Below are 53,319 nucleotides of genomic sequence, written 5' to 3'. Positions count from 1 at the left end.
TAGCCATTTATTGTAAGATTGCTGAATACTTCAAGTCGAAAATATTCATTTTCATTTCAATATTCACGTTTGCCATTACCTGCTATTTCGGATTGGCTTTTGTGACGCCGACTATCGCGTGGATGTTTTTGGCGATTGGCGTTCTTAATTTAATGCTATTATGGAATATTGAGCAATTGAAAAATCAAAAAGCACTAACGTTATTTAAACCATTCATTTTTCAATTTATCCAGTTTAAGATTATCGTGGAGACTTTTGTGATCCTGACGTTATTTTCAAGCAACTTGGTGTATTCGCTAACGTTGATGGTCTTTTCTGTTTTGTTTTTAATTATTTCGGTCAAATTCCAAAAAAAATATTATGAAATGGCTTTTAGCGCCGTTTTCACGTATGGATATATCCATCTTGTTTATAACTCGTTTTTAAGTGAGTATATGATCACCGCATTTGCATTTGTACCAATCATTTTTACCATGCTATCGAAATATCTGGTTAAATCCAAAATGACTAAGCTTTCCAAGAACTTCACGTTCACCAGTTTGATTGGGAGCGGGATCGTTTTCTTATATAGTAACGCGATGGTGTACCAGGAGAACTATGCGCAAATATTCGTCGCGCTCATGTTAGTATCCGCTCAGCTTGCCTATGTTTCCCTTCAATCGAGAAATTCAAGCCTCACGTACCCGGCTGTTGTTATTTTCGACTTAGCGTTACTATACCTTTTCTTTGCATTGCCAGTCTCTTTTTCTACCATCTTAAATCTGATTTTTGTTATTCAGGTCATTCAATATCTTGGAGTATATTTATATAATCGTCACCCAAGGTACATCCTGTTTAGGAAGAGTATCTTACTTATCTCCCCAATGATCATGTTAGTGATACTGACCATTAAATTCAGCGAAATGGATTGGCTTGCAGTTAGTGTGGCGCTCGCCATGATCTCTGGGCTTTTCTTCATCACATTTATAAAAGACGAAACAAAGCATATGAAGGAAAATGCCTTATACGGATTTCCAATCACTTTCGTACTGGCTTTGGTTGCTTTCTATCCATATTTGATGGAGAGTTTAGAATGGGTTCGGTCAAATATCCCGCTCAGCGTCTATTTAATGGGTGTTTCACTGATTTCCATCGGTGCAGCTTACACATTTAAAAAGGGATATCATAAATTATTTCCAGTTTTTGCATATAGCGGACAGATTCTTTCCTGCCTTTCCTTGATATCGATTCCATTCGATTCACGGAATCCTTTGGAGGCAAGCGGAGTGATTGCCGTAGCTACCGCAATAAACGGCTGGTCCGTCCATATCCATCGGAAGCACATATTCTGGGTGCCTGTCGTGATTACAAGTGCCAGCTTATATGCTTCACTCTACGATGTTTTTGATTTTGCTTCAATGGTGCTGAGGATTGCGTTCGTGTTGCTCGGCCCCACTATCTTTTTCCTATTAGGAGAATGGCTTGGGAAATATTCAAAAAAATGGGAAACTGTATTTCATTTACGCAAGTCACCTTGCCAATTTACTGGCGATTCCTGTTGGATATTTGCTCATTATTTTTACGGAAAGCTCACCGTTACTATATGTTGCGCAACTGTCGATTTATATTTTAAGTGCTTTAAGGGCGCATGTGAAATGGGAAAAATACGTTTTTACGTACCTAGGGTTTTCAGTCCTTTTCCTACAGGTCCATTTATTTGTGGTAAACATGGAGCAAATGGTATTCATTACATCAATATGCATGATGATTACAGCAGGACTCATAACCATTCTGTGGGCGTTATCCAATAAGAATTGGAAAGGCATCATTGAGTATTACCTTATTCCATTCATTCATTTAGGGATAAGCATATCCATTTTTGAAACGGCAATCCGGGACTTTCCACTTAACCGCGAGTTAGTCTGGGTAGGAGTGATGACTGTACAGCTCTTGTTTGCCTGGTATCTGCTCATGCAAAGGAATTGGCGGAACTATGTTGCGGTTCCTCTAGGCCTGGCGTTCATCTTCTATAATATGTATGTAAATACATTAGCTCTGGTTATGGCGATTATCGTATTGCTTGTATGTATGGTTGTGATGATGATGGCTAGCAGACGCCTTTTCAAAGGATTGCTCAACCAAGAGGGAACGAAGAGAGTCATTGATTATTATCGAATTTTTGGCTTGTTATATCTGTGTACTCTGAATCTGGAAGTGTTTATGAGCGATACAGGTTCTGCGATTTTGGGGATTTTTGTTTCCCTGCTGTTGCCTAGCTACTTCATCCTGATGGGAAGATTCACGATCTATAAGAAAGAAAAAAGCATTTACTCGGGAATAGCGGCAATCATCGGCCTTTTCCCGTTCATCAATATCATAGTTTATGCCCATACACTCCCAATCGTCACGAGTTTGGCTGTTCTTTTTGGCTGTATGGCAGGTATGTTGTTGTTAAGCAGCCTGTATTCCAGCAGATTACTCAAGAAAAACGGATCAGGCATCATCAGCTTTGATCCTTTCAGGATTTATGGTTTATTCTTTTTGATCGATATGAATGCGGAGGTTTTTAATGATACTAAGCATCAGTTACTCCAAGTCTTTGTATCGCTGCTGTTAACCGCTTATTTCATTTTCCTGAGAAGCTTGACAGCGGAAAAGCTAGAAAGGAAAATCTATTCCAATATTGCTGCACTAGTCAGTCTGTATCCCTTCTTAATCATAGTCGGCTATGCCGACAGCTTATCTGTTGTAATGGGATTGCTATTCCTTTTTGGCTGTATGTCAGGGATGCTGCTTTTAAGCCGGCGTTATTTCGATGGTTTAATCAAAAAGGAAGAAACAGGAATCACCTTCGATGCATACAGGATATATGGCTTGCTGTTTTTACTGGCCATGAATCGGGGATTTCCAGCAACTGAAACATTGACCCAGTTACTCGAAGTTTTTGTATCGCTCTTGATCACGGTTTACTTCATCTTGATTGGAAGTTTCACAAAGGATGTAAAAGAAAAGGGCATCTACGTTTGGCTGACGGGAGTTCTCAGTTTGTATCCGTATTGGATCATCATCGTGTACGCGGACACATTACAGCCTTTCGTTGGAACGGCAGTCCTTTTTGGGTGTACGGCCATAATGGTCTTGCTAAGCAAGAAATACTTTAAAGGCTTGCTAGATAAAGGCGGGGCAGGACTTCAATTGGATTTTTACAGAGTCTATGGTCTGCTGTTTCTTCTTGCCATGAACATGGATGTTTTGACAGGGGGACCGGCACATTTCATTTTGGAAATCATCGCGGCACTTCTGATTCCGGCCTATTTCATTTTGATGAGAAGCACGACGACAGGCATGTTGGAAAGAAAATCCCAGTTGGCAGCAGCGATTTTGTTCAGCCTATATCCGTATTGGGTCATTGTCGATCAGCTCACGATCCCTCCTGTACTTGAGGAGGAGGTGAATATTCTGCCGCTGTTCATTGTCAGCACCACTCTGCTAAGGAAAATTTTTGTTAAAGGCAAAATCACACAATATATCGAAAGCGGTATTGTTTTCCTTTTGTTTTTAGCCCTGATCATTGATGCAATGGCAGGAAACACCTTATATGATGCCCTCATTATCGGAACCGTGTCATTGGCAGCAATGCTCTTTGGATTCATGATGAAATATAAATCCTATTTCATCGCTGGAACTGGGACGATTTTATTCAATGTATATATGAATACCAATTCTATGTGGAGCGAGATGCCATGGTGGCTGTATTTAATCATCGGTGGAGGGCTGCTTATCGGAATTGCATCTTTCTTTGAATGGAAAAAACAAAAAGACAACCGGACATCGAAGGAGGTTCTTGAGAAAAATAAACAAAGGATCAAGAATTGGTTCAATCGGTGGAATTAATGAAGAAGGAAATGGAATGCGTCAAATACCCGAGCTCTTAACCTTGGACGAAAATTCAAAGGAAATCTCAAAAAGGGTTCGGAATTTATAAATTCCGAACCCTTTTTGTCTGCAAACCGAGAGTACTTAAAAGCTCTCTTTCTCTGCTTCTATTTTTTTTATTTCCTCTTCCCAATCATGAATTTCTATTTCCCACTGATCTATATTAGTTTGCAAAACATTAATTAAAAATGGTGAAAGGGCATTTCTATATTTTTTTAATTCTTGAATTAATTTCACTCGATCTTCAGTTAAACCTTGCACTAATTTTTTCTTATTTTCCAAATTTGCATAGACAAAAACTGGTCTGAATTTTCGTATCTCATTATCATGCATATCAATTGTAACTCCTTTAAAATTGAGTAAAAAATTAAGCTTCATCAATCCAGTTCATCTAATTCTTGTGTATACAAAAACGCTTGGATTTCTCCAAGCGAAAAGCTCAAGACGAACAAGAACTGCATGAAGAACAGCTTGAAGAGGAATCAGAACTGCTGTCATGGGAACCGTTATGGCCACCATGATCTGCATGGCCGGATCCAGTGGAAACTGTGTTCGGTTCATTACCGAAAATATCTTTAAATTCGCTGTCGAAATCATCGGTGCTTGCATAAGTGAAATAGGCGGGAGCTGCGTAGTCAGTCTGATCGTACGTTTTCCGCCAATTCAATTCTGTCATGGGGCGATTTTCTTTAAATTGGGAAGTGAAAGATTCAAAGGTCCGTTCCGCCTGTATACTTGTCGGTTTCCGCATATATTTCTCTTTTAACTGCTCCAGCTCCAACGTTTCAAAATCTCGGAGAAGCGTTAGCCCTTTATCATGTTTGAAAAATTTGCCCCATTTTTGAATGGAATGGGAGTCCACCGTAAATAGCTGTACATAGTAAAAGTCAAAAAGAGTGCGCTCATCGGGTTTGAAAACAGGTTCTGAATGAGGATGGTGCTGAATGGTCCTACCGATGAAAACCTTGCAAAACTCATCATATTCCTGTCTATAGTTCAGCATGATATGCCATAACTCATCGATGACTGAATTAAACATTTCAACTTTTCCAAACACTGCAGCCATAATCAAATAGCGTTTCAATTCACGCCAAGCCTGATTGACCTTTAACTGTGAGTCCCGAGGATGCTTCAGGCGGAATTCAGTATTGACTTTTTCCATATAATTGAAATTCAGTGCTTTATTAAGCTTTTCTATCAATGCTTCTGAAACGATTTCCGTTGCATGCAGATCTAAAGTTTCACCATGGTATTTACGGAATTCATTTTGATAGCGTTCTAATTTAGCCGGTTCACTTAGCCCTTTAACGAAATTGACCAGGAAAACAGCAAAAATTGCCGCAAGAATGACATAAAAGAAGGTCATCTTTGTCCACTCCTCTTAATCTATGGATATATTGCTTTAACATTATCTTACATGTTAATGGAAGGGATTGTAAGTTGTTTTATCTAAAATGTTCCATTGGCGGAAATTGATTAAGCTGGTGAGGTTGCATGACAATACCCCGAATCGGGTATCGTCCTTTCCTTGGCATGTAAGGGGTTTTCAGTTAAAAATCAAGCGCTTCAAATAATGCTTCATATCTAGTATAGTTAGAGAGGAAAAGGGGTGAAGGCATGTACTTGACAGTAAAAGAGACTGCGGAATATCTATCGATGCCGGAATCTTATATAGAAAGTTTGATCGTTCAAAATAAAATACGCACCGTTCATGATGGTGAGCAGCATTTGATTTTTAAAGATCAGTTTAATATGCATCTTGAACAGATGGAGAAATATAAGAAGGATTTAGCGGATTATTATAACGAACCCATCCCCGAAGATATCGATGTGAAGGATGAAGATTAACATCTGCCCATTTGGTTGATTGGTGCGTAAGGTGCGAGACTCCTGCGGGAAAAGCGCGTCTAGAGGAGACCCCGCAGGCGCAAGCTGAGGAGGCTCCGCGACCGCCCGCGGAAAGCGAGTGGCTGGAGCGGAAATCAACGTCCAAATTCTAAAAAACAATAAAAAAGCTTAGACATACTCGATTTTCATTGAGTTTGTCTAAAGTCTGGCATCTGCCGATTTGGCAGATGTTTTTTCATGCAGAAAGTGCTGAGAAATTAATGGTCGAATTTTCGAAAACGGTCTTAACTACGTCTTCATCCTGAGTCTTACCGATCATTCAAATAATTTTGTTGTCAATGGAAGGTAATTGTAGTAGAATTCCTCAATTCCGTGTAAAATGAAAGGTAGATGGAATTATCACGGCAGAATGGTAGTTAGGAGATAGGTAAGTGGTAAAAGAGTATTTGCAAAGCGAAGGTTTTTCAAGGTTAATTACATTAATTGTATTAGTTCTCTTTTTAATAAGCATCGGCAGTATGGTTAATATCGTGTTATTCACATTTGTTTTCACTTTCCTGATGGGAAGGCTGGAGCAATTTATCATGATTCGGCTGAATAAAGTGATGCATATCAACTCTAAGGTTGTTATAAGCTTTTTATATGCAGTCGTCATTTCTTGTTTAGCCATCGTTCTTTATAAATATCTACCGGTCATTACGCTACAATTCACGGAATTAGTGACACAGATCGTTTTCTTCTTTCAACATCCACCTGATAGCAGGGTCATTCAATATGCCATTAATATAATGAACGAGCTGCGATCGCCGCTCGATCTTCAAACACAGATGAATACACTCTATCTTTATATATCCGATTTCGGTAAACTGGCATTTCAAATTTTCATTTCCATGTTGCTTAGTCTATTTTTCTTATTGGAAAAAGATAAAATCATTCGTTTCACTTCTAAATTCAAGCGGGCCAAATTTAAATCTTTCTTTATAAACTTAAGCCACTTTGGCGTCAAATTCATCAATTCATTCGGAAAGGTGATTGAGGTCCAGTTCTTGATAGCCATTACGAATGCTGTCCTATCTGTAACTTTCTTATGGATTCTTGGCTTCCCGCAGTTGCTCGGTCTAGGGATCATGATTTTCTTCCTGGGTTTGATTCCGGTTGCAGGGGTCATCATCTCCCTCATTCCACTTAGTATGATTGCCTATAGTATCGGCGGCATGCCCAAAGTGATTGCTGTATTAATCATGATAGTTGTAATCCATGCAATTGAAAGCTATATTTTAAATCCGAAATTCATGTCGGCAAAAACAAATCTTCCAACATTTTTCACCTTCATCATCCTATTGTTTTCCGAGCATTTCCTTGGGATATGGGGATTGATCATCGGAATACCGATTTTCATCTTCCTGTTGGATATGTTAGATATTGAAGAGGGGAATAAGGAAGTTCCATAATAATCATTTGAGCAGCGGCCACGCTAATATGGCCGCTGCTTATTTTTGTTCTATTAAACCTTTTGAAAGGTGGCAATATCTATTTTCAATATAATATCTATTAATTCGAATAAAGGGTAAAAGGGTGCATCTTTCCCCATTGGAGCTTAGCTGCGTATTTGATTTACCAAGTTAATTGATTAAAATTTTATTTTACTAAAGTTATTTGTCGACTTTTTATTGCATAAAAAAACAAATAAACGTATAATATTCTTAAAAGAATATACTGAATGTTCTCTAAAGTTAGATTTATCTGTTTTTTTAAAAAAAGAGAGTTTACGAGAGAGAAGAGGGGATTATTTTGAAAAAGGTTTCTTTTTTAGTGTTTGCCATGGTAGCTTCTTTGTTACTAGTCATGACAGGATGCGGGAAGGGTAAGGAAGTCTCGACAACTGGTAATGAAGAAGAGTCCAATGGAAAAACACTCAGGATCGTGACGGACGCCAACTATGCTCCATTTGAATATCTTGAAGGCGATAAGATTGTAGGATTCGATGTTGATTTCATCAATGCCGTTGCAAAAGAAGCGGGTTATGAAGTTAAATTGGAAACTGTTGGCTGGGATCCGATTTTTGTTGAAATCGAAGGTAAGAGAGCGGATGTCGCCATATCTGCGATTACAGTGAATGACGAAAGAAAACAATCTTATGACTTCTCGGTTCCGTATTTCTTATCCACAAACAAGATTCTCGTTCCTGAGAATAGTGATATAAAATCTGGAGATGAATTGAAAGGAAACGTCATTGCCGTTCAGACCGGTACTACTGGACAGGAAGCGGTAGAGAAACTCCTTGGAAAGAATCACAAGGATATCAAAAAATTCGAAAATAATAACCTAGCCATTCAGGAATTACTAAAAGGCGGAGCTGCGGCTGTCGTAGCTGATAATACGGTTGTTGAAGAATATGTGAAAAATAACCCCGATCAAAAACTGAAAGTCGTTGAAGATAGCAAAAGTTTCAATGAGGAGTTTTATGGTCTTATGTTCCCAAAAGGCAGTGAATTGAAATCGGAGTTCGATAAAGCCGTGAATGCCATTTATGAAAATGGTAAATATGCAGAAATATATAAAGAGTGGTTTGGTACTGATCCAGATATAGAAACATTGAAATCACAACAATAAAAATAAATGGATAGTAAAAAGATTGCGTAACTTTACGTGTGAAGTTACGCAGTTTTTTTGGCCTTAGGAGGGAAACAAAATGAGTTTTCGCTGGGATATTATTTTTGAATATGCTCCTTTCTTATTAAAAGGAACATTGCTTACTATAGGGCTGTCAGTTTCCTCCATCCTCATCGGAACCTTTTTGGGGTTATTGATCGGTTTAGGGAAAATCATGAGAAACAAGGTGCTTGCCTTTCCATTTTACTGTTATGTCACGGTTTTTCGCGGAACACCGCTTTTAGTTCAAATCTTTTTAATCCATTTTGGAATCGTGCCCTTTTTTACCGGGGAAACGAATGCAGTAACTGCCGGTGTCATTGCTTTATCTTTAAATGCAGCTGCATATATTGCCGAAATTTTCCGGGCGGGCATTCAATCCATCGATAAAGGGCAAATGGAAGGGGCCCGTTCATTGGGAATGACCCATGTCCAAACAATGATACATGTTGTATTGCCTCAAGCCTTCAAACGGATGATTCCTCCGTTAGGAAATGAATTCATCGTATTATTGAAGGATTCATCACTGCTTTGTGTCATTGCTGCCCCGGAATTGATGTATTGGGGGAAAGCGATGGGGAGTCAGTACTTTAAAGTATGGGAGCCATACTTGGCGTGTGCCTTCATCTATCTATTCCTTACCCTCATCTTAAGTTTTGTATTAAATAGACTCGAAAGTAGGTTGAAAACAGAATGATAAAGGTGGAGAATCTTAAGAAGTCATTTGGCGATAATGATGTATTGAAAAATATCAATGCAATCGTTTCCCCTCAGGAAGTAGTCGTGGTGATTGGTCCTTCTGGGTCGGGAAAATCCACTTTCCTAAGGTGCATCAATCAACTTGAAACGATAACGGGAGGCCATATTTTCATTGAAGGGCTTGATACGACAGATAAGAAGGTCAATATCAATAAAGTCCGGACGGAAGTTGGCATGGTATTTCAGCATTTTAACTTATTTCCACATAAGACTGTTCTTGAGAATATAATGCTTGCGCCGATAAAGGTCCGCAAGATATCCAAAGAACAGGCTTCCCAAAGAGGGATGGAACTGCTTAAGAAAGTCGGACTTGCCGAGAAAGCGAACGCATATCCGGATTCATTATCGGGGGGACAAAAGCAGCGCGTCGCAATTGCCAGGGCGTTGGCGATGGAACCGAAAATCATGCTATTCGACGAGCCGACTTCCGCTCTAGATCCGGAAATGGTCGGCGAAGTCCTTGAGGTCATGAAGCAGCTGGCTAAGGAAGGCATGACCATGGTAGTTGTGACCCATGAGATGGGGTTTGCAAAAGAAGTTGGAGATCGTGTGATTTTCATGGACGAAGGTTATATTATTGAAGAAAATATTCCTAGTGAGATTTTCAATAATCCCCAGCAGGAAAGAACTAAAGCCTTTTTGAGTAAAGTGCTTTAATTACACGTAAAGAAAAAAACCTTCCATAAAAGGGAGGTTTTTTTTTCGGAGTATATCAGGGGGCTTCATTTGATGCATGAAGCGCCTAAAAGCGATTCAGGGCTTTTACCGAGCACAAGCATACTGATTTTGGCATATCCAATATTTTTATTTTGGGAGAAGGTCTGAAGTAATGCCTGGATATTCGGATCATCCTTTAACTTTTGAACTTCCTCTATATATAATCCGATAACGGAGGGCATAACGAATTCAGGGGTGTATTCGTTAGGGTTTTCATCCATGAGTAATGTGCCCATATATTGATATTTAAATTGAAGAGCCCGTGTTAAGGCAACGACATGGAGCAGTTTATCAAATAGTTCGGGGTATGAATATTTAATTTTCTCCAGCGCTGCTTCTGTTGCCTGTAACTCATCGACACTAGATAAAGTGATCATGAAAATCTCCTTTTTAGAATATATGGATCCATCAGCATTTACCGTGCTTTTTACTTATACTAGTCTAACCCCGCCGTAACTCATTGTAAAATGGTTAGATGTTATCATGTGCATAACCTAAATCTATGATAATGCTTACATCAATCATGCTAGATAATTCACTGCTTAGTGTGATAACGCTTCCCTCGTATATTTCAGCCATTCTTTTGCAGCGTATGAAAGGTAATGGTCCTTACTCCAAATAAATCCTAAATTCCAACTAATAGAGGGGTTTTTAACCTTGATTGTCTTTACGCGATCATCATGACGGCATAAACTTTCAGGTAATAGAGCAACGCCAAGTTTACAGTAAACCATTTCCTCAATAAAATCCCATCGTGAACTTTCCGTGACGATATGTGGAGAAAAACCAGCTTCACTACAGGATGAAATGATGAGATCTCGAAGGACGTAATCTTTATTGAATAAGATGAAAGATTCCTTTTCCAGGTCGGCCAAATCAATTTCTTCCACACAAGCATGCGGATGGGAGGGATGGACAATCAAGTTGATGTCTTCTTCCAAAAAAGCAAAATGATGAAAAAGTGCGGTGTTGGTTGGCAGGACTATTACGCCTATATCAATTAAGTCACTTTGAACGGATTCTTCTATTTTCTTTGAACCATCCTCTACTAATTGAAAGGTAATATTAGGATAATCCTCGTGAAAACGGCTAAGTATCCGGGGGAAGAAAGAAGCGTTTATTATCGGCGGAAGCCCGATGCGTATATGTCCCTTTTTCAAACCTACTAAATTGTCCATTTCCGTTTCCAAATTGTGAAAGGCCTTATCAATCAATTTTGCCTGCTCTAAGACGACCCTGCCTGCATCGGTCAAAATCAGTTGCTTGCGTGAACGATCAAAAAGCTCAACTCCTAGCTCGGCTTCCAGGTTTTTAATCATCTTGCTGATGGTAGGCTGGGTAATGAATAAATGGTCGGCAGCCCGAGTGAAGCTATTGAAATTGGTTACCTCTATAAAGTATTGCAAATGTTTAATATCCATTGCGTCACCTGTTATCCTCGTTTAAATTAGTTTCATTTTACCTGTAAACGGAAGTGTTTGTAAAACATGATAAGTTTGGAATTCATGCACGCATAAATAAGCTGGATTCCAAGGGGAACCCAGCCTAGGAAAGGGCTGGTCATAAAGAGTACTGCCGTGAATTTTATTTGACCAGCAAGACAGGAACTGGGGAATGTTGAACGATATAGTGGCTCACGCTGCCAAGGAATTCCTTGAAGCCACTCAATCCGCGGCTGCCCATGATGATAAGGTCGCAATTCTGGGATTTTGCATGTTCCAATAAAGCCGTGATGGCTGAACCCTCTATGACAAATGTTTGGGATGCATTCGGGATTTCGGATAAAAGCGCTTCCGCTTTTTTAATCACTTCCTTGCCATACTTGAGCATGGATTCTTCAATTTCCTGAAAGGCATTGCCATATATATTTGGTTTGATTGGCAGCGTTACAGCGTGAAGCACCTGGATTTCGATAGCGGGATCCAGCTTCGCTAATTCAATCGCTTTTTCTAAAGATTTAAGTGCCAATTCGGATTCATCATAAGCAACTAATATTTTTGAACATAGCATTGAGCGATCATTCCCTTCTTTAAAAGAATATACCCTTAGTATATCAATTTAAATCTTTCATACAGTTTCATATATTATAAATTTTGTGAATAATTATTGAAGTTTACGTTAACGTCAATGTTAAAATGAAGGTAAATAATCCCTTTGCAAAGTGTGGTTTTAACATGTACACCATTTCTGATTTAGCAAAAGAATTCGGATTGACGACAAGGACCCTCCGATATTATGAGGAACTGGGTATGCTTAAACCAAAGCGTACCGAAACGGGAAAAAGGGTTTATGGAAAGAAGGAATATGCGCAGCTCAAAATCATAATGCGCGGTAAGAAGTATGGTTTTTCGTTAGTGGAAATAAAGGATATCGTCCTTTTATTCGATAAGGATAGGACAGGCATAAAGCAATTGGAAAAAACGATTGAAACTGCAGGACAGAAGCTGAACGAAATAAATGAACGCATTAAAGAGCTGGATGGGCTGAAGCAGGATTTTGAACAGGTAATCAAAGGCTTTATCGAAACCCTTCATGACTTGAAAGTGAACGATAAAGCAGGCAAGCGGTGAAATAAATCTTGAAAATAGGTTTTGATGATAGTGAAAGATGAATATATATTCTAGAAACAAATGGGGTGAGGATTTGGAAATTCAAGAAACGATTGCAGTTGTGACAGGAGGAGCTTCAGGTCTTGGAGCCGCGACAGTAAGAAACATCATTAAAAAAGGTGGAAAAGCGGTCATATTTGACCTTTCTGAGGAAAAAGGCGCTAAAATGGCTCAGGAATTGGGAGATTCAGTCCTATTTATTAAAACGGATGTAACAAGTGAAGAAAGCGTATCGGTGGCGTTGGATGAAGGGATGAAAAAATTCGGGAGCATCAATGCGGTCATCAACTGTGCAGGCATTGCAATTGCAGAGAAGGTCATAGGCAGAAAAGGTACGCATGAATTGAAAGCGTTCTCAAAAGTCGTGCAAATCAATTTGGTCGGTACGTTTAACGTAATCCGGCTTGCCGCGGAAAAAATGGTCGAAAATGAGCCGAATCAAGAAGGGGAGCGTGGCGTCATTATCAATACTGCTTCGGTCGCTGCCTTTGAAGGACAAATCGGACAAGCCGCATATAGTGCCTCCAAGGGTGGGATTGTTGGTATGACTCTGCCAATCGCAAGGGAGCTTGCCAGCAAAGGGATACGTGTCGTATCGATTGCACCGGGTTTATTCCATACTCCGATGTTCGATTCGTTACCTGATGAAGCTAGGACGTCATTAGGGAAAACCGTACCATTCCCATCAAGGCTCGGGTATCCAGAAGAGTACGCTAAACTAACGGAAAGCATCATAACGAATCCAATGCTGAATGGGGAAACCATCAGACTGGATGGGGCCATTAGAATGTCACCCAGGTAAGTTGTTAATTCCTTCAGGGCAATCCATTCTAAATCCAGGAAAAAAGCCTCCGACAAAGAATTGGAGAGGAGATAAAACAGATGAAACATCCATACCTAAGTGAAGATCATGAGATTTTCCGTAAGTCATTCCGAAAGTTTTTAGAGAAAGAAGCAGTTCCCCACTATGAACGATGGGAAGAAGAGAGGATCATTCCCCGGTCATTTTGGGTGAAAATGGGGGAACAGGGTTTTTTATGTCCGGACCTAGGAGAAGATTATGGAGGTTCAGGGGTAGATTGGGGCTTTTCAGTCATAATTAATGAGGAATTGGAAAGAGTCGGTTCTGGTTTCATTGGTTTCGGACTTCACAGTGACATCACCGTTCCGTATATTTCCGCATACGGAAATGAGTCGCAGAAACAGCGCTGGCTTCCCAAATGCACGACGGGGGAAATCATTACAGCCATTGCCATGACAGAGCCTGGTACAGGTTCGGATTTGGCCAATATTAAAACGACTGCCATTTTGGACGGAGATCATTACATAGTAAATGGCCAAAAGACATTCATCACGAATGGCATACATGCGGATTTGGTCATCGTTGCCTGTAAAACGGATCCAAATGCTGTTCCGAAACATAAAGGCGTTAGCTTAGTTGTGGTCGAAAGGGATACACCCGGGTTTTCCAGGGGTCGAAAACTGAAGAAGCTTGGTTTGCACAGTCAGGATACAGCAGAGCTCATCTTCGAGGATTGCCGTGTTCCAAAGGAAAACCTGCTTGGTGAAGAAGGCAAAGGGTTTAATTACCTAATGGATAAACTGCAGCAGGAACGCCTTGTGGTGGCAATTTGTGCTCAAACCGCATCTGAGGATATGCTGGCCGATACGATTGAGTATGTGAAGGGCAGGGAAGCGTTCGGAAAATCCGTAAGTCAGTTTCAAAATACTCAATTCAAAATTGCGGAAATGGCAACGGAAATCAAAATGGGGCGTGCCTTCCTAGATCAATTGATCACCAAACATATGGCTGGTGAACAGGTTGTAACGGAAGTTTCGATGGCAAAATGGCGTTTGACGGAGACTGCCAGAAAAATATCCATTGAATGCATGCAGCTTCATGGCGGCTATGGATATATGGAGGAATACAAGATTGCCAGAAGGTATCGGGATGTTCCGGTAGCGAGCATCTATGCAGGGACAAATGAAATCATGAAGAAGATCATCGCTAAGAATATGGGTCTTTAATTTAATAAAAAGGTTGAGAAGGGAAGAGTGTATATGCGGGAAGTGGTTATCGTTGAAGGGATTCGCACGCCAGTAGGCAGAAGGAACGGTGTCTTGAAAGACGTCCGCCCTGATGATCTGGCAGGGGAAGTATTGAAGAAGCTGATTGAAAAGGCGGGCATCGATCCGGCTATTGTCGATGATGTCATTTTAGGCTGTGTTTCACAGTCGGGCGAACAGGCCGGTGATATAGCAAGGGTTGCTACACTGATTGCCGGATTTCCGATTGAAGTGCCGGGAACGACGATTGACCGTCAATGCGGATCAAGTCAGCAGGCAGTCCACTTCGCTTCCCAGGCCATCTTGTCGGGTGATATGGATGTGGTAGTGGCAGGTGGAGTGGAAAACATGTCACGAGTTCCCATGGGGTCTAATTATCAAGGTGCTGTAACAAGCCAAAAGTATATGGACCTTTATGAGGTGATCAACCAAGGATTATCAGCTGAGAGAATTGCCGATAAGTGGGGAATAACACGTGAAGATTGTGATCAGTTTTCCGTGGAGAGCCATGCCAAGGCAATACGTGCTCAAAAAGAGGGACATTTTAATCGTGAAATGATATCAGTATCGGGTACTGATAAAGAAGGAAATCATATCGAAGTTACGGAAGATCAAGGCCCAAGGGGTGGAACTACGCTTGAAGTACTTGCTGGATTGAAACCGGTTTTCCAAGAAGACGGTTTAATCCATGCGGGGAATTCAAGTCAAATCAGTGACGGTGCTGCCGCTTTATTATTGATGGAACGCAGTAAAGCCGAAGAGCTTGGATTGAAACCGCGCTTTAAAGTGCATACACGGGTTGTTGTCGGGTCAGATCCCACCCTGATGCTTACGGGGCCGATTCCCGCCACCCAAAAAGCTTTGGAAAAAGCAGGTCTTACAATTGATGATATCGACATATTTGAAGTGAATGAGGCTTTCGCTCCTGTACCGATTGCCTGGCTAAAAGAAACGGGGGCAGACCCGAAGAAACTGAATCCAAATGGCGGGGCGATTGCCTTGGGTCATCCTCTTGGCGGCAGCGGGGCCAGATTGATGGTGTCAATGATCCATGAGTTAGAAAGGACTGGCGGCCGTTATGGGCTGCAAACAATGTGTGAAGGCCATGGGATGGCGAATGCGACCATCATAGAAAGATTGGACTGAATCTGGACATTCCATTTATGAATATTCGTAATTCGCACGAAAGTAAAAGCTGAAAAGGGATGAAGCCGACCATCGCAGGCTTTGCCTGAACTCTTCCTGTTGATGGTGGGCCTACTTGAGGAGGAAAATGATATGTCAGTGACGATTAAAAATATCTTTGATCAGACGGTTCAGGAATTCCCCATTAAAGAAGCTATCTACGACGTGAGAAGAAATATCCGCTATACGTACATTCAATGGAATGAGCAGGTGAATAGGTTGGCGGCGGCCCTTCAAGCGGAAGGGGTGCGGAAAGGGGACAGGGTCTCTACGTACCTTTACAACAATGAAGAGCTTGCAACAGCATTCTTTGCCTGTGCAAAAATCGGTGCAATCTTTAATCCAATCAATTTCCGGTTAATGCCGGAAGAGTTGGCTTTCATCTTGAACGACGCTGCTCCAAAGGTCGTTTTATTCGAACACGAATTGGAAGCGAACGTTGCCGCGGTTGAAAAGCGTTTTTCGGAAACGGCCTTTTGGTATATTGATGATGATGTACCTGGATATGCCAAAGGTTACCGCCAGAAATTGGCCAGCATCTCATCAAAGCCAGAAGAAGTGGATGTTCACGAGGATGATATCTATGCCATCATGTATACGAGCGGGACTACCGGACGTCCCAAAGGGGTCATCCACCTTCATAAAGATATGGTCAAACAAGCAGAGATTTTAATAGAAGCAATGAAGTACGAACGCTCTGATATCGGTTTGATTACTGCACCGATGTTCCATTGTGCCGAATTGCACTGTTCCTTTTTACCTCGCGTACAGGTCGGTGCCGCAAATGTCATATTACATCAGTTTAATCCCAAAAAGGTAATGGAACTGATTGAATCCGAGGGGATCACCAAGTTTTTTGCTGCTCCTACGATGTGGAACATGCTCATTCAGGAAAACTTGGATGATTATAAATTCCAGAGTTTGAAGCTTGGGCTTTATGGAGCAGCCCCGATGGCCCCCTCACTTGTAAGGGCCTGTCAGGAGAAACTCGGCATGCAGTTCATCCAAGCTTATGGAATGACTGAAATGGGTCCCGCCATCACTCTCCTATTGGAGGAAGATCAAATTAGGAAAGCGGGTTCTGCCGGCAAGGCATGCTCCGAACATGAAATCATCATTGTCCGCCCGAATGAAGAAGGGCCATCGGATCCCGAGGATATGCTTGAACCTGGGGAAACAGGGGAGATCCTTGTGAAGGGTCCATGTATCATGCAGGGTTACTTTCAAAAAGATAGAGAGACCGAAACGGCGCTTTACAAAGGCTGGTACCATTCCGGTGACATCGGTTTCCTGGATGAGGATGGATATCTGTGGGTCAAGGACCGGGTGGACGACATGATCATTTCCGGTGGGGAAAATATATATCCACGGGAAGTGGAGGATACATTATATGAGCATCCAGGAGTTCTCGACTGTGCAGTCCTTGGTCAGCCAGATGATCATTGGGGGGAAATGGTAACGGCCTTCATCGTAGCCAAAGACCCAACGCTAGCGGAATCCGACTTAGAAACCTGGTGTAAGAACAGTGAAACACTGGCGAACTATAAACGTCCAAGAAGATATATCTTCAGTAATGAGCTGCCTCGAAACGCAAGTGGGAAGATGCAAAAATTCTTGCTTCGTAAACAGTTGGAAGAAAATGCTGATGGAAAAAGTTTGGGGAACCTTCTTTAATGCTGGGGTCAATAGCAATAAGCCTACTAACAAGTTAGGGGTGGAAAAGTCATTTGGCATACGATAATACTTGGAGGTAAGACTTAATATAGACCGTAACAGATAGTTATTATATAAATAATAATCCTGTGGAACAATTCAAGGAGAGAGAATAGTTATCCACAAAAATAATGCTGAGTGGTTAGCTTGAAATCTACTTTATCCACATAATCCACAGGGTTATCCAGAAATAACATTATTTTCATGTTGATAAGGTGATTTATTGTACTTGTTTTTTATCAGTATTTTCTGAATATATCCACAATATACACAGGGCTGTGGATAAGCTATGTAAATAAAGAAAACATAAGGGGCTGATTTACAGCCCCTTGGTTGGTTTCTCCTGCTTATAAGCGGCGATTATGAGCACGGCGGTCAGCCGCATTTGCCCGGGCTTGTGCCTCGATGTCTTCCTGGTCAGCCAGTTCGGAAGAATATTCAACGTCAAGACCGTCACTTTTCAGGTTTTTAGGAACCTGAGGAAGTTTCTGTTTGTTCTTATCTCGATTATGGTGTATGTTATTGCGTCCCATGTTAGCGCCCCCTAGAATAAAAAATAAGCTGGAGATGAATTCATCTCCAGCTTATTTTGTGTTGAGTGGCTGTTCAAAATGTACGGGAAAAAACTCCAAACTTAACGACGGGATTTCTTTTCGGTATATCCACCAGCCCGATCTGCTTTTTTAAATTCGCGAGCATAAAGAATCGCTTGTGTACTAGTCAAGTTACTTTTCTCTTTATCGTGTTTTTTAAGCAATTAGATCATCTCCATTCCACTTAATATCCCTATTTTTTCCTAAAATGACCCTTTCATACGTGAGAATCTTCTTTTAAGGTATTTTGTAAAGCTTCTTTAAGGGTTGGAAAGGAGAAGGTGAATCCTTCCTCTTTAAGTTTAGCGGGAAGGACATTTTGCCCTTCAAGTACAAGTATGCTCATTTCCCCAAGCAGTTTCTTGAGGAAGAAGGGAGGTACGGGCAACCAATGGGGCCGGTGCAGGACAGCTCCTATCGTTTTCCCGAATGTATCCATCTGAACGGGGTTCGGTGCAGTAAAATTGACTGGACCTTCTATCCGAGCATCGTTCATGCAAAAGATGATTGCACGGACCACGTCATGGATATGAATCCAGGAAAGCCACTGATTCCCTTTGCCCATCTTTCCTCCGCCGAATAGTTTATAGGGGAGGACCATCATTGGCAGTGCACCGTCTTTTTCTCCAAGAATCACCCCGAATCTTGTCAGAATCAACCTTTTACTGTAAGAGCGTGATTTAGCCGCTTCCTTTTCCCATAGTTGAACAGTACGGGCCAAGAAATCATCACCAATTGATTCAGAGGTTTCGGTAAAGGTTTCATTGTCCGAAATCCCATAATATCCGATTGCACTTGCATTAATGATGACGGACACTTTATCGGGCAGTATGGAAATGATCCGGTTCATCTCTTTGGAAGCTTCGACCCTGCTTTCGACAATCCGGCGTTTCCGTTCAGGTGTCCAACGCCCGCTGTTTAAAGATTCACCAGCAAGGTTAATGAAAACATCGAGCCCTGCCAAGTGTTTTTCCGGCTTTGCTTCCTTGGTCAACCAGCCGATATATGTCAAATTAGTCTGTTTATTAAATTTTTCGGGATGACGCGTCAAAATATATATATCATGATTTTCTTTTGATAATTCATCAATAAGGGCTGTGCCGACAAAACCGCTTCCACCAGCAATGGCTATTTTCATGAAAACCACTTCCTTTCCCTTTCTTTCCTTCACTTTAACATGCCCATGTTCTTTTTTCATTTTTAGACATGCTATATATAGAAATGGTAAACGTAAAGGGGTAAAGTAGTGGAGGGGGTGGATTTATGCCAAACATAACAAAAATAACAACCCAAAAGAAACGTAAAGATCGTTATAACATTTTCGTTGACGAAAAATATACCTTCAGTGTAGACGAAGAAGTGCTATTGAAATTTCACTTAAAAAAGGGTATGGAACTTGATGACCTGCTTTTGGCTGAAATACAATTCCATGATGAAATCCAAAAAGCATTTACCGATGCACTTAATTATTTATCATACCGGATGCGCTCGGAATCGGAAATTCGCCTTTATTTAAAAAAGAAGGAAACGGAAGAGCCGATCATTAAGGAAGCGATACATAAACTTTACAGCTTTAACTATTTAGACGACCTTGAATTTGCCAAGGCTTACGTACGGACCCATGTGAATGGCGGCAATAAAGGGCCCATTACCCTTAAGCTCGAGCTTAAGGAAAAAGGGGTGCAAGAAAAGTTGGTTGTCGAGGCATTGAAGGAATACCCCTATGATATTCAGATTGAACATGCAAGCAAACTTGCTGGAAAAGCGGTCAAAAAGGAAAAAAACATTTCCGAACGAGCTTTAAAGCTGAAGGTTGAACAAACCTTGTTACGGAAAGGCTTCCCAAGAGATGTCATCCATGAAGCACTTGAAGATGTGACGGTTGAAAAGGATGAAGATGAACAATGGGATTCTCTTTGCCACCATGCCGAAAAAATGCAACGTCGATATAAAAACCATGAAGGCTTCGAATATGAACAAAAAATGAAGCAGGCATTATACCGAAAAGGTTTTCCAATAGAATTGATTGAGCGTTATCTTTCCAATCCTGATGGGGATTAAGTGCATCGATAGCCAAATCGCAAAATTTTGTTTAATATAGAGGTAAATTAATATTTCATTTAAGGAGTCATATATATGAGCGACGTAAGATACAGCAAGTTGTCCGCCTATGAACTACAGCAGGAAATTGCAGCGTTGACTGAAAAAGCGAGAAAAGCAGAGCAATTGGGAATGGTTAATGAATTTTCAGTATTGGAACGAAAAGTGACGATGGCAAAGGCCTATTTGTTAAATCCGGATGATTTCAAAAAAGGTGAAATATATCAAATTGACGGAGATCCCGGTGTCTATTTCAAAATTGATTATATGAATGGCGTATTCGCCTGGGGATACCGCTTAGGCGGAAGCGGTAAGGAAGAAGCACTGCCGATTTCAATGTTAAAATAAGAAGGAACCGGGGAACTACCCGATTCCTTCTGGTGCATCTTTTAATTCGATCGCTCGTTTGAGGCTTTCATTCTTTCTTGAGGGTGTGTATTTATACTGCCATCTGCACGCTTTGAAGCATATCTTGCTTTGGCACGAGGCTCGCCTTGGAATTTATTATTGTTTTGGTTGGGGAATCCTTTTTGTTTATTTCGCAAATTTTTCTCCTCCAAGCATCAGATTAAAGACAGAAGCGTTTCCGCTTACCACTAGTATGGGTATGGAACAGTATAGTTCATTCTGTAAAAATATTGGCAATGAGGTGGTTCTAATGAATGATTACCATGAAAGATTAACCAAGATACTGCTTGAGAAAAATGAACACATCACGTATGAGCAAGCTTTGACTTGGGTGGAATTATTATGGGAAGATTTCGAGGCGACCTATGCAAAGGCCGGGCATGAATATGCCGGAGAAGAAATGACATCGCGAGTTGTAAGGACCTGGATTGATAACTACGGTGAGCAATTCCACGAATTCATTGCAAAAAACCCTAAATATCAACAGTTATTAAATCAGCAGAATCGAGTGCATTAAAAAAGCTGATTCCAGAGGGGTTCCCTGGAATCAGCTCTTTTTCAATACGCAGTGACTACAAAATAATATTCAATTTCTTCTGCAGTTTCGCTTCGCTAAAGATCCAGCCGGTATAAGAATTCAAGATATTCAATTCGCTGTCTAAATGGACCACTGCCACAAACGGGTAATATCCATTGCTGCGGTATCTTAAATCGATAAAACGGACTTCATAATATTCTTTAATCTGTTCGATTTCAAATCGGTAAACCGGCGAAAAGGACAGAAAGGCTGCCAAGTTGATATCCTTTTTGGCGGCTTCAAGAATTTCACTTTCAGGCAATGGCACTCGATCGAAGGTATCTAGAATCGTCACATATCCATTATCGGCCCGTGCCACATAATAATTCTTTTCGGTAATCACCGCAATTTTCCAGCGATGAAAACGCATGGTCGGTGATAATAGGATTTTCCTTGCTCCTGGAATTTGCTTTTTGACCACTTTTTTTATAAAAGCTTGTTCCCTGAACCTGGAAATATAATAAATGACGAGTATTCCGTAAATGGAAAGAAATAAATAGCCTGGAGGAAATCCATAGCCCCATAATATCAGGCCGGCAACATGTATTCCAAAAATGAACGGGTCAAATGTATTGATGACCCCTAAAGCTACCCATTTAGACGAAATCGGCCTGAGAGCCTGGGTCCCATAAGCATTGAATATATCCACGAATACGTGAAGGAAAACGGCTAAAAAGGTCCAAAGCCAAAGATGAAGGTAATTTGCTTCAGGTAAGATGGCGAAAAGTGCTCCGCTGATAATCAAGGGCCAGAGTAAAACAGCGGGAATGGAATGCGTGATTCCACGGTGGTTTCGTATATATACAGCGTTATTCCTTAATTTTAAAACAGTGTCAATGTCCGGAGCTTGTGATCCCAATATCGTACCTGCTATGACTGCACTTGCAGTGACTGGGCTCTGCGCAATGACAGGATCTAATGTGGCAAGACCTCCAAGAGCAATTCCCATGACAAAGTGAGTACCTGTATCCAAAAAACTAACCTCCCTGCCACAATTTGAAAAAAATGGTCTTCTTTCATCATACCGTATTTATATATTAACCATCAAATGAATATAATTTTGATTTATTCCCGTGAATCTTTACAAATAAATGAATATGAACATGATATTAAAAAAAGAATGGCCTACTATAGGTATTCCCAATTTTGATAAGAGTGTAACATCTTTGGAGGAACTGATGTGAAAGAAATAACGATCCCGACAATAGAAAAAATAAAAATCGATGAATTTCAAAAAGATTTGGTTTCCTGGTTTCTCGAAGAACAAAGAGAATTGCCATGGAGGGAAAATAAGGACCCGTACCGTGTTTGGGTTTCTGAAATAATGCTGCAGCAAACGAGAGTGGACACGGTGATTCCTTATTTCAACCGGTTTGTGGAATGGTTTCCTACACTCGAGGATTTTGCCAATGCCGATGAAGAGAAAATCCTAAAAGCATGGGAAGGGCTGGGATATTATTCACGTGTAAGGAATCTGCATAGTGCCGTTCAGGAAGTGAAGGCATCCTATAATGGGATTGTACCGGATGATCCCGATGAAATATCCAAATTGAAAGGTGTCGGCCCTTATACAGCTGGTGCGATACTTAGTATCGCATACGGTAAGCCGGAGCCAGCTGTTGATGGAAACGTCATGCGTGTTTTATCAAGGATATTGATGATATATGAAGACATTGCAAAGCCAAAGACAAGAAAAACTTTCGAAGCAGCCGTCAGAAAGCTGATCGATCATGAACATACCTCAGCCTTCAATCAAGCGTTGATGGAACTTGGAGCATTGATTTGTACACCAGGTAAGCCTGCCTGCCTATTATGTCCCGTCCAAAGTCATTGTCTAGCATTTGAAGCTGGGGTTCAGTCGGAATTGCCGGTGAAAATCCAAAAGAAAAAGACGCGGGATGTACCAATTGTAGCTGCCGTTTTAACGAATGAAAAAGGTGAGTTTTTAATTCACAAGCGAGCACCAGAAGGATTGCTTGCAAATCTTTGGGAATATCCGAATTTCGAAAACCATTCATCCCTTTTGCATAAGAGGGAGTTCTTCGAAAGTAGGTTTCAGGAAATGTATGGCGTCAAACCGGAAATCACTGAATCACTTGTAAGAATTGAACATGTTTTCTCACACCTCGTTTGGAAAGTGGACACGTATATCGGAGTGGTCAAAGAAGCCATCAGTGAAGAGACATTAAGAGAACAGCAACTTAAGTGGGTGAGTGAGGCAGAGATGGAGGAGTTGGCATTTCCGGTTTCCCACCAAAAAATGATGAGAGCGTATAAAGAAAAAGAGTGTATCGAATAAATCTTTATAGTATTCAAGCATTCGTGGTTCAATCATATTACATTCTTTATTTTTTTGGTGCGATTTGTATTTCCGTGGGAACATGGATATTATGCTAAAAGAGGATATCCGCTAAGATATCCTCTTCCTTTTGTTGATTATTAAAGCGATATCCGTATAAAATCAATCGTAAATGGTTTTCGTTCCATGGGTATAATCTGCTTCTTGTCTATTAAGTCCCCCTCTATTTTCAATTTCTTTGACGATTTCGCTATGGATACTCTGTCCTTCTTGGTTTAAATAAGGTACCATTTGTTGAAGGGAGTGATGAAAATAGGCAAGTTCACTATTTTCCCAATCCGATTTTTGCATCATCGATAACTCTGTCATATCACGTCCAACATACATAACAGTAACACTCCTTAAAAAAATGATTTTTATTACTAGGTGTTTACTCAGAAAGGATGAATAAACGTATGGAACAAAAAGTGGCACTCGTTACAGGTAGCAGTAAAGGTTTAGGCAGAAGCACGGCAATAAGGCTTGCAGAGGAAGGTTACGACCTCGTTATTAATTATGCCCGGAGCAAGTCGAAAGCATTAGAAGTGGCGGCCGAAATTGAAGCGTTAGGGCGCAAAGCCCTTGTAGTTAAGGCAAATGTCGGTGACGTTGCGAAAGTGAAAAGCATGTTCGAGGAAATCGATGCTTATTATGGACGTTTGGATATTTTCATTAATAATGCGGCCTCTGGAGTGCAGCGCCCATTGATGGAGCTGGAGGAATCCCATTGGAACTGGACCATGGACATCAATACAAAAGCCCTCCTTTTCTGCGCACAGGAAGCGGCGAAATTAATGGAGAGGAACGGCGGAGGGAAAATTGTCAGTATCAGTTCACTGGGATCCATTCGCTATTTGAAAAATTATACAGCTGTTGGAGTTTCCAAGGCTGCACTTGAAGCACTGACAAGATATTTAGCGGTCGAACTGGCTGCAAAAAATATTTGTGTCAATGCCGTATCAGGCGGTGTGATCGATACGGATGCCCTGAAGTCTTTCCCGAATCGGGATGAAATGCTTGCTGAGGCGGCAGATCAGACTCCCGCTGGCCGGATGGTCGAGGTGGAAGATATGGTGAATACAATCCTGTTTTTAATTTCCGATGGAGCCAGTATGATTCGTGGACAAACCGTAATTGTTGATGGAGGCATTTCATTGCTTGTTTAATGTAACTGGAAAAATTTAAATGATTTTTGTTGGATAGCACTCCTGGATAATGGTTATCTTATTATCGTGGAGGTGATATCAATGGCTAAAAACATGAATAAATCACAAGCAGGTACAAATGTTCAACAAGTGAGACAACAAAACGCGCAATCTCAACAAGGTCAAGGTCAATTCGGTACAGAGTTTGCTTCTGAAACTAACGTTCAAGAAGTGAGACAACAAAACGCGCAATCTCAACAGAAAAAAGGCCAAGGTCAAGCACAAGGCCAATACGGTACAGAGTTTGCTTCTGAAACTAACGTTCAAGAAGTGAAACAACAAAACCAAAAATCTCAAAGCAATAAAAACCAAGGCTAATTGCCGATGAAAAAGCATCCTTCTTATGAAGGGTGCTTTTTTTTGCCTTTCATTGTATTCGACAAATGTTTCGTTGTGTTTACATTTTATGTCAAAGGAAAAAGCTGATTAAAATAGAATATACATACTTATAGAAAAAATACAGATTAGGAAGGTGCATTCATGGAGGAATTTAACCGGCTTATTAACAACCAGTTGAAAACGATGGATAAGCTTTTACTTTTACAATCCGAAATCGAAAGATGCCAAGATATAGAGAAGCAACTCCTTGCCCTGGAAGAGGAGAGTGAAGCGGTCACCATTCAGGAAGAGATTCAACTCAAAAAGCAGGAATTGAAAAGTATCCATGATATGTTCGAGAAGCAAACGGAAGAAGTCATCCGTTATTTTCAGCAAGGACAGGCTGCCATACGATAAATAACCGGCTAATTTCTTAGTTAAAATGGGTGGATGGTCAGACTTTTTCGACTTATTTACACATTTTCACTGGGAGATTAGCCACTTTTGTTTTAAATTTGTGAATAAATCGCTATAATATAGGAATATAGGGTAAATGGAAAAAAGTATATATTTTAAATACACACAACAACTGCAAACGGAATAGGGCACAGTACGCTGTCAGGGTGTCTATAGAAAGTAGGGAGAGATAAATGGGGATTGTTCCTGCCGAAGGAGGAAAAATCCAAATCCACAGCTATAAACATAATGGACATATCCATCGTATCTGGGAAGAGACAACCGTTTTAAAAGGGACCCAAAATCTGGTGATAGCAGCGAATGACCGTACTATGGTAACGGAATCAGATGGAAGGACCTGGATTACGAGAGAGCCGGCGATTTGCTATTTTCATTCAAAGTATTGGTTTAATGTTATTGGTATGTTGAGAGAGGACGGGGTTTATTATTATTGCAATATCAGTTCGCCGTTCACATACGATTCGGGAGCATTGAAATACATTGATTATGACCTGGACATTAAAGTATTCCCAGATATGACGTTTAATTTGCTGGATGAGGATGAATATGAAAGGCATCGGAAAGAAATGAATTACCCGGATGCCATCGATTCAATATTGAAACAGAACGTAGACTATTTGATTTATATGATACGCCAGCGAAAAGGACCATTCTCCGCAGAGTTTATTGATAGTTGGTATGAACGCTTTTTAACCTATCGATGATAGAAAAGGCCTGCTGCTTAATTGGCAGGCTTTTTCATTGTGTAACATATATCTACACAACTGTTTCAATCTATCACGATGCAGGAACCATTAAACCTCCTTTAAATGTGTTTGAAAGTTAGTGAATGAAATCCTTTTGTTACTTAATCATCGAAAAGGAAAATATAATTGAACAGTGCATATAAGATTCCAAATTGCTGGTATGGACTTTTTTCATTTGGATTTAATGATTCAGAAAAGGAGGTATTCCGTGGGGAGCATTAAGAGATATTTGCAATTCGTCAAACCATATAAATGGCAGATAATCGGAACGGTACTGATTGGATTGCTAAAGTTCGCAATTCCGCTTCTGCTTCCATTGCTCAGTAAGTATATAGTGGATGACATCATCGGAAATGGTGACCTGTCCAAAGCCGTGAAATCCGAACGCCTTTTATGGGCAATGGCCATCATGATTTTCATTTTCGTTGCAGTTAGACCGCCGATTGAGTATTACAGACAATATTTTGCGCAATGGACCGGAACGAAAATCTTATATGATATTCGTAATGATTTATTTACTCATATACAGAAACTGAGTTTTAAATATTATTCCAATACAAGGGTGGGCGAGGTCATTTCGAGGATGATCACGGATGTGGAACAAACGAAGAACTTTGTCATCACGGGTTTGATGAACCTTTGGCTCGATATAGCAACGATCATCATAGTGATAGTCATCATGTTTACAATGGACGTGAAGTTAACCGTTGTATCGATCATCATGCTTCCTTTTTACGCATTTTCGATTAAGCATTTCTTTGGCAAGCTGAGAACCTATACAAGGATTCGATCCCAAGCGTTAGCTGATGTACAGAGTCACCTTCATGAACGGGTTTCAGGGATGTCAGTCATCAAAAGCTTTGCGATAGAAGACAGGGAACAGGAATTGTTTGCGAAGCAAAACAAGAATTTCCTCGATAAGGCCCTAAAGCATACAAGCTGGAATGCCAAGTCATTTGCCGTCGTGAATACGATCACGGATATTGCCCCCTTGCTCGTAATAGGATTTGCCGGTTATCAGGTCATTCATGAACAATTGTCACTGGGTACCATGGTTGCCTTCGTCGGTTTCATTGACCGGCTTTATAATCCCCTCAGACGTTTAGTTAACTCTTCGACGACAATGACCCAGACATTGGCGTCCATGGACAGGGTTTTTGAGTTTGTGGATGAGAAGTATGATATCGATGACGAACCAGGGGCGAAAGAGCTTAAGCATGTGGAAGGCAGAATAACCTTTCAGGATGTATCGTTTGCTTATGACGAAAAAGAGGCACCCGTTTTGAAACATATAAACTTGGATGTCAAACCAGGGGAAACCATTGCACTTGTCGGGATGAGCGGCGGCGGGAAATCCTCGATCGTCAGTTTGATTTCCCGTTTCTATGATGTGACGGAGGGAAGGGTATTATTGGATGGGACGGATATCCGTAAGTATCAAGTCCGCTCCCTAAGAGATAAAATAGGAATGGTTCTACAGGATAATATCTTATTTAGCGAATCGGTTAAGGCCAACATCCTTATGGGACGACCTGATGCAAGTGATGAAGAAGTATTTGAAGCGGCAAAGGCGGCGAATGCCCATGACTTCATCATGGGTCTGAAAGAAGGATATGAAACGAAAGTCGGGGAGCGGGGAGTTAAATTATCCGGAGGCCAAAAGCAAAGGGTGGCCATTGCGAGGGTATTTTTGAAAAACCCGCCAATCCTTGTACTTGATGAAGCCACATCCGCATTGGATTTGGAAAGTGAACACTACATCCAGGAGGCGCTGGATATTTTAGCGAAAGACCGGACAACCATCATCGTGGCCCATCGGTTATCCACCATCACCCATGCCGATCGGATCGTTCATATCGATAATGGGGAAATTACGGAAATGGGAACACACGAAGAACTTATGAAAAAGCAAGGGCATTACTACAACCTATTTCAAGTACAACAATTGGATTCTTAAGAAGAAAAGGAAAAACAATATACAAAAGAAGACCATTCCTCTAACGGGAATGGTCTTTCTTGTGCGCATGCACGTTATGAAATCCTTTTTTCATGCATCGTTTTTTTTCTGTCAGGAAGGAAATGCGGCAGATGCTTTATTCCCTCAGGCAAGGCGATGCCTACGATGATCAAGCACATCCCGAACCATTGCAGTGACGTAACCTGTTCATGCAAAAAGATGACGGAAACGACCATCGCTGAGGGCAGTTCCGCAGCACAAAGAATCGTTCCAAGGCCGACACCCACTTTGGGCAAACTGACAGCAAAGAAAAAGAAAGGAACTAAAACACCCAATGTGCCGAGCAGCAGACCGTAGTACCATAGGTTCGTTTGGACAAGATTCGTCACAAGTGTGACGGGGTTAGTTGTGAATACAGCAGTCAGCATACCACCTGTTGCAATGTAAAACAGCCGTTTCATTGAAGATTCCCCAACTGCGAATTGAGAGTTGCAATACATATATAGCGCAAAAAGCAAGGCAGACAATAGACCGAACAATACGCCTTTTAGGCTTAGGCCGGATAGAGGCTGACCAAAGATCGCGCCTGCCAATAATGTTCCGATGAAGAGAACGAAAATGGCAATGAGTTTATTTTTATCCGGGCGTCTTTTATTTATGAAACTTTCAATGAGGACGCCTATCCAGGTAAATTGAAATAAAAAGACAACGGCAATCGAAGCGGGAAGCTCGGATACGGAAACGGCATATGCCTTTCCGACGAAAGTGGACATCATGCCCGTGATTAAAAGCAATCCGGCACTCTTCCATGAAACTTTATATTTAAACGAAAAAAGAAATAACACGGAGACAATCAGCCAACCGACGAGGTATTGACTGCCGACCAGTTCTCCGGATGAATGGCCATCCATGAATCCAAACTTCATCATGGTGGATAATGTGCCATATGAGATCGAACCGATTAAGACCATTATGGAATACTTCAAAAGTTGCATATTTTTCACCCCTGTAAAAATAAAAATCGCCACCTGCCAAAAAGGCAAGTGACGAACGAAAAAAGGAAATCCTTTTAAAATTCCGTCTCTCAACAAAAGCTGAGTTTAAAAAAATGTTTGTGTTGCATTACCTTAGCTTAAAGTCTTTGTGAATATTTGTCAACCAGAAAAATAAGTTAAGCCTGCAGGTCTATCTTTAAGCTAAAGGCGGTGAGGAAAACCCAAAAAGAGGCGAATATGCCGAAAGGGGTGACGTGCTTCAATCGCCATTTTGCCGGAAGTCTTCCAATGTACCACGGTATTCCTTGTCTTTCATTTTGCGAAGATTAGGTTTTTTTTCTGCAGTTGGCTCATCATTTGGCTTTTGATTGTGAAGCTTGGAAAGTGCCAAACGATAATCCTGATCTTTCATTTTCAATTCATCATTTTCTGCTGGGGAGATGATTTCGGTAACGGAATCATCAGCCGAAGAGAAAGCGGACTCTTCCAACGAGTTCTCTTCCTCGACACCCGGCGGCTTACCTTCAGGGGATAAGGCTTTGATATTGTATGTGATCAAGCCCGTAACCGCTAATATGGCAACGATGATAATTAGAATTATGCCCATTGAATCAAGCCTCCTAGAGCTCGTTTATGAATGAACGGGTGACATGGGCAACCCGTTTTCCTAATGCTTCTCCAAGCTGCAAGTCATTTTTGGTGATGTTGTCATCCACACCGGGCGGACAGCTTATTCCTACTCCATAGTAGGAGCCATATAAGGCGTTTTCCGGGACAGTGCCGGGCAAGCCAACAATGATCATGCCTTGATGGAGCATAGGGGTGATTAAGTTCAGCATGGTAGCCTCGAGTCCGCCATGTACGGTGGCCGTCGTACAGAACACAGCACCCACTTTATTGATCAGCGCACCTTCCGCCCATAGATACCCAAGTTTATCGATCCATGTTTTCAAACTCGAACTGATGGTGCCGAAATGACCGGGACAGCCCCAAATGATGGCATCCATTTCCTGGAGCTTATAAACATCCGCCTCGTTCACATGGTCAATGAGAACCTCAGCGCCGGGGACCGCGGCGGCCCCTTGAGCTATTGATTCGGCAAGTGCTTTCGTATGGTTGCCTTCACTGTCGTAAACAACATAGATCTTCATTTTTATTCCCCCATTTAATTAAACCGATTTTTTTACTGGTGAAGGAAGCAAAGGTACATCCAAGTGTTCTTGTTTAGCTTTTTTCATTGCTTTGTCCTTCCGAACGTCACGTAAAAACAGTGAAAGAACGATACCGGCAATTGCAAAGCCTGTTGCCCAAAAGAATGCATCATTGATTCCCATCACATTTGCTTGACCCTGGATTTGTGAAGAAATCAGCGACATGGCAGTTTCCTGTGCCTGTTCACTAGTTTGATTCATCGAGCTCATGATGGATTGAACGATTGTTTGGAAATTCTGAACAAAACCGGGATCACTCGTACTCATTTCCGTTCCTAAAGCAGTTCCATGGAAAGATGCACGGGTTGTATAAATGGTTGTGACGAAGCTCGTACCAATGGCTCCGGTCACTTGTTTAAGCGTATTGCTCATTGCCGTACCATGTGTATTCAAATGCTTGGGAAGCTGATTCATCCCAGCAGTCATGATCGGCATCATCAGTAAAGACATTCCAAGTGCGCGGATGGCATAGATGATGACCAAAGTCGAATAGGTAGTTTCCGTAGTCAATTTAGCGAACTCAAAGGTTGTGACGGCAGTAATCGCTAAACCAATTAGTGCTAATGGACGAGGTCCGATTTTGTCAAATAATGCTCCTGAAATGGGTGACATCACCATCATCACAAGGGCTCCGGGTAACATCAATAGGCCGGATTGAACTGGTGTGAAGCCTCTTAATGTCTGCAAATATATAGGCAATAAGAATATCCCGGTAAACATGGCCACAGTGACGATGGCGGAAATGATATTCGATAATACGAACATGTCATACTTAAATACACGGAAGTCGAGCATAGGTGTTACCGATTTAAGCTGTTGAACCACAAAAAGCGTCAAAAGGATCAGCCCGATGATGATCGTTCCCAGAACGATGGGATCCGTCCAGCCTTTGGAACCCGCTTCACTGACACCGTATAGTAAGGAAGCAACTCCCAGCAAGGAAAGAGACGCACCCAACAAATCCAATTTGATTTTCTTTGGTTCTGCTACATTACGCATACTTAAAAAGGCGAGTGTCATGACTATCATGCCTAATGGTACCATTGCGTAGAACATGACCCGCCAGCTATATTCCTGAATGACCCAACCAGATAAAGTCGGGCCGATTGCAGGGGCAAACATAATGGCAAGTCCAAAGATTCCCATGCCTTTCCCGCGCATTTCCGGAGGGAAGATGAAAAGAATGATCGTCATGACCAATGGCTGCAGGATCCCGCCGCCAGCCGCCTGAATCAGCCGGCCTGTAAGGATGACGGGGAAATTGGGTGCGATGCCGCAGATGAATGTCCCGATGGTGAATAAAAACATGGCAGCAAGGAATAAAATGCGCGTGCCAAACCGTTCAATTAAAAAAGCGGACAGTGGGATCAAGGCTCCATTCACGAGCATGAATCCAGTTGATAACCATTGAATCGTAGTCGCAGCTACATTGAATTCTGCCATCATTCTGGGCATGGCGACACTAAGCAGGGTCTGATTCAAAATGACCATGAACAAACCTAGCATTAAGATAATTAACATGGGGGCAAACTGCTTCATTCCCTTGTTTTCATTTACTGTGATGGTTTGAGAAGCCATTTAAAGAAAAGCCTCCTTTCTGTATAACTGTGAAGCCATTTTATTTAGTTGAAATTTTCACTTCTGCGTTCATTCCAGGCAGAACTTTATCGGATGGTGCTTTGATGGAAATTTTAACTGGTACTTTTTGAGTGACTTTCGTATAGTTTCCGCTGCTGTTTTGATTGCCCACCACTGAAAAGACGGACGTTGTAGCATAACCGATCTGTTCCAATGTACCTTCGAAGACAGTATCGGGATCTCCATCGATGATAATATCTACGCTGTCACCTTTTTCGATATCCTTTAATTTATTTTCTTCAATATTAGCCGTTATGGACAGATCATCCATATTGATGGTCTGAGCCAGCGTTTGACCCGCTTGAACAAGCTGCTCATCATGCACTTGTGTTTTAACGATAGTACCTTGTGCTGCGGTTTTTACCGCTTCTTTTCCATCTAAAGTGGTTACATTGGCAACATTGTCATCCTTACTTACACTGTCTCCTTCATGTAAGTCCCAATCTGCTAATTTACCGGCAGCGGGGGCAACGATGGTATATAGCTCTCCTGAAACCTTCGCTTCATCCGTTTTAATGAAATTCGTGCTTTCATAATAGTAATAAGCCCCACCGGCTAATACCGCTATGATAATAACCAAACCAATGACATTGATTAAAACTAAACGTCCTCTATTCACTTGTTTCGCCTCCAAAAAATATTGATGATGTATTCCTTTTTTCGATACTGTTCACTAGCCAGAAATGACAACGCCTCCTATTCTAATGTTTATTTGTTAAATTAAATAAATATTAACTTTTATAAGTATTAATATTATTAAGTAAAGAGTTTACCAGTTTAATTATTTTTTGTCATGTAATTTATTCGGAAAAATGGTGGGAAATAAATACAGAGAAATAGTAAAAATTTGAATTTTTTTTAGTTTTAAGGATATATGGAAAGTAAAGTTGACATTGGAATGCCATTTAATTAAATTTAAGAGGTAGGATTGTCCTATATAAGGAGTGAGAAGGCTGGAATTTAAATGGGAAGTAACTAATAGTATAGAAATGCAGATTTTTCGGATTAGGAAGAAGCTTAGGGCCATCGTAGCAAAAAATCTTCAGCCTTATGGATTAACATCGCCTCAGTTTTTCATATTATTGATATTGAAAAAAGAGGGGTCGATCAAATCGACTCAGCTGGCTGACTTCTTAACCGTAAAGCCAAGTGCGATTACCGTATTTGTAGATAAGTTGGTCGAAATGGATTATGTAAAAAGGCAGCCCTCTGATAAGGATCGCAGGGTCATCAACCTTGAATTGAAAGAGGCTGGGGAAGCGATTTTGGGGAGAGTCCTTGCGGATCATAACAAATTGATGGGCAAGAACTTCAATTCATTCTCGGAAGACGAGCTGCAGGATCTTTTGAAGAAATTGGATACGATTGAAAAGGCTGCTGATAAGAACCTTTTGGATGATTGAATGAGGTCATGCTCTAAATAGAGACGAAAAAAGACGGTTCCCGGGAACCGTCTTTTTTTAATCTTCTTCATACTGGACAGATATTTCGTTATCTTCCTTATGGAAGGACTGGAAGCTGACGATCAGCTTTTCAAGGTGTTCCAATTGTTCGTCATATTCTATGACTGCAGAAATCAATGGTACAAGGCGGGCAGAGAGGTGGCCTAGGTTATCATGCATTTCGTCCACTTGATTCTGCTGTTCGAAAAAATGGGCGAGCAGCTCTTTACGACTTAAACAATCCTGGTCCCAATCTTCAATCTCCTCGATTGACTTGATTTTTTCGATATGCAGTAATATCAACTGTTCATGCTTGCGGATCAAGGAATCAAGCTGCTGTAAGATGCTCCGTTGGAAATCTTCAGGCATTTGATATACTTCATTCTCGAATTTATGGATTCTCTTCAAGGTTTCAAATGCTTTTTTTGTCGTTATGATCATTTGCCGATAAACGACAAGCTTTCTTGCTTTAGCTACACTGTTCTTCTTGAAATATTCCCGTTCCTCTTTGTACATGGAATAGATATGTTCCAGATCGAGTAACTCCGCCTTCAATCGGCTGATGTCTTTTTTCAATAAAGTGTGTTCTGTAGCATGTCTTGTGCTGATCCTGATCCATTTCAAGATGTCTTCGGTTACATCTGTAATGCGTGTATAAAGCTTTGCTTCGTACTTTGGAGGAATGAAAACAAGATTCACGATAAACGAAGAAACGATTCCAAGCAAAACGGAAGAGAGACGAATAAAGGCAAAATTCAGGAATTCCCCTTCCTGGCTTTCCATGATGGCGATGACCGTCACGATGGAAAGGACGATCGTTTTATCCATTTTCAATTTTAAATTGATGGTTATGACAACCATTACGGCAAGACCGATCATAAAAATATCATTTCCGAACAACAAAACGAAGGAGACAGCAACCAATGCGCCAATGATATTTCCTTGAATTTGCTCCAACACCGTTTGATATGAACGGTAAATGGTCGGCTGTATTGCAAAAATTGCAGCAATCCCAGAAAGGACAGGAGCAGGAAGGTTAAGCAGTTCCGAGAGATAAAGCGCTAAAACGATTGCTATTCCTGTTTTGAGAATGCGGGCACCAAACTTCATATATGGGTTAATCCTTTCTTTGTATTGTAATGGATCGTGGCTCTATTTATATATAGGCTTTTGCTTAAAGTTGTATTCTAACTTATTTGTTAGTACTTTACACTAAAATAAGAAGATGTAAACAAAAAGTAATATACAGGATTTTCCTAAGAGTTACAATAGCTAAAATCAAGTTTAATATATAAAGAAACGATAGGCAATTTCTTGATTGCTTTCAAGTTTGTTTTTCCATCGTTTGAAGACATTCCAGAGGTATATGACTAGAAAAGGCTGATGCTCGCATTAACGAGCATCAGCCTTTTCTTATATTTTCGGCATCACTCCGTGGAAACAGCAGGGTCCGCCTGTTCTTTAACTGGAACGACCTGAAGGAAGTGCTCTTCAGGCTTTTGAAGAAGTGCCTCTAAAGAGGCCGCTTCTTCGGTTTGGCCATGATCTTTCAATAGGGCTGTGTATTTGCCCAGAAGTTCGGCCACATCCTGCAGGCCTCTTGCGGATAGGGGCTCAATGGAAATCTTTGCCCCTTTCGCAACCCGCTTCTTAATGACCTCTTTGGTTAATCCAGATTCAGGCTGTTGCCGTAAATAAACGACACCGCCTGTCATCCCTGCGCAAATCCATGGACCGGGATCTCCCAGAACCAAACCTCTTCCATTTGTCATATATTCAAAAGCGAATCCCTTAATATTGGAAGTTACCGCAATATTACCGGTTTCCTTTTTAGGAAGCGGTTGTTTCAATAATCCTCCAATGATCATATCCGCCCCGGAAAGCCGGATTCCCGCCCTGGCATCCGCATCACCTTGGGCAATGAGAAGGCCGTGTTGTGCACCGTATCCAAACCCCTTGCCTACAGAGCCATTGTAGAACTTTCCATCTTTTCCTGGAGATTTAAAGATGGAAATATTTCCGCCAATCGATGTTTTGCCGATACCATCCTGGGCACCGCCATTCACGCTGATTGTAATTCCCTCCGTATTGTATGCCCCGAGTCCATTACCCGGGATGGAACCATCCTGGTAGGATAGGTGAACGGGGGGAAGTTTTTTGTATGATCCGTCCAATCTGCCCCTAACGCGGTGACAGGACACCCTGCTGCCGAGAACACGCTGCTCGGAAGTGATTGAGCTATAGCTACGGGATTGCTGCAGATCATCTACATGCGAATCAAGATATTCAGCGCCAACGGCCACCTGCATGGAGCCTTCATTCAAATATGCCGCCGTTTCCTTATGTGAGAACGGTGTTATATCCAAGTTTTTCAATAAATAGGTTAAATCCAATGATTGTTGTCCTTTAACTTGCTGCAGTAAATCAGAACGTCCGACGATATCCTGAAGATTCTTCACCCCGAGTGATCCGGTCAAAGCTTTGAGTTCTTTTGCAAATGCATTGAACATATTCGTTAATCCCTGAACGGCTAAATCAAATTTTCGTGGAACAAAACGGCGCAGCCCGTGTTCTTTCGCCTGTGCTTCCGATTCAATTTGTGTGGCGATGCCCACATGGCAAGTGTCAAGGTGACATCCGCGGCACGTTGTACAGCCGACGGCAATCATCGAAAGGGTCCCAAAGCCTACACGGTTTGCACCAAGCAGCATTACCTTCAATACATCCATCGAGCTTTTTAACCCACCGTCAGCCCAAATTTCAACGTTCTGTCGGATACCTGACTCAAGCAGTGCATTATGGGCCGCTTTCACACCTATCTCAACTGGCAGACCAACATGCGCGAGTGCATGGATCCTGGCAGCACCCGTTCCGCCATCAAAACCAGAAAGCGTTATGATATCTGCCCCCGCTTTTGCGACGCCGACAGCAATCGTACCAATGTTAGGAACGACTGGTACTTTGACGGCAACTTTTGCTTTGTCGTTTGCCGTTTTTAGCTCATGGATCATTTGGGCCAAATCTTCAATTGAGTATATATCATGATTATTGGAAGGGGAGATCAAATCGGAACCGATTGTTGCATTTCGGGCTTCTGCGATTTTCGCTGTGACCTTGGAACCTGGAAGGTGACCGCCTTCACCAGGTTTTGCCCCTTGCCCAATTTTAATTTCCAATAGATTTGAAGAGTTCAATAGTTCTGCATTGACACCGAAACGGCCGGAAGCGATTTGCTGTCCGCGCGATTTCGGGTATTTGCCAAGCATATCCTTTATTTCCCCGCCTTCACCATTCATGCTGATCATGCCTAACCTCTCGGCAGCTTCTGCATAGGCCCGGAAAGCAATCTCATTTTGTGACCCAAAAGACATGGAGGCAATGACGAACGGCAATTCCTGTTCGCCGACCGAAAGACTGACTTCTTCAGAAGGGATGGAAGCATCTGAAGTTTTTAATGATGTCAAGTGGCGGATCGTCGTGGGATTGGATTCTTCCTGCTCGGTGATCTTTTCGCGATAAGCATCATAGTCCCCGGTTGAAGCAACTTCCCCGATAGACTTCCAAATCCTTGGGAACAAATGGAAGGTTTTGCCCATCCGTTCTTTTTCATTGCCGTAATCTTCTGCACGCTGGATGGCATCGGCCTTGATTTTATCAAAATTATAGTCCAGATCATTGGATCCGAAGAAGTTAGCCACATTTAAATATTTCGCGATTTCCTCATGTAAACCGATGCTTGAGAAAAGTCTTCCATAGCCGCGAAGCTCATGAATGCCAATGGTGGAGATGACTTTCTCAAGACCTTTCGTCAAGGAGTTATATAGATTGCTAACCCCTTTGAGGTCATCCGAAGATAAGGAAAGGAACATATAATAGGGGCTGATTAAGTTGGCCCCAAGACCATAAGAAACGATGATATCATGCAGTGACCTTAGCGATGCTGAACGTAAAAGTATGGAACAATCACGGCGCTTGCCTGTACGGACCAACGCTTGATCGACGGCTGAGGTGACAAGGTGGGGATCAAGCCAAAGGTTGCCGTTTTGATGGGCAAGGGCGTCATCCAGAACGAGCAGCGTTTTTCCTTCATCCACTGCATTGACACTTTCATCCGTAATCCTGGTCAAGGCATCCGTGATGTTTTCATCCTCTTTGAACGTGCTTGAAATGAAGTGTACGAGTTTTTGATCTTGGTTATATTTAATGAACTGATCATAGCTTGGCTGCGATACGATAGATGAACACTCATAACCCGTTGACCCTTCAATCAATAAGGGAGTCAGCAGCTCCGTAACCTTTCCTGCCTTATTCGCTTCGAAAAGGGAAGGACGTTTTCCGATGATCGTTCTTGTTGAGAAGTGCTCGGTTTCCCGGTCCCGGTCGATCGCAGGGTTGGTTACAACGGCCACACTTTCCTTAATGAAATCAGCAATGTTGGTCCGTTGGGGATTAAGTGCTGCGAGTGGCGCATCATGACCAAGTGAACGAATGGGCTCAGCACCTTTTTCGGCCATCTGTTCCACTAATTGGACATGCTCCCTTTCCCACCCAAAGGCTTTATACTGACCATTATGAATGGCTTGCGTATTTGTCATGGAGACAACCTTTTCAAACACTTGGGGCTGTAAGCGAACTCGGTCATTGGAAAGGACGAAACGATTATTGAAGAGTTCAAATACTTTATCCTGGTAATCCTTGTATGTGTACAATTCAATGCTGTCGCCGTTCCATTTCAAACCGATTTTTTCCCCTGGCCCCATCGGTTTCGGATCTCCGGTATATTCACTGGAAGGGATGATTCCTGGTTCGGAAGTGAACATATAAGATGATTCCGTTTCAATATTCCATAGTGGGCGCAAGCCTAAAGAGTCGACTGAGAACACGGCTTCATCGCCGAAACGGGAGATGATGCCTGCCGGACCTTGTGCAAAATGACCCCATGCTTCCCTTAAATACGTATATAAGTCTTGTAAGTGCTCGGGATATTCCTTGATTTCATTGATGATTGGCGGGAACATAAGATCGACAGCTTCAAATAAAGAGTAGCCATGACGGCAGATGAAAGTTTCGATCGTTTTGTTTAAATCCTGTGAGTCGCTTCCATCTTTAGCGATGGGAACTCCGATCATTTTCGCTTCATCACGCAATTTGGCGATGGTATTGATTTCGCCATTATGTCCAAGTACACTGAAAGGCTGGACCCGGAAGAAGCTTGATAGAGTATTGGTTGAAAAACGATTATGCCCCAGTGTCATGGTGGAGGCAGCCAAAGGGTCGGCAAGATCAAGATAATAGGCAGGGAGCGTATCTCCAGCACCCATCACTTTGTATACCGCATGATGCTGGCTTAAAGATGCAACATGGATGAAATCACTTTTTTCGATGTCGGAAGTCAGCTCAAAAAGAACATTTGAAAGCTCCTGGTTGTTATTGATGGTGGAGGAACAGGCAAATTGCCAGAACACTGGGTCTTCTTGGATGGCAATCGGTCCCAATGCCTCGGAACGGTAGGCTTTATCCGTTTCGAATATCAATGAGAGACCATGCTGGAGCAGTTTCTCCTTGACTTCGATTTTTAAGTCGTTAGCTTCTGTTTTTTTGCTTAAAAATAAATGGCCGACAATGAAGGTATCTTGATCGACGATGCTTGAATCGACATTTACCGCTTCAAGCTTCTTTTTCCAAAGAGCACGGGGAATATCGATATGGATGCCGGCGCCATCGCCCTCACCATTGATGAAGCCGCAGCGATGATTCATTTTAACCAGGGCGTCGATACAGGCAAAGATGTTTTCGTTAGTAGGGATCTTCTTTTTTTCGATGCAGGAAACGATACCGCAGGCATCATGTTCTTCCTTGTGAAATTCTTTGAATGTAGCAGGTGTCCATTGTTGGGTCATATATGTGGCTTGAATAAGGTTACCCTTATCCGCTGCCTTTCACCTCCTGTAGCATGTGTTTAATGGGGGAAATATTAGTAAACCCGAACAATAGTCCAAGTTTTGATAGATTGAAAGAAAGTGTATAAATGTATATAAATGTATCCATATCATATCATTTAAATATTCAGAAATCAATTTTTTATACAATGGACTGGATGCTGTGATTGGCGGGATTTTTGTGAGGAGTGGCTTCAAATGCCAATATTAAAGATTTATTACAGGGAAATAAGAAACCCTCAAGATTGATGTACATCCTGAGGGTGTATAAAAAATGCATAATTATGCTGATTTGATTTATTATATTAGGTTTTTGAATGCATGTTCAACCGCTTTTAGAGTATAAGCGATATCATCATCAGTGTGAGCAATCGTCAAGAACCAGGCTTCGTATTTGGAAGGTGCCAAATTGATTCCCTGGTTTAGCATGAGTTTGAAGAACTTAGCGAACATTTCGCCATCCGTATTTTCCGCCTGCTCATAGTTTTCAATTTTTTCTGTCGTGAAATAGATCGTCAACGCCCCTTTAAGGCGGTTGATGGTGATCGGTACATTATATTGGCGGGCTGCTTTCAGGATACCTTCTTCAAGGATTTTCCCCAGCCGGTCCAGCTCGTCATACAGCCCCTCTTCTTTAAGTACTTCTAAGCAAGCTATCCCGGAAAGCATGGAAGCCGGATTTCCTGCCATCGTACCCGCTTGATAGGCCGGTCCCAGCGGTGCGACAGAATCCATGATCTCTTTTTTACCGCCATAGGCACCAATAGGAAGCCCGCCCCCGATGATTTTACCAAGCGCGGTCAAATCGGGTTGAATTCCCAAAAAGTCCTGTGCCCCTCCGTACATGAAGCGGAACGCTGTGATGACCTCGTCGAAAATGACTAGTGATCCGGCTTCGTGAGATAATGAAATGACATCTTCCAAAAAGCCGGGGCTTGGCTCCACGATTCCGAAGTTGCCGACGATCGGTTCAACCAGCACGCCAGCAATTTCATTACCCCATTTATCCAGTGCTTCTTTAAATGGCTCAATATCATTGAAAGGTACCGTGATGACTTCTTGTGCGATGCTTTTGGGAACGCCGGCAGAGTCCGGTGTTCCTAAAGTGGACGGGCCAGAGCCTGCAGCGACGAGAACAAGGTCGGAATGTCCATGGTAACAGCCTGCAAACTTGATGATCTTATCGCGTCCTGTGTAAGCGCGGGCAACGCGGATGGTGGACATGACTGACTCGGTTCCTGAATTGGTGAAGCGGACTTTATCCATGGATGGTATGGCTTCTTTCAACATTTTGGCAAATTTGACTTCATGTTTGGTCGGTGTGCCGTATAAAACGCCCGTTTCTGCTGCTTTAACGATCGCCTCCGTAATATGTGGATGCGCATGACCTGTGATGATCGGGCCATATGCAGCTAAGTAATCGATATATTTATTGCCATCAACATCCCAGAAATAAGCACCTTTGGCATGATCCATCGCAACGGGTGAACCGCCGCCTACAGCTTTGTAGGAACGGGATGGGCTGTTAACCCCGCCAACGATATGTTCCAATGCCTCTTTATGTAAAAGCTCCGAATTACTAAAATCCAATCTTAAAACCTCCTAAAAATATAAACATATTTCCCCTTAATCATAGCACTTTTTCGTCCGTAAATCTGGGGTCGAAAACTGGGAAATGTGATTCATTCACTGATGGAAGAGCTGCAGCCTTATAAGCATCAGGGTTCCGGGCCATCATTCTGTATGCGAAATAGGGTCGGATTTCAAAACTCCTGTTATGAAAGTAAGAATGGCCAAGATGGTGTCAGGGTTTTCGATGTCGAAGGATTGGCGGTTCATTTCGCCCTGGGCTTGGTAATAGATTAGCTGGCCGGTCCCTTTCTCTTCATTAATGAGGAGGTGGAAACTGATGGGTGTGCTTTCGATGGACCCGCTGGAATCCCTTTGGATGACCTGGCATAATAATTCACCGTACTCATCTTCATAAAGGAAGTCATATCGAAGGTCGAAAACGACTTTTTCAATTTGGGATAGTAATAATTTTTTGATATTCATAGCATACTCGTCTCCTTTATATAAGTATCTGGTACAACGGCCATTTCCTCCCTGAAAATGGTATATGGCATCCAAGCATTTTTATTGTCTAAAAAGGTTGGTTTGGATAAACTAATTCATTAGGACAAGAGATTACGGAGGATGTAACAGGATGAGTGATGCAATTCAAGTGAAACAGCTTCGGAAGGAATTTAAGTCGGCATCAAGCCGTTCAGGGCTAAAGGGTGCCTTCCGGGATTTACTTACCAGAAATTATAAGGTCGTCCCTGCCGTCAATGATATCAATTTTACTGTAAAAAAGGGTGAGATGGTAGCTTATATCGGGGAAAATGGTGCAGGGAAATCGACCACGATCAAAATGCTGACAGGTATTTTGGAACCGACAGCAGGTGAAATCACGGTCAATGGCATGAATCCGCATAAAGAAAGGGAAAAGTTCACCCAGACAATCGGAGTCGTATTCGGTCAGCGCTCACAGCTTTGGTGGGATATTGCGGTTCAAGAATCGTTTAGGCTGTTAAAAAAGGTCTATAAGGTAACGGATGAACAATATAACGATCATATGGAACATGTCATCAAGACGCTTGATATCGGTCCTTTGCTGGACAAACCAGTGCGTAAACTCTCGCTTGGTCAGCGAATGCGCTGTGAGCTTGCGGCAGCTTTGATCCACAATCCGCCTTTGCTGTTCCTGGATGAGCCGACAATTGGACTTGATGTGCTCGTGAAAATGAAGATTCGTGAGTTCCTGAAAGAAATCAATGAGAAATATAATACGACAATCCTTTTGACTACACATGATCTAGGAGACATTGAAGCATTATGTGAGCGTGTAATCATGCTTGATGAAGGACAAATCATCTATGATGGGGAATTGCAGAGTTTGAAAGATAACTGGGCTGAGGAAAAACAGATTCATTTTCAATTCATCGAGCCGATCGCATTGAAGGAATTACAATCATTAGCGCTCCCATTTACCGCTAACTGGGTTTATGATGAGAAAAATCAAACTTACATTGCCTTGTTGAAAGAAGAAAGTGATCATATTTCACAGCTTGTTTCAGCTGTCGTATCTCATTTTAAAATAAAAGACATCAAAATCCATGAAACGTCCATTGAAGAGATCGTTCGCAATATTTACGAAGAAGGCACTGTCTGACTCTCTTATCAATAAGAAACAACGTGTCTATCAAGAAGGGGGAGGGCCATGGGGAAGTATCTTGCCATGATCCGCATGCGTTTTTTAATGATGCTTGCGTATCGAACGGATTATTATACCGGCATTTTAATTTATAGCATTAATATCGGTGCTTATTATTTCTTATGGAATGCGATATATGGAGAAAAAAGCTCCATCGAAGGACTTTCAAGCATGCAGATGACAACCTATGTCGCGGTTGCATGGATGGCGCGCGCTTTTTATTTCAATAATATTGACCGCGAAATCGCCACTGAGATTAAAGACGGCAAGGTTGCCATTGAGATGATCCGGCCTTATAACTATTTAGGCATGAAAACGATGCAAGGACTTGGGGAAGGGATATTCCGTTTCTTCTTCTTCTCAATTCCGGGGATGCTGCTGGTAGCTTTCATTTTTCCTATCGAATTGCCGCACGAGCCGGCTACGTGGGGGATGTTCGGCATTTCCTTGCTGTTCAGCTTCATCATCAATACACAAATTAACTTATTGACGGGAATCACTACCTTTTTCTTATATAATAATGCCGGATTAATCCGCGCTAAAAGGGTTATCATTGATTTATTTTCCGGCCTGCTGCTGCCCATCAGTTTCTATCCTATATGGGCGCAGGAAGTGATGAAATATTTACCCTTTCAAGGGATCAGCTATGTACCAAGCATGATTTTTACGAATGGGTACAGTTCAGGCGAAATTGGCATGGCGCTTTTACAGCAGTTAATTTGGTGCATCATTCTCATAATACCGATTCAGCTTTTATGGATAGTCGCAAAAAAACAGCTGATTATTCAAGGAGGTTGACGGGATGTTTTATGTATCGATGTTTTTTCAATACGTGAGTCAATATATGAAAACAAGACTGCAATATAGAGCCGATTTCTTCATGGAAATCCTATCTGACCTGCTGAATCAGGTCGTGAATCTGGTATTTATCTTAGTCGTTTTTGGACATACACAATTTTTAAGCGGCTGGAGCCGTGAAGAAATCATATTCATTTATGGATTTTTCCTTATCCCATTCGCCCTTTTTTCAGCCTTTTTCAACATCTGGGATTTTAATGACCGCTATATCGTCAAAGGTGAAATGGACCGGATATTAACAAGACCGATACATAGCCTGTTTCAAGTCATTTTAGAAAGAATCGAGCTTGAAGCGTTATTTGGTGTTGTGACCGGTTTGATCATTATATTCTATTCGGGGATTTCATTGGATCTGCAGCTTGCGTGGTATGACCCGATTCTTTTCATCATTTTTGCAATAGGCGGGGCCCTTGCTTATGCAGCCATATTCGTTGCGATAGCAAGCATTGGTTTCTGGTCGGATGCGAAAACATCCATCATGCCAATGATATACAATATCGGGAACTATGGGCGCTATCCTGTTGATATTTATAATAAGGTCATTCGTTTTGTCCTTACATGGGTGCTGCCATTCGCGTTTGTTGGTGTCTATCCGGCATCTTATTTCCTTAGAAAAGAAGAGTGGTATGCATATGCATTTGCCACACCTGTAATTGGGGTAGCCTTTTTCATGATATCCGTATTCATATGGAATCAGGGAGTGAAGAGGTACCGCGGGGCAGGGAACTGAAAGAAACCCCTTCAACAGCATTCATGTTGAAGGGGTTTTTGTTTATTTGCGTTTATTCTTTCTTTCAATATATCTTGCTTGTGCTTGAACATATAGCTGCTTTTCCACTTCGGTTTCCGGAATGACCTGTGGTACGTTTGTCGGCTTACCGTCTTCATCAATGGCCAGCATCGTTAAAAAAGCACGGGCCGTAAGCTGTTTCTCACCTGTTAATAGGTTTTCGCGCTCCACTTTCACGAATACCTCCATTGATGTGCGATGGGCACATGTGACATAAGCTTCAAGGTTGATCGCATCCCCCGTCTTGATGGGGGCCAAAAAATCAAAAGAGTCGCTTGAAGCAGTCACAACGGGTTTTCGACAATGGCGCATAGCTGAAATGCAGGCTATTTTATCAACATAGGCCATTACTTTTCCGCCAAAGATGGTATTGTGATGATTTGTATCCGGTGGAAAAACAAGGTCGGTTAAAAAAGTCCGTGACTGCTGTGTTGGGTGGGCAACGTGCTTTTCAATCATTTGCCGGTTGGTTTAGCTAACAGGTTTTCACGGACGATTTTTGCTGCTTCGACCATGTTTTTCAGGGATGCGACGGTTTCCGGGATACCCCTTGTTTTCAGTCCGCAGTCAGGATTGATCCAAAACTGGTCTTTATCCAATACCTTGATCCCACGTTCGATCATATCGACCATTTCTTCCACTGCCGGCACACGCGGGCTGTGAATATCATACACACCCAGACCAATACCTTTTTCATATGTTTTTTCCTCGAATGCGGAAGCAAGCTCCCCATGACTGCGGGATGTTTCGATGGAAATTACATCGGCGTCGAGGGAGGAGATGACATCCATGAAACTGTTGAAGTCGCAATAGCACATATGCGTATGAATTTGGGTTGTATCCTCCACGCTTGATGTCGATATCAAGAACGAATTCACAGCCCAGTTCAAATATTCGTCGCGATCGCTTTTTTTCAATGGCAGACCTTCTCTAAGTGCAGGCTCATCGACCTGAATCATTTTGATTCCAGCGGATTCCAATGCAATCACTTCTTTTTCCAAAGCGAGTGCCAGCTGATAGCATACATTCTCCCTGGAAATATCATCACGGACAAATGACCAGTTCAAAATCGTAACAGGACCTGTAAGCATTCCCTTTACCGTCTTCTTCGTCAGTGATTGTGCGTATACACTTTCCCTGACTGTCATCGGTTCGATGAAATGGATGTCGCCGTAGATGACTGGCGGTTTCACACAGCGGGATCCATAGGATTGTACCCACCCCTTTTCTAAAAAGACGAATCCACCTAACTTATGGCCGAAGTATTCAACCATATCCGTTCGTTCGAATTCCCCATGAACAAGGACATCCAAACCGATTTCTTCTTGGATTTCGATCCACCTGCCGATTTCTTCGTTAACGAATGTTTCATATTGCGAAGCGGTCCATTCTCGTCTTTTGAATTTCCCGCGTGCTTGTTTAACATCAAATGTCTGCGGAAAGCTGCCGATCGTAGTAGAAGGAAGAAAAGGCAATTTGAAAAATGCCTGTTGTTTTTGGTAACGCTCTTTAAATGGAAGCTGACGGCCGGCGGTCCTGGTTTTAACCTTTTCGACATTGGATTTTACAGTTCCGTGATTCCGGGCATTTGAACTTGCTAACGTTTGAAGCGTGAATTTATTTGCATCGACTTTCTCGGCGATTGCTTCAAAGCCTTGATTATTCCCTTTGACCAAGAGTGTGATTTCCTCGAGTTTCTCATCAGCGAAAGCAAGGGCCTCTTTCACTTCGTTTGATAGGGCGGTTTCATTACGAACGGTCACCGGGACATGAAGCAGGGAACAAGAGGGCTGAAGCCAGATTCGGTCTTCGGCTACCATTGTCTTAAGAGTCTCGATCAATTGGATTTTTTTCGATAAATCAGAAAGCCAAATGTTTTTTCCGTCAATCACACCTGCAGCAAGCACTTTGTCCTTCGGAAAGCCGAATGCTTCCAGGTTGCTTAGATTCCTCCCTTTGTCATGTACAAAATCAAGACCGATTCCTTGGACTTGTAATTCGATGACTTCCTGGTAATGTTCCACGGCATCAAAGTATGTTTGTAGCATGATGTTCAGGTTTGGTGCTGCTTCATTCAGTTTTTCATAGAGGTAAGTAACAGTTTGCATATCTTCTTTGGAAATCGATGAAACAAGTGAAGGTTCGTCCATTTGAACCCACTTCACGCCTTCTTGCTCCAACTCCCGGAGGATTTGCGTGTATAGGGGAAGCAGGCTCAGGATGATGCCAGGGATATCTTGTTTTTTGAAGCCTTTGGAAAGGGAGATGAAAGTATAAGGACCGATCAACACTGGCTTTGTTTCAATTCCTAGCTTTTCCTTGGCTTCCCGATATGCTGCAAGTGGTTTATTTTCCGTTAACGTCAGCTGTGGCACCTTTAATTCAGGGACAATATAGTGATAGTTCGTATTGAACCATTTCGTCATTTCGGAAGCGACTTCATCATTGTTTCCGCGAGCCATTGAATAATAAACGGAAAGGGGAACGCTTCCGCTTTCATAGGCTGAATAACGTTCAGGAACAAGACCGAACATTACGGACATATCGAGCATTTGATCATAGAAAGTGAAGTCGTTGACAGGAATGATATCAATGCCTCGTTTCTTCTGTTTTTGTAAGTTGCCTAAACGGATGGCTTTTAGTTGTGCCGTAAATTCTGCTTCATCGATTTTACCGGACCAGTAAGCTTCCAATGTACGTTTCCATTCACGATCTTCCCCGATTCGAGGGTAACCCAAACTACTGCTTTTCAATATTCCCATCCTCCTATATTCATTTAATTGAGCAATAAAAAAAGCATTCCTAACCGTCAAAAGAGATGGTTAGAAATGCTTAAAATAAAGAGGCATGCAAAATGCCCCTTACAATTATAAGGTCCCTAACACCTCCCTATCTCCCGTAGGTTAAAACAGTGTTGTCGAAATAGGCAGGTCTCCTGACTTAGGGATTAACATTAGCGGCGGGCCTTCCCGATCCGTTGATCAGTGGCATTGGATGGCGCTAACACTCCCATTACAGTGGCGGGACCGTGCCGGAATTACACCGGACTTCCCTTTTAATCCTAATTTAAAATTAGGAACCTATTTCCACATATGAAATTTGATAAAACCTGTCTTGATAACTGTTTGCAGGTTAAAAATTTATAAAATAAAAACTATTATAAAAATTTAGACAATCTTAACATATCCGACCAAAAGGGTCAACATGGAAAAACGATTCAGGAAAAGTATCCGGTTATAAGGCGTGTGGGTGATAAGGATGAGGTCTGTTCCTAAAAAAGAATATATTGTTTGGACAGGGAGTATGTATAGAGGAAGTGGCGTTTTGAAATGGGGCGTGGGGGATGACTTTCTACATCTTGATTGCAGGAATCATTTTTTGCATGGTGATGAGCATTCGTACGTTATTTCTTGTTGAGTCGGGAGGAAAGAAGTTTTCTCTGGAGGATATGCTGTGGCTTGGCAATTTATATGCGACGATATTAGTTGGATTTGCACTGATTTATTTATTATACGAACTTCAGAATCATTCGGTGATTCTTGATATGGGCAATCGATTGGATGGCACTTTCTATGAACAGTTGAAGACTTCTTTTTATTTTAGTGCGATGACGATGTTTTCTGTAGGGTATGGAGATATAGCCCCGATTGGAATGGGCAGGATGATAGCTACGATTCAGGCTTTCATCGGTTATACACTGCCGGCAGCGTTCGTGATCCGGACGGTGATCGATTTGGAGCACAAAGATAGGAAGGATAAATGAAAGTTGTGTTTCTTTCGATTATTGGGTACTCTTACCATAATGAAAGAAATGGAGGGTTCAATATGACTGTTAAAATTGGAGAAAAAGCACCTGATTTCAAGCTCCCTGCAAACAATGGTGAAATGGTGTCCCTATCGGATTTTAAGGGGAAATATATTGTTTTATATTTTTATCCAAAAGATATGACGCCAGGTTGCACGACGGAGGCCTGTGATTTCCGGGACCATAATGAGCAATTTGAGGAATTGAACGCGGTCATCATTGGAATCAGCCCAGACCCAGCTGCACGTCATGAAAAATTCATCGAAAAACATGGATTGCCTTTTCTGCTGCTGGCTGATGAAAATCATGAAGCGGCTAAAATCTTTGATGTGTGGCAGTTGAAAAAGAACTTCGGCAAGGAGTATATGGGCATTGAACGTTCAACTTTCCTGATTGATAAGGCTGGTATGGTAGTCAAAGAATGGCGTAAAGTAAAGGTCAAAGGCCATGTCGAAGAAGCTCTTCAAACTCTTCGCGACCTCGAAAAATAAGGGACAGGCAGATGAAGGATGAGCGAATAACGAAGCTTGCAGCCAGGCTGATTCATCATTCGATACAATTACAGCCAAAAGAGAGAATCCTCATACGGGGGAATATCAATACGAAACCATTATTGAAAGAGCTGATTGATGAAATATACAGAGTGGGTGCTTATCCATATGTAGAACTCGAAGACGATGAAATAAGCCGCCACCTGTTACAAGGGAATGTAAAGGAACAACTTGACACCTCTTCACAATGGGCCTTGAAGAAATATAAGGATATCGATGCGGTAATCATCATCACCGGGGAAGAAAACGATGTGGAAATGACCGATGTTCCCATCGAGAGGCACCGTCTTCAAGGGGAGGCTATGAATTCCCCCACTCTTTTCTATGTAAACAACCGACGTTGGGTCTTGCTTAATTATCCCACCAACGCATCAGCGCAAAAAGCCGGCATGACCTTCGACAGGTACGAAGATTTTCTTTTGAATGTATGCAACATGGATTACGGGAAAATGGAGACGGCCTTGAAACCGTTAAAACAATTGATGGAACGAACTGACAAAGTCAGGATCGTTTCGCCAGGAACAGATTTGACCTTTTCCATCAAAGGTATGCCGGCCGTCATATGTGCCGGAAAAAAGAATTTACCTGATGGGGAAGTGTTTACGGCACCCATAAAAGATAGTCTCAATGGTATGATATCCTTCAACACACCAACAACCTATGAAGGATTCACCTTTAGTGACATAGAATTAAACTTGGAAAAGGGAAAAATCATTAAAGCTACTTCCAATCGTGACTCTGAAATGAACCAAATTCTGAATATTGATGAAGGGTCCCGGTTTATCGGGGAGTTCGCAATTGGGATCAATCCATACATATTGGAACCTATGGACGATATCTTGTTCGATGAGAAAATAAGCGGAAGTCTGCACTTGGCTCTTGGACTTGCCTATGAAGAAGCGGATAATGGAAACCGATCATCGATTCATTGGGATATGGTCTTGATCCAGCGTCCCGAATATGGGGGTGGTGACATCTTCTTTGACGACGTCCTGATAAGAAGGGATGGCGTTTTCATTTTGCCGGAATTAGATGCATTAAACCCAAATTCCTTAAAATAAAGCCTTTTTTAATAAGGCTAAGGCTTTTGTCCAACTCAAAAAGGGGACACCTGAATATGCTTTATTAAGGGAATACCTCCTCAGAGAAAGTTGCGCGGGACACATAGAGCCCGTGTTTTTTTATGTTAATTAAAAGGGAGAGATGAACATGTTAATACTTTCAACTGTCATTCCGAATGAAGGCATCCAAAAGAAGATGACGGAAGCTTTTCCTGACTTGAGCTTCATTTATCAAAAAGGATGGACGGATGGGCCGCTTCGTGAAGCGGAAATCTTAATTACATATGGTGAAGACTTAACTGAAGAAATCATTGGGATAGCTACGAACTTGAAATGGATCATGGTCATGAGTGCAGGGATGGAATTAATGCCATTTAAAGCCATAGAGGAAAGGGGCATTCTGGTGACGAATGCTAGAGGCATTCATAAAATACCGATGGCAGAGTATACGATAGGGATGCTTTTGCAATATGAAAAGAAATTGAAACTGCTTATGAAGAATGAAAAGGAAGAACTGTGGGATAGAAAGATTGAAGTAGGGGAATTGAACGGCAAGACGATGCTCGTTATTGGCGTGGGTGCAATCGGAGGGGAAGTGGCTCGTCTTGGGAAAGCCTTTCGGATGAAGACGATAGGAGTGAACCGGAGCGGGAAGCCAGTGGAATCCATCGATCACCTTTATGCCCTGGATAATTTATTGGAAGCCATACCGGGAGCCGATTATATCGTATCCGTCCTGCCAAGTACGGATGAAACGAAGGGCCTTCTGCAAAAAGAACACTTTGAAGCAATGAAAGAAACTGCAGTATTCGTGAATATTGGCCGCGGCGACCTGATTAACGATGAAATGTTGATCGAAGCCCTGGATGCCGGGGAATTATCTCATGCCATCTTGGATGTATTTGATCCGGAACCTTTAGGAAAAGGGCATCCGTTTTGGAGGATGGAGAATGTTACAGTCACTCCGCATCTTTCAAGTAAAAGCGGAGAATATTTACCAAGAACCTTTGCCATATTCGAAAAAAATATGCGTGAATACCTGAAAGCTGGAAAAGACTTCACCAATGTAATCGACTTATCCAGGGGATACTAAACTCAATGCAAAAATGGGAAAGATTCAATGTGTTCATGAATAAACTAAAAAAGAATGGTTAAGCCATTGAATTATTGACAAATTCAACGCATAAAAGGTACACTATTTATAAACATTATAATTTAAGAATGCATACTTAATGAGAAAAAGAGGTGGATGACGGTGTCTGAAGTTCAGTTAAAAGAAGCGTTGGATTCCTTAAAAGATACCGGTGTAAGAATAACTCCTCAACGCCATGCGATACTTGAGTATTTGATAAGCTCCATGTCCCACCCTACCGCTGATGATATATATAAAGCGCTGGAAGGCAAGTTTCCGAATATGAGTGTGGCAACGGTTTATAACAACCTGCGTGTGTTCCGTGAGGTAGGTTTGGTAAAAGAACTTACGTATGGTGATTCTTCGGCAAGGTTTGATTTTGTGACGACGAATCATTATCATGTAATTTGCCAAACTTGCGGGAAAATTGTGGATTTCGATTATCCTGCATTGGATGAAGTCGAGCATTTCGCAGCACAAGTCACCGGTTTCAATGTTAGTCACCATCGGATGGAAATCTACGGCGACTGTACGGATTGTGCGAAAAAAGAATCGCATTAAAAAAAGTTCCTCCACTTGGTTGGAACTTTTTTTCATGTTATGAAGGAAATGATACAATTGTTAAAGACTTCTTTAAAGGGAATTCAGCTAGCCGAATTCCTTTAGTCATGCAGGCTTTTCCGGTTATATTTTTCGTTGAATTCTTCGCCTTCCAACTTTTTGTCAAGTGTCAATGGTTCTTCACAATGCATGCAAATATCTACACGCCCTAGTATTTTTGTAGGTTTGCCGCAGTTAGGACAGACAACCTGGATCGATTTTGTGGAAAGCATTCCAATCCAAAAATAAACCCCTGTACTTGCGATTATGAATAAAAGGCCCAGCCCCATGAAAATCGTCATGACAACAGGATGCGTTTTGAAGAAAAGCCCAAGGTACATTACGATGAAGCCAATGAAAATCAAACTCAAAGCAAAAGTGCGTATTTTATTGATTTTGCTAGAATATTTAGCCATGGATTGTCCCTCCTAAAATATAACTTTAACTATAACATAAACAGCGGATGGAACAAAAAAGAAATAAAGGATACATATTACTTTTGAATTGAGATGGTTTGGGGTAAGGGAGATAAGCAGGAATTTGAAGAGTTTTGTCGAAAGTCTAAAAAAAAAGGTTTTGGAGGAATTTATGATGGAAGATATCCTTCGCCCGATTTATCAAGAGCGAGCAAGTTTAAAATCTACACTTGGAATCTTGTTAATAGAAAAAAGGGATGATAATAGCCCGATTACCGATACATTTGACTACATCCTTTTTGTGATTGCAGACGAAGCCGAAGAGGCCGTGTTTTTAAAGCATTACACTTACCGGGATAAAAAGGCAGCCTTGCATATCGTACAGGAAGACCAGTTAAAAGAATGGCTTCTATTAGGTACGAACCGCAAAGTGGTTGACTGGATATATAACGGGAAGGTTCTATTTGACCGGAATGAATATTTGGACCGTTTGAAAACAGAAATCCGGGAGTTCCCCTTCTATGGAAGGAAGTTAAAGATGGGGATGGAGTTTGCGAAGTTAATTCGCAGGTACATGGATGGGAAAAGCTTCTTTGAAAAAGGCCATTATCTGGAGGCATACAACCATATCGTTCATTCCTTGCATCACTTGGCCCGTTTGGAAATAATAGAACAAGGTTTTTATCCGGAGGTTACGGTCTGGAACCAAGTGAAGCATATGGAACCTGAGATCTATAAGTTATATAAAGAATTGATCAGCAGCGAGGAAACACTCGAAAAAAGATTGGAGCTTCTTTTCCTTGCGAGCGAATTTCTTATTTATTCGAGGACGAATGCAGGTTCACAGCATTTGATCGAAATAATGGGGACGAAAGAAGATCCGTGGACGATTGCGGAGCTTATGGAGCATCCGGAAGTTAAGTTTTATTCAGTCGACCTTGGTGTTTTATTGGAATATTTGATAGAGAAGAAGGTTATCGACGTCATCAAGGCGGAGACAAAAGGTCACGAGGTATATCACCGGTTTTATCGGGTATCAAAAAACTTTTAAAAAAATGCATTTTTATTGTTGACCAATAGTAATATAGGTGTTATATTAATACATGTCGCTGCGGGACATCAGCTTTCGCAGCTTCATCAAAACAAAAAAAATAAAAAAACATGTTGACAACAACGTTGAAGACATGGTAAGATGTAAAAGTCGCTTACGAAGTAAACGACAACGAAATTGCTCTTTGAAAACTGAACAAAACAAAGCGCCAACGTTAAATTTTAAGTGAGCACACACTATCAAAAAAGCAAATGAGCAAGTCAAACATTTCTTCGGAGAGTTTGATCCTGGCTCAGGACGAACGCTGGCGGCGTGCCTAATACATGCAAGTCGAGCGAATCGATGGGAGCTTGCTTCCTGAGATTAGCGGCGGACGGGTGAGTAACACGT

Annotated in this window: 54 protein-coding genes, 1 rRNA gene and 1 riboswitch; of the genes, 32 read left to right on the top strand and 23 right to left on the bottom strand. The window is 41.8% G+C overall.

The genetic code is table 11. The annotated features are described in order from the left end of the window. Together LQ188_RS25830 and LQ188_RS25825 are read left to right on the top strand one after the other, a co-directional pair. Positions 1-1,790 (top strand): hypothetical protein (locus LQ188_RS25830; RefSeq protein WP_230178823.1); only part of this gene is annotated, 1,790 nt, incomplete at its 5' end. Continuing rightward, on the top strand, positions 1,708-3,873 hold the full coding sequence (locus LQ188_RS25825) for a hypothetical protein (protein ID WP_230178821.1): 2,166 nt from the start codon (positions 1,708-1,710) through the stop codon (positions 3,871-3,873). The genes LQ188_RS25830 and LQ188_RS25825, both read left to right, overlap by 83 nt. A 126-nt stretch (positions 3,874-3,999) precedes the next feature. On the opposite strand, the gene LQ188_RS25820 is transcribed toward LQ188_RS25825, so the two are convergent. Beyond that, entirely contained in the window at positions 4,000-4,248 is a 249-nt protein-coding gene (locus tag LQ188_RS25820; protein WP_101225939.1) for a hypothetical protein, read from the bottom strand. A 106-nt stretch (positions 4,249-4,354) separates the two neighbouring features. Beyond that, a complete protein-coding gene (locus LQ188_RS25815) occupies positions 4,355-5,281 on the bottom strand; it encodes a hypothetical protein (protein WP_230178818.1) in 927 nt (308 codons plus the stop codon). Positions 5,282-5,532: 251 nt separating this feature from the next. On the opposite strand from LQ188_RS25815, the gene LQ188_RS25810 reads away from it, so the two are divergent. The 5 genes from LQ188_RS25810 to LQ188_RS25790 all read left to right on the top strand — a co-directional run bounded on the left by LQ188_RS25810 (position 5,533) and on the right by LQ188_RS25790 (position 9,831). Beyond that, the gene (locus LQ188_RS25810; protein WP_048687214.1) at positions 5,533-5,763 is read left to right on the top strand and encodes an excisionase family DNA-binding protein; all 231 of its coding nucleotides are present in this window, start codon (positions 5,533-5,535) and stop codon (positions 5,761-5,763) included. Positions 5,764-6,194: 431 nt separating this feature from the next. Further along, positions 6,195-7,214, top strand: a complete 1,020-nt coding sequence (locus tag LQ188_RS25805; protein ID WP_230178816.1) for an AI-2E family transporter — start codon at positions 6,195-6,197, stop codon at positions 7,212-7,214. Positions 7,215-7,554: 340 nt separating this feature from the next. Next, entirely contained in the window at positions 7,555-8,376 is an 822-nt protein-coding gene (locus LQ188_RS25800; RefSeq protein WP_101225941.1) for a basic amino acid ABC transporter substrate-binding protein, read from the top strand. Between the two features lie 79 nt (positions 8,377-8,455). After that, entirely contained in the window at positions 8,456-9,112 is a 657-nt protein-coding gene (locus tag LQ188_RS25795) for an amino acid ABC transporter permease (RefSeq protein ID WP_101225942.1), read from the top strand. Next, entirely contained in the window at positions 9,109-9,831 is a 723-nt protein-coding gene (locus tag LQ188_RS25790; protein WP_230178814.1) for an amino acid ABC transporter ATP-binding protein, read from the top strand. Before LQ188_RS25795 ends, LQ188_RS25790 begins: the two co-directional genes overlap by 4 nt. 65 nt (positions 9,832-9,896) lie before the next feature. Here LQ188_RS25790 and LQ188_RS25785 read toward each other — a convergent pair whose 3' ends face one another. From LQ188_RS25785 to LQ188_RS25775, 3 genes are all read right to left on the bottom strand, one after another. Then, the gene (locus tag LQ188_RS25785; RefSeq protein WP_101225943.1) at positions 9,897-10,268 is read right to left on the bottom strand and encodes a hypothetical protein; all 372 of its coding nucleotides are present in this window, start codon (positions 10,266-10,268) and stop codon (positions 9,897-9,899) included. Positions 10,269-10,433: 165 nt separating this feature from the next. Continuing rightward, positions 10,434-11,312, bottom strand: coding sequence for a LysR family transcriptional regulator (locus LQ188_RS25780; protein WP_230178812.1), 879 nt, complete (start codon positions 11,310-11,312; stop codon positions 10,434-10,436). Positions 11,313-11,475: 163 nt separating this feature from the next. Continuing rightward, a complete protein-coding gene (locus LQ188_RS25775) occupies positions 11,476-11,901 on the bottom strand; it encodes a universal stress protein (protein ID WP_101225945.1) in 426 nt (141 codons plus the stop codon). A gap of 164 nt (positions 11,902-12,065) precedes the next feature. On the opposite strand from LQ188_RS25775, the gene LQ188_RS25770 reads away from it, so the two are divergent. From LQ188_RS25770 to LQ188_RS25750, 5 genes are all read left to right on the top strand, one after another. Then, positions 12,066-12,461 (top strand): MerR family DNA-binding transcriptional regulator, encoded by a 396-nt coding sequence (locus LQ188_RS25770; protein ID WP_230178810.1) that lies wholly within the window; start codon positions 12,066-12,068, stop codon positions 12,459-12,461. A gap of 73 nt (positions 12,462-12,534) precedes the next feature. After that, complete coding sequence (locus LQ188_RS25765) at positions 12,535-13,302, top strand: 3-hydroxyacyl-CoA dehydrogenase (RefSeq protein WP_101225947.1); 768 nt, start codon at positions 12,535-12,537, stop codon at positions 13,300-13,302. 80 nt (positions 13,303-13,382) lie between these two features. Further along, positions 13,383-14,528: an acyl-CoA dehydrogenase family protein gene (locus tag LQ188_RS25760; RefSeq protein ID WP_101225948.1), complete on the top strand. Its 1,146-nt coding sequence runs from the start codon at positions 13,383-13,385 to the stop codon at positions 14,526-14,528. A 33-nt stretch (positions 14,529-14,561) separates the two neighbouring features. After that, complete coding sequence (locus tag LQ188_RS25755) at positions 14,562-15,713, top strand: thiolase family protein (protein ID WP_101225949.1); 1,152 nt, start codon at positions 14,562-14,564, stop codon at positions 15,711-15,713. Between the two features lie 132 nt (positions 15,714-15,845). After that, on the top strand, positions 15,846-17,426 hold the full coding sequence (locus LQ188_RS25750; protein ID WP_230178808.1) for a fatty acid--CoA ligase: 1,581 nt from the start codon (positions 15,846-15,848) through the stop codon (positions 17,424-17,426). A gap of 386 nt (positions 17,427-17,812) precedes the next feature. Here LQ188_RS25750 and LQ188_RS25745 read toward each other — a convergent pair whose 3' ends face one another. The 3 genes from LQ188_RS25745 to LQ188_RS25735 all read right to left on the bottom strand — a co-directional run bounded on the left by LQ188_RS25745 (position 17,813) and on the right by LQ188_RS25735 (position 19,196). Beyond that, positions 17,813-17,998, bottom strand: coding sequence for a YfhD family protein (locus LQ188_RS25745; RefSeq protein WP_101225951.1), 186 nt, complete (start codon positions 17,996-17,998; stop codon positions 17,813-17,815). Positions 17,999-18,099: 101 nt separating this feature from the next. Continuing rightward, positions 18,100-18,222 (bottom strand): YfhE family protein, encoded by a 123-nt coding sequence (locus LQ188_RS25740; RefSeq protein WP_081088510.1) that lies wholly within the window; start codon positions 18,220-18,222, stop codon positions 18,100-18,102. A gap of 53 nt (positions 18,223-18,275) precedes the next feature. Further along, entirely contained in the window at positions 18,276-19,196 is a 921-nt protein-coding gene (locus tag LQ188_RS25735) for a TIGR01777 family oxidoreductase (protein ID WP_230178825.1), read from the bottom strand. 125 nt (positions 19,197-19,321) lie between these two features. Here LQ188_RS25735 and recX point away from each other — a divergent pair, with 125 nt between their 5' ends. Then, the gene (gene recX, locus LQ188_RS25730; RefSeq protein ID WP_230178806.1) at positions 19,322-20,119 is read left to right on the top strand and encodes a recombination regulator RecX; all 798 of its coding nucleotides are present in this window, start codon (positions 19,322-19,324) and stop codon (positions 20,117-20,119) included. Between the two features lie 75 nt (positions 20,120-20,194). After that, the gene (locus LQ188_RS25725; RefSeq protein WP_063234815.1) at positions 20,195-20,506 is read left to right on the top strand and encodes a YfhH family protein; all 312 of its coding nucleotides are present in this window, start codon (positions 20,195-20,197) and stop codon (positions 20,504-20,506) included. 41 nt (positions 20,507-20,547) lie between these two features. On the opposite strand, the gene LQ188_RS25720 is transcribed toward LQ188_RS25725, so the two are convergent. Beyond that, the gene (locus tag LQ188_RS25720; protein WP_034305387.1) at positions 20,548-20,703 is read right to left on the bottom strand and encodes a small, acid-soluble spore protein K; all 156 of its coding nucleotides are present in this window, start codon (positions 20,701-20,703) and stop codon (positions 20,548-20,550) included. Positions 20,704-20,816: 113 nt separating this feature from the next. Between LQ188_RS25720 and LQ188_RS25715 the strand changes: the two genes are divergently transcribed. Then, on the top strand, positions 20,817-21,083 hold the full coding sequence (locus tag LQ188_RS25715; RefSeq protein ID WP_101225953.1) for a YfhJ family protein: 267 nt from the start codon (positions 20,817-20,819) through the stop codon (positions 21,081-21,083). A gap of 55 nt (positions 21,084-21,138) precedes the next feature. On the opposite strand, the gene LQ188_RS25710 is transcribed toward LQ188_RS25715, so the two are convergent. Continuing rightward, the gene (locus LQ188_RS25710; protein ID WP_101225954.1) at positions 21,139-22,116 is read right to left on the bottom strand and encodes a metal-dependent hydrolase; all 978 of its coding nucleotides are present in this window, start codon (positions 22,114-22,116) and stop codon (positions 21,139-21,141) included. Positions 22,117-22,323: 207 nt separating this feature from the next. Between LQ188_RS25710 and mutY the strand changes: the two genes are divergently transcribed. Further along, positions 22,324-23,442: an A/G-specific adenine glycosylase gene (gene mutY, locus LQ188_RS25705; protein WP_101225955.1), complete on the top strand. Its 1,119-nt coding sequence runs from the start codon at positions 22,324-22,326 to the stop codon at positions 23,440-23,442. Positions 23,443-23,604: 162 nt separating this feature from the next. On the opposite strand, the gene LQ188_RS25700 is transcribed toward mutY, so the two are convergent. Next, the gene (locus LQ188_RS25700; RefSeq protein ID WP_101225956.1) at positions 23,605-23,829 is read right to left on the bottom strand and encodes a hypothetical protein; all 225 of its coding nucleotides are present in this window, start codon (positions 23,827-23,829) and stop codon (positions 23,605-23,607) included. A gap of 68 nt (positions 23,830-23,897) precedes the next feature. Between LQ188_RS25700 and fabL the strand changes: the two genes are divergently transcribed. From fabL to LQ188_RS25675, 5 genes are all read left to right on the top strand, one after another. Then, positions 23,898-24,647, top strand: a complete 750-nt coding sequence (fabL, locus tag LQ188_RS25695; protein WP_230178804.1) for an enoyl-[acyl-carrier-protein] reductase FabL — start codon at positions 23,898-23,900, stop codon at positions 24,645-24,647. 81 nt (positions 24,648-24,728) lie between these two features. After that, the gene (locus tag LQ188_RS25690) at positions 24,729-25,004 is read left to right on the top strand and encodes a gamma-type small acid-soluble spore protein (RefSeq protein ID WP_230178802.1); all 276 of its coding nucleotides are present in this window, start codon (positions 24,729-24,731) and stop codon (positions 25,002-25,004) included. 162 nt (positions 25,005-25,166) lie between these two features. Then, the gene (locus LQ188_RS25685) at positions 25,167-25,421 is read left to right on the top strand and encodes a YgaB family protein (protein WP_063577340.1); all 255 of its coding nucleotides are present in this window, start codon (positions 25,167-25,169) and stop codon (positions 25,419-25,421) included. 233 nt (positions 25,422-25,654) lie between these two features. Then, on the top strand, positions 25,655-26,185 hold the full coding sequence (locus LQ188_RS25680; protein ID WP_048685440.1) for a DUF402 domain-containing protein: 531 nt from the start codon (positions 25,655-25,657) through the stop codon (positions 26,183-26,185). 250 nt (positions 26,186-26,435) lie between these two features. Beyond that, a complete protein-coding gene (locus tag LQ188_RS25675; protein ID WP_101225958.1) occupies positions 26,436-28,184 on the top strand; it encodes an ABC transporter ATP-binding protein in 1,749 nt (582 codons plus the stop codon). Between the two features lie 74 nt (positions 28,185-28,258). Here LQ188_RS25675 and LQ188_RS25670 read toward each other — a convergent pair whose 3' ends face one another. From LQ188_RS25670 to LQ188_RS25650, 5 genes are all read right to left on the bottom strand, one after another. Next, positions 28,259-29,179 carry a DMT family transporter gene (locus LQ188_RS25670; protein ID WP_230178800.1) on the bottom strand — a complete coding sequence of 307 codons (921 nt, stop codon included), beginning with the start codon at positions 29,177-29,179 and terminating at the stop codon, positions 28,259-28,261. Positions 29,180-29,438: 259 nt separating this feature from the next. Continuing rightward, on the bottom strand, positions 29,439-29,786 hold the full coding sequence (locus tag LQ188_RS25665) for a hypothetical protein (protein ID WP_230178798.1): 348 nt from the start codon (positions 29,784-29,786) through the stop codon (positions 29,439-29,441). Positions 29,787-29,799: 13 nt separating this feature from the next. Continuing rightward, the gene (locus tag LQ188_RS25660) at positions 29,800-30,330 is read right to left on the bottom strand and encodes an NAD(P)H-dependent oxidoreductase (protein WP_063234827.1); all 531 of its coding nucleotides are present in this window, start codon (positions 30,328-30,330) and stop codon (positions 29,800-29,802) included. Positions 30,331-30,348: 18 nt separating this feature from the next. Beyond that, positions 30,349-31,968 carry a DHA2 family efflux MFS transporter permease subunit gene (locus tag LQ188_RS25655; protein ID WP_230178796.1) on the bottom strand — a complete coding sequence of 540 codons (1,620 nt, stop codon included), beginning with the start codon at positions 31,966-31,968 and terminating at the stop codon, positions 30,349-30,351. 40 nt (positions 31,969-32,008) lie between these two features. Next, the gene (locus LQ188_RS25650; RefSeq protein ID WP_230178794.1) at positions 32,009-32,647 is read right to left on the bottom strand and encodes an HlyD family efflux transporter periplasmic adaptor subunit; all 639 of its coding nucleotides are present in this window, start codon (positions 32,645-32,647) and stop codon (positions 32,009-32,011) included. A gap of 325 nt (positions 32,648-32,972) precedes the next feature. Here LQ188_RS25650 and LQ188_RS25645 point away from each other — a divergent pair, with 325 nt between their 5' ends. Further along, positions 32,973-33,431: a MarR family transcriptional regulator gene (locus tag LQ188_RS25645; RefSeq protein ID WP_082196714.1), complete on the top strand. Its 459-nt coding sequence runs from the start codon at positions 32,973-32,975 to the stop codon at positions 33,429-33,431. A gap of 57 nt (positions 33,432-33,488) precedes the next feature. Here the strand turns inward: LQ188_RS25645 and LQ188_RS25640 are convergent, their stop codons facing one another. The 4 genes from LQ188_RS25640 to LQ188_RS25625 all read right to left on the bottom strand — a co-directional run bounded on the left by LQ188_RS25640 (position 33,489) and on the right by LQ188_RS25625 (position 41,464). Continuing rightward, entirely contained in the window at positions 33,489-34,580 is a 1,092-nt protein-coding gene (locus LQ188_RS25640; protein WP_230178792.1) for an aromatic acid exporter family protein, read from the bottom strand. 317 nt (positions 34,581-34,897) lie between these two features. After that, positions 34,898-39,370, bottom strand: a complete 4,473-nt coding sequence (locus tag LQ188_RS25635) for a glutamate synthase-related protein (RefSeq protein WP_230178789.1) — start codon at positions 39,368-39,370, stop codon at positions 34,898-34,900. A 339-nt stretch (positions 39,371-39,709) separates the two neighbouring features. Beyond that, positions 39,710-40,999, bottom strand: coding sequence for a glutamate-1-semialdehyde 2,1-aminomutase (locus tag LQ188_RS25630; RefSeq protein ID WP_101225966.1), 1,290 nt, complete (start codon positions 40,997-40,999; stop codon positions 39,710-39,712). Between the two features lie 144 nt (positions 41,000-41,143). Further along, positions 41,144-41,464 carry a hypothetical protein gene (locus tag LQ188_RS25625; RefSeq protein WP_101225967.1) on the bottom strand — a complete coding sequence of 107 codons (321 nt, stop codon included), beginning with the start codon at positions 41,462-41,464 and terminating at the stop codon, positions 41,144-41,146. 151 nt (positions 41,465-41,615) lie between these two features. On the opposite strand from LQ188_RS25625, the gene LQ188_RS25620 reads away from it, so the two are divergent. Genes LQ188_RS25620 through LQ188_RS25610 form a run of 3 tightly spaced genes read left to right on the top strand, consistent with a single transcriptional unit; the run spans position 41,616 to position 44,253 of the window. Next, a complete protein-coding gene (locus tag LQ188_RS25620) occupies positions 41,616-42,623 on the top strand; it encodes an ATP-binding cassette domain-containing protein (protein ID WP_034305344.1) in 1,008 nt (335 codons plus the stop codon). A gap of 48 nt (positions 42,624-42,671) precedes the next feature. Beyond that, positions 42,672-43,463, top strand: coding sequence for an ABC-2 family transporter protein (locus LQ188_RS25615; RefSeq protein WP_072272421.1), 792 nt, complete (start codon positions 42,672-42,674; stop codon positions 43,461-43,463). A gap of 4 nt (positions 43,464-43,467) precedes the next feature. Further along, complete coding sequence (locus tag LQ188_RS25610; protein WP_230178787.1) at positions 43,468-44,253, top strand: ABC-2 family transporter protein; 786 nt, start codon at positions 43,468-43,470, stop codon at positions 44,251-44,253. A 42-nt stretch (positions 44,254-44,295) separates the two neighbouring features. On the opposite strand, the gene LQ188_RS25605 is transcribed toward LQ188_RS25610, so the two are convergent. After that, the gene (locus LQ188_RS25605; RefSeq protein WP_230178786.1) at positions 44,296-44,772 is read right to left on the bottom strand and encodes an acyl-CoA thioesterase; all 477 of its coding nucleotides are present in this window, start codon (positions 44,770-44,772) and stop codon (positions 44,296-44,298) included. Further along, positions 44,769-47,075, bottom strand: a complete 2,307-nt coding sequence (metE, locus tag LQ188_RS25600) for a 5-methyltetrahydropteroyltriglutamate--homocysteine S-methyltransferase (protein WP_230178784.1) — start codon at positions 47,073-47,075, stop codon at positions 44,769-44,771. Before metE ends, LQ188_RS25605 begins: the two co-directional genes overlap by 4 nt. Before the next feature lie 145 nt (positions 47,076-47,220). After that, positions 47,221-47,412, bottom strand: a riboswitch (cobalamin riboswitch). Positions 47,413-47,656: 244 nt separating this feature from the next. Between metE and LQ188_RS25595 the strand changes: the two genes are divergently transcribed. From LQ188_RS25595 to perR, 5 genes are all read left to right on the top strand, one after another. Next, positions 47,657-48,076: a potassium channel family protein gene (locus LQ188_RS25595; RefSeq protein WP_101225970.1), complete on the top strand. Its 420-nt coding sequence runs from the start codon at positions 47,657-47,659 to the stop codon at positions 48,074-48,076. Between the two features lie 62 nt (positions 48,077-48,138). Next, the gene (gene bcp, locus LQ188_RS25590; RefSeq protein WP_230178782.1) at positions 48,139-48,609 is read left to right on the top strand and encodes a thioredoxin-dependent thiol peroxidase; all 471 of its coding nucleotides are present in this window, start codon (positions 48,139-48,141) and stop codon (positions 48,607-48,609) included. An 11-nt stretch (positions 48,610-48,620) separates the two neighbouring features. Beyond that, on the top strand, positions 48,621-49,730 hold the full coding sequence (locus tag LQ188_RS25585) for an aminopeptidase (protein WP_230178781.1): 1,110 nt from the start codon (positions 48,621-48,623) through the stop codon (positions 49,728-49,730). Between the two features lie 148 nt (positions 49,731-49,878). Further along, positions 49,879-50,823 (top strand): D-2-hydroxyacid dehydrogenase, encoded by a 945-nt coding sequence (locus tag LQ188_RS25580; protein WP_101225972.1) that lies wholly within the window; start codon positions 49,879-49,881, stop codon positions 50,821-50,823. Positions 50,824-50,985: 162 nt separating this feature from the next. Next, positions 50,986-51,423, top strand: coding sequence for a peroxide-responsive transcriptional repressor PerR (gene perR, locus LQ188_RS25575; protein WP_179086146.1), 438 nt, complete (start codon positions 50,986-50,988; stop codon positions 51,421-51,423). Between the two features lie 101 nt (positions 51,424-51,524). Here the strand turns inward: perR and LQ188_RS25570 are convergent, their stop codons facing one another. Then, on the bottom strand, positions 51,525-51,878 hold the full coding sequence (locus tag LQ188_RS25570) for a YgzB family protein (RefSeq protein WP_101225973.1): 354 nt from the start codon (positions 51,876-51,878) through the stop codon (positions 51,525-51,527). A 175-nt stretch (positions 51,879-52,053) separates the two neighbouring features. Here LQ188_RS25570 and LQ188_RS25565 point away from each other — a divergent pair, with 175 nt between their 5' ends. Together LQ188_RS25565 and LQ188_RS25560 are read left to right on the top strand one after the other, a co-directional pair. Continuing rightward, the gene (locus LQ188_RS25565) at positions 52,054-52,929 is read left to right on the top strand and encodes a nucleotidyltransferase-like protein (RefSeq protein WP_101225974.1); all 876 of its coding nucleotides are present in this window, start codon (positions 52,054-52,056) and stop codon (positions 52,927-52,929) included. Between the two features lie 269 nt (positions 52,930-53,198). Beyond that, positions 53,199-53,319 (top strand): 16S ribosomal RNA (locus LQ188_RS25560); the annotation flags it as partial.

This window comes from Peribacillus sp. Bi134 (assembly GCF_918698065.1).
In the GTDB taxonomy this organism is placed as follows: Bacteria; Bacillota; Bacilli; order Bacillales; family DSM-1321; genus Peribacillus.
Note: the sequence above shows the minus strand (reverse complement) of the source record. Positions and strands in the feature narration are given on the sequence as shown.

Bases quoted from the DNA above. Each gene is read 5' to 3' on its own strand.
- LQ188_RS25825 (WP_230178821.1), top strand. From the start codon at position 1,708: ATGGAGCAAATGGTATTCATTACATCAATATGCATGATGATTACAGCA.
- LQ188_RS25620 (WP_034305344.1), top strand. From the start codon at position 41,616: ATGAGTGATGCAATTCAAGTGAAACAGCTTCGGAAGGAATTTAAGTCG.
- LQ188_RS25810 (WP_048687214.1), top strand. From the start codon at position 5,533: ATGTACTTGACAGTAAAAGAGACTGCGGAATATCTATCGATGCCGGAA.
- LQ188_RS25640 (WP_230178792.1), bottom strand. From the start codon at position 34,580: ATGAAGTTTGGTGCCCGCATTCTCAAAACAGGAATAGCAATCGTTTTA.
- LQ188_RS25690 (WP_230178802.1), top strand. From the start codon at position 24,729: ATGGCTAAAAACATGAATAAATCACAAGCAGGTACAAATGTTCAACAA.
- metE (WP_230178784.1), bottom strand. From the start codon at position 47,075: ATGGGAATATTGAAAAGCAGTAGTTTGGGTTACCCTCGAATCGGGGAA.
- LQ188_RS25610 (WP_230178787.1), top strand. From the start codon at position 43,468: ATGTTTTATGTATCGATGTTTTTTCAATACGTGAGTCAATATATGAAA.
- bcp (WP_230178782.1), top strand. From the start codon at position 48,139: ATGACTGTTAAAATTGGAGAAAAAGCACCTGATTTCAAGCTCCCTGCA.
- LQ188_RS25670 (WP_230178800.1), bottom strand. From the start codon at position 29,179: ATGCAACTTTTGAAGTATTCCATAATGGTCTTAATCGGTTCGATCTCA.
- LQ188_RS25750 (WP_230178808.1), top strand. From the start codon at position 15,846: ATGTCAGTGACGATTAAAAATATCTTTGATCAGACGGTTCAGGAATTC.
- LQ188_RS25595 (WP_101225970.1), top strand. From the start codon at position 47,657: ATGACTTTCTACATCTTGATTGCAGGAATCATTTTTTGCATGGTGATG.
- LQ188_RS25790 (WP_230178814.1), top strand. From the start codon at position 9,109: ATGATAAAGGTGGAGAATCTTAAGAAGTCATTTGGCGATAATGATGTA.
- LQ188_RS25735 (WP_230178825.1), bottom strand. From the start codon at position 19,196: ATGAAAATAGCCATTGCTGGTGGAAGCGGTTTTGTCGGCACAGCCCTT.
- LQ188_RS25725 (WP_063234815.1), top strand. From the start codon at position 20,195: ATGAGCGACGTAAGATACAGCAAGTTGTCCGCCTATGAACTACAGCAG.
- LQ188_RS25700 (WP_101225956.1), bottom strand. From the start codon at position 23,829: ATGTATGTTGGACGTGATATGACAGAGTTATCGATGATGCAAAAATCG.
- LQ188_RS25795 (WP_101225942.1), top strand. From the start codon at position 8,456: ATGAGTTTTCGCTGGGATATTATTTTTGAATATGCTCCTTTCTTATTA.
- LQ188_RS25680 (WP_048685440.1), top strand. From the start codon at position 25,655: ATGGGGATTGTTCCTGCCGAAGGAGGAAAAATCCAAATCCACAGCTAT.
- LQ188_RS25665 (WP_230178798.1), bottom strand. From the start codon at position 29,786: ATGGGCATAATTCTAATTATCATCGTTGCCATATTAGCGGTTACGGGC.
- LQ188_RS25815 (WP_230178818.1), bottom strand. From the start codon at position 5,281: ATGACCTTCTTTTATGTCATTCTTGCGGCAATTTTTGCTGTTTTCCTG.
- LQ188_RS25820 (WP_101225939.1), bottom strand. From the start codon at position 4,248: ATGCATGATAATGAGATACGAAAATTCAGACCAGTTTTTGTCTATGCA.
- LQ188_RS25625 (WP_101225967.1), bottom strand. From the start codon at position 41,464: ATGAATATCAAAAAATTATTACTATCCCAAATTGAAAAAGTCGTTTTC.
- recX (WP_230178806.1), top strand. From the start codon at position 19,322: ATGCCAAACATAACAAAAATAACAACCCAAAAGAAACGTAAAGATCGT.
- LQ188_RS25715 (WP_101225953.1), top strand. From the start codon at position 20,817: ATGAATGATTACCATGAAAGATTAACCAAGATACTGCTTGAGAAAAAT.
- LQ188_RS25655 (WP_230178796.1), bottom strand. From the start codon at position 31,968: ATGGCTTCTCAAACCATCACAGTAAATGAAAACAAGGGAATGAAGCAG.
- LQ188_RS25780 (WP_230178812.1), bottom strand. From the start codon at position 11,312: ATGGATATTAAACATTTGCAATACTTTATAGAGGTAACCAATTTCAAT.
- LQ188_RS25685 (WP_063577340.1), top strand. From the start codon at position 25,167: ATGGAGGAATTTAACCGGCTTATTAACAACCAGTTGAAAACGATGGAT.
- LQ188_RS25745 (WP_101225951.1), bottom strand. From the start codon at position 17,998: ATGGGACGCAATAACATACACCATAATCGAGATAAGAACAAACAGAAA.
- LQ188_RS25605 (WP_230178786.1), bottom strand. From the start codon at position 44,772: ATGATTGAAAAGCACGTTGCCCACCCAACACAGCAGTCACGGACTTTT.
- LQ188_RS25660 (WP_063234827.1), bottom strand. From the start codon at position 30,330: ATGAAGATCTATGTTGTTTACGACAGTGAAGGCAACCATACGAAAGCA.
- LQ188_RS25760 (WP_101225948.1), top strand. From the start codon at position 13,383: ATGAAACATCCATACCTAAGTGAAGATCATGAGATTTTCCGTAAGTCA.
- LQ188_RS25585 (WP_230178781.1), top strand. From the start codon at position 48,621: ATGAAGGATGAGCGAATAACGAAGCTTGCAGCCAGGCTGATTCATCAT.
- LQ188_RS25770 (WP_230178810.1), top strand. From the start codon at position 12,066: ATGTACACCATTTCTGATTTAGCAAAAGAATTCGGATTGACGACAAGG.
- LQ188_RS25615 (WP_072272421.1), top strand. From the start codon at position 42,672: ATGGGGAAGTATCTTGCCATGATCCGCATGCGTTTTTTAATGATGCTT.
- fabL (WP_230178804.1), top strand. From the start codon at position 23,898: ATGGAACAAAAAGTGGCACTCGTTACAGGTAGCAGTAAAGGTTTAGGC.
- LQ188_RS25565 (WP_101225974.1), top strand. From the start codon at position 52,054: ATGGAAGATATCCTTCGCCCGATTTATCAAGAGCGAGCAAGTTTAAAA.
- LQ188_RS25635 (WP_230178789.1), bottom strand. From the start codon at position 39,370: ATGACCCAACAATGGACACCTGCTACATTCAAAGAATTTCACAAGGAA.
- LQ188_RS25570 (WP_101225973.1), bottom strand. From the start codon at position 51,878: ATGGCTAAATATTCTAGCAAAATCAATAAAATACGCACTTTTGCTTTG.
- LQ188_RS25580 (WP_101225972.1), top strand. From the start codon at position 49,879: ATGTTAATACTTTCAACTGTCATTCCGAATGAAGGCATCCAAAAGAAG.
- LQ188_RS25785 (WP_101225943.1), bottom strand. From the start codon at position 10,268: ATGATCACTTTATCTAGTGTCGATGAGTTACAGGCAACAGAAGCAGCG.
- LQ188_RS25775 (WP_101225945.1), bottom strand. From the start codon at position 11,901: ATGCTATGTTCAAAAATATTAGTTGCTTATGATGAATCCGAATTGGCA.
- LQ188_RS25755 (WP_101225949.1), top strand. From the start codon at position 14,562: ATGCGGGAAGTGGTTATCGTTGAAGGGATTCGCACGCCAGTAGGCAGA.